General features: G+C 55.0%; 58 protein-coding genes, 2 tRNA genes and 1 riboswitch (2 of these 61 only partly in view). Of the genes, 33 read left to right on the forward strand and 27 right to left on the reverse strand.

Translation table 11 applies throughout. The features are described 5' to 3' along the window. The 3 genes in view from FY550_RS07830 to FY550_RS07840 are tightly spaced (at most 24 nt apart) and all read right to left on the reverse strand, a layout consistent with a single transcriptional unit that may run on beyond the window. Window positions 1-1,060, reverse strand: the 5' portion of a protein-coding gene (locus FY550_RS07830; protein WP_070977410.1) for a cobyrinate a,c-diamide synthase. 317 nt of this gene lie to the left of the window's left edge; the window shows 1,060 of its 1,377 coding nt (coding positions 1-1,060); it begins with the start codon at window positions 1,058-1,060; the stop codon falls past the left edge of the window. A gap of 24 nt (window positions 1,061-1,084) precedes the next feature. Further along, window positions 1,085-1,693 carry a cob(I)yrinic acid a,c-diamide adenosyltransferase gene (gene cobO / locus FY550_RS07835; RefSeq protein ID WP_070977411.1) on the reverse strand — a complete coding sequence of 203 codons (609 nt, stop codon included), beginning with the start codon at window positions 1,691-1,693 and terminating at the stop codon, window positions 1,085-1,087. Further along, the gene (locus FY550_RS07840; RefSeq protein ID WP_070977412.1) at window positions 1,690-3,537 is read right to left on the reverse strand and encodes an AAA family ATPase; all 1,848 of its coding nucleotides are present in this window, start codon (window positions 3,535-3,537) and stop codon (window positions 1,690-1,692) included. Before FY550_RS07840 ends, cobO begins: the two co-directional genes overlap by 4 nt. A gap of 112 nt (window positions 3,538-3,649) precedes the next feature. Next, window positions 3,650-3,868: riboswitch (cobalamin riboswitch) on the reverse strand. Between the two features lie 130 nt (window positions 3,869-3,998). Here FY550_RS07840 and cobT point away from each other — a divergent pair. The 10 genes from cobT to FY550_RS07890 all read left to right on the forward strand — a co-directional run bounded on the left by cobT (window position 3,999) and on the right by FY550_RS07890 (window position 11,469). Continuing rightward, window positions 3,999-5,051: a nicotinate-nucleotide--dimethylbenzimidazole phosphoribosyltransferase gene (gene cobT, locus FY550_RS07845; protein ID WP_070977413.1), complete on the forward strand. Its 1,053-nt coding sequence runs from the start codon at window positions 3,999-4,001 to the stop codon at window positions 5,049-5,051. Then, on the forward strand, window positions 5,051-5,839 hold the full coding sequence (gene cobS / locus FY550_RS07850; protein ID WP_070977414.1) for an adenosylcobinamide-GDP ribazoletransferase: 789 nt from the start codon (window positions 5,051-5,053) through the stop codon (window positions 5,837-5,839). Before cobT ends, cobS begins: the two co-directional genes overlap by 1 nt. A 9-nt stretch (window positions 5,840-5,848) precedes the next feature. Beyond that, entirely contained in the window at window positions 5,849-6,379 is a 531-nt protein-coding gene (gene cobU / locus FY550_RS07855; protein ID WP_070977415.1) for a bifunctional adenosylcobinamide kinase/adenosylcobinamide-phosphate guanylyltransferase, read from the forward strand. Between the two features lie 53 nt (window positions 6,380-6,432). After that, complete coding sequence (locus FY550_RS07860; RefSeq protein ID WP_267902461.1) at window positions 6,433-7,047, forward strand: histidine phosphatase family protein; 615 nt, start codon at window positions 6,433-6,435, stop codon at window positions 7,045-7,047. Between the two features lie 34 nt (window positions 7,048-7,081). Continuing rightward, entirely contained in the window at window positions 7,082-8,017 is a 936-nt protein-coding gene (gene cbiB / locus FY550_RS07865; RefSeq protein WP_149054459.1) for an adenosylcobinamide-phosphate synthase CbiB, read from the forward strand. A 3-nt stretch (window positions 8,018-8,020) separates the two neighbouring features. After that, window positions 8,021-9,112 (forward strand): aminotransferase class I/II-fold pyridoxal phosphate-dependent enzyme, encoded by a 1,092-nt coding sequence (locus FY550_RS07870; RefSeq protein ID WP_149054460.1) that lies wholly within the window; start codon window positions 8,021-8,023, stop codon window positions 9,110-9,112. Continuing rightward, window positions 9,105-9,761 carry a 5,6-dimethylbenzimidazole synthase gene (gene bluB / locus FY550_RS07875; protein ID WP_070977419.1) on the forward strand — a complete coding sequence of 219 codons (657 nt, stop codon included), beginning with the start codon at window positions 9,105-9,107 and terminating at the stop codon, window positions 9,759-9,761. Before FY550_RS07870 ends, bluB begins: the two co-directional genes overlap by 8 nt. A 101-nt stretch (window positions 9,762-9,862) precedes the next feature. Then, entirely contained in the window at window positions 9,863-10,378 is a 516-nt protein-coding gene (locus FY550_RS07880; protein WP_070977420.1) for a hypothetical protein, read from the forward strand. Between the two features lie 264 nt (window positions 10,379-10,642). Then, window positions 10,643-11,305, forward strand: coding sequence for a metallophosphoesterase (locus FY550_RS07885; RefSeq protein ID WP_070977421.1), 663 nt, complete (start codon window positions 10,643-10,645; stop codon window positions 11,303-11,305). Between the two features lie 87 nt (window positions 11,306-11,392). After that, window positions 11,393-11,469 (forward strand) — tRNA-Pro (locus FY550_RS07890). Window positions 11,470-11,642: 173 nt separating this feature from the next. Here the strand turns inward: FY550_RS07890 and FY550_RS07895 are convergent. Continuing rightward, entirely contained in the window at window positions 11,643-11,897 is a 255-nt protein-coding gene (locus FY550_RS07895; RefSeq protein ID WP_070977422.1) for a hypothetical protein, read from the reverse strand. A 1,246-nt stretch (window positions 11,898-13,143) separates the two neighbouring features. On the opposite strand from FY550_RS07895, the gene FY550_RS07900 reads away from it, so the two are divergent. Continuing rightward, window positions 13,144-13,944: an amidohydrolase gene (locus FY550_RS07900; protein ID WP_070977424.1), complete on the forward strand. Its 801-nt coding sequence runs from the start codon at window positions 13,144-13,146 to the stop codon at window positions 13,942-13,944. A 151-nt stretch (window positions 13,945-14,095) separates the two neighbouring features. Here the strand turns inward: FY550_RS07900 and FY550_RS07905 are convergent, their stop codons facing one another. Continuing rightward, window positions 14,096-15,379, reverse strand: a complete 1,284-nt coding sequence (locus tag FY550_RS07905) for a LysM peptidoglycan-binding domain-containing protein (RefSeq protein WP_070977425.1) — start codon at window positions 15,377-15,379, stop codon at window positions 14,096-14,098. Window positions 15,380-15,609: 230 nt separating this feature from the next. Beyond that, a complete protein-coding gene (gloB, locus tag FY550_RS07910; protein ID WP_070977883.1) occupies window positions 15,610-16,377 on the reverse strand; it encodes a hydroxyacylglutathione hydrolase in 768 nt (255 codons plus the stop codon). Between the two features lie 145 nt (window positions 16,378-16,522). Between gloB and FY550_RS07915 the strand changes: the two genes are divergently transcribed. From FY550_RS07915 to nudC, 4 genes are read left to right on the forward strand one after another with little or no spacing between them, the layout of a single operon-like run. Then, a complete protein-coding gene (locus FY550_RS07915) occupies window positions 16,523-17,356 on the forward strand; it encodes a class I SAM-dependent methyltransferase (protein ID WP_070977426.1) in 834 nt (277 codons plus the stop codon). Further along, window positions 17,353-17,817, forward strand: coding sequence for a ribonuclease HI (gene rnhA, locus FY550_RS07920; protein ID WP_070977427.1), 465 nt, complete (start codon window positions 17,353-17,355; stop codon window positions 17,815-17,817). The genes FY550_RS07915 and rnhA overlap by 4 nt, the downstream gene beginning before the upstream one ends. 26 nt (window positions 17,818-17,843) lie before the next feature. Next, window positions 17,844-18,575, forward strand: a complete 732-nt coding sequence (gene dnaQ, locus FY550_RS07925) for a DNA polymerase III subunit epsilon (RefSeq protein WP_070977428.1) — start codon at window positions 17,844-17,846, stop codon at window positions 18,573-18,575. Between the two features lie 4 nt (window positions 18,576-18,579). Continuing rightward, window positions 18,580-19,353 (forward strand): NAD(+) diphosphatase, encoded by a 774-nt coding sequence (nudC, locus tag FY550_RS07930; RefSeq protein ID WP_070977884.1) that lies wholly within the window; start codon window positions 18,580-18,582, stop codon window positions 19,351-19,353. Between the two features lie 98 nt (window positions 19,354-19,451). Here nudC and FY550_RS07935 read toward each other — a convergent pair whose 3' ends face one another. Beyond that, complete coding sequence (locus FY550_RS07935) at window positions 19,452-19,775, reverse strand: SCP2 sterol-binding domain-containing protein (protein ID WP_070977429.1); 324 nt, start codon at window positions 19,773-19,775, stop codon at window positions 19,452-19,454. Between the two features lie 120 nt (window positions 19,776-19,895). On the opposite strand from FY550_RS07935, the gene sohB reads away from it, so the two are divergent. Next, window positions 19,896-20,933 (forward strand): protease SohB, encoded by a 1,038-nt coding sequence (sohB, locus tag FY550_RS07940; RefSeq protein ID WP_149054461.1) that lies wholly within the window; start codon window positions 19,896-19,898, stop codon window positions 20,931-20,933. A gap of 45 nt (window positions 20,934-20,978) precedes the next feature. Here sohB and FY550_RS07945 read toward each other — a convergent pair whose 3' ends face one another. Then, window positions 20,979-21,293: an ArsR/SmtB family transcription factor gene (locus tag FY550_RS07945; RefSeq protein WP_070977431.1), complete on the reverse strand. Its 315-nt coding sequence runs from the start codon at window positions 21,291-21,293 to the stop codon at window positions 20,979-20,981. 293 nt (window positions 21,294-21,586) lie between these two features. On the opposite strand from FY550_RS07945, the gene FY550_RS07950 reads away from it, so the two are divergent. After that, the gene (locus FY550_RS07950; protein WP_149054462.1) at window positions 21,587-22,363 is read left to right on the forward strand and encodes an alpha/beta fold hydrolase; all 777 of its coding nucleotides are present in this window, start codon (window positions 21,587-21,589) and stop codon (window positions 22,361-22,363) included. A 15-nt stretch (window positions 22,364-22,378) separates the two neighbouring features. Here FY550_RS07950 and FY550_RS07955 read toward each other — a convergent pair whose 3' ends face one another. From FY550_RS07955 to FY550_RS07975, 5 genes are all read right to left on the reverse strand, one after another. Beyond that, window positions 22,379-23,773 (reverse strand): 3'-5' exonuclease family protein, encoded by a 1,395-nt coding sequence (locus tag FY550_RS07955; RefSeq protein ID WP_233350300.1) that lies wholly within the window; start codon window positions 23,771-23,773, stop codon window positions 22,379-22,381. 110 nt (window positions 23,774-23,883) lie between these two features. Continuing rightward, window positions 23,884-24,342: a manganese-binding transcriptional regulator MntR gene (mntR, locus tag FY550_RS07960; RefSeq protein WP_070977432.1), complete on the reverse strand. Its 459-nt coding sequence runs from the start codon at window positions 24,340-24,342 to the stop codon at window positions 23,884-23,886. 254 nt (window positions 24,343-24,596) lie between these two features. After that, window positions 24,597-25,670: an ABC transporter substrate-binding protein gene (locus FY550_RS07965; protein ID WP_233350301.1), complete on the reverse strand. Its 1,074-nt coding sequence runs from the start codon at window positions 25,668-25,670 to the stop codon at window positions 24,597-24,599. A gap of 18 nt (window positions 25,671-25,688) precedes the next feature. Further along, on the reverse strand, window positions 25,689-26,471 hold the full coding sequence (locus FY550_RS07970; protein ID WP_233350302.1) for an ABC transporter permease: 783 nt from the start codon (window positions 26,469-26,471) through the stop codon (window positions 25,689-25,691). After that, window positions 26,471-27,250 (reverse strand): ABC transporter ATP-binding protein, encoded by a 780-nt coding sequence (locus tag FY550_RS07975; RefSeq protein ID WP_070977433.1) that lies wholly within the window; start codon window positions 27,248-27,250, stop codon window positions 26,471-26,473. The genes FY550_RS07970 and FY550_RS07975 overlap by 1 nt, the downstream gene beginning before the upstream one ends. A gap of 256 nt (window positions 27,251-27,506) precedes the next feature. Between FY550_RS07975 and FY550_RS07980 the strand changes: the two genes are divergently transcribed. Together FY550_RS07980 and FY550_RS07985 are read left to right on the forward strand one after the other, a co-directional pair. Continuing rightward, window positions 27,507-28,352 carry a hypothetical protein gene (locus FY550_RS07980; protein WP_070977434.1) on the forward strand — a complete coding sequence of 282 codons (846 nt, stop codon included), beginning with the start codon at window positions 27,507-27,509 and terminating at the stop codon, window positions 28,350-28,352. A 48-nt stretch (window positions 28,353-28,400) separates the two neighbouring features. Next, window positions 28,401-30,110: a potassium/proton antiporter gene (locus FY550_RS07985; RefSeq protein WP_070977435.1), complete on the forward strand. Its 1,710-nt coding sequence runs from the start codon at window positions 28,401-28,403 to the stop codon at window positions 30,108-30,110. 43 nt (window positions 30,111-30,153) lie between these two features. Here the strand turns inward: FY550_RS07985 and FY550_RS07990 are convergent, their stop codons facing one another. The 3 genes from FY550_RS07990 to FY550_RS08000 form a co-directional block, all read right to left on the reverse strand. Beyond that, complete coding sequence (locus tag FY550_RS07990) at window positions 30,154-30,651, reverse strand: hypothetical protein (RefSeq protein ID WP_139148646.1); 498 nt, start codon at window positions 30,649-30,651, stop codon at window positions 30,154-30,156. Between the two features lie 51 nt (window positions 30,652-30,702). Then, a complete protein-coding gene (locus FY550_RS07995) occupies window positions 30,703-30,936 on the reverse strand; it encodes a hypothetical protein (protein WP_070977437.1) in 234 nt (77 codons plus the stop codon). 1,242 nt (window positions 30,937-32,178) lie between these two features. Continuing rightward, window positions 32,179-32,268 (reverse strand) — tRNA-Ser (locus tag FY550_RS08000). 125 nt (window positions 32,269-32,393) lie between these two features. On the opposite strand from FY550_RS08000, the gene FY550_RS08005 reads away from it, so the two are divergent. The 6 genes from FY550_RS08005 (at window position 32,394) to FY550_RS08030 (ending at window position 35,245) form a co-directional block, all read left to right on the forward strand. Further along, complete coding sequence (locus FY550_RS08005) at window positions 32,394-33,059, forward strand: Bax inhibitor-1/YccA family protein (protein WP_149054463.1); 666 nt, start codon at window positions 32,394-32,396, stop codon at window positions 33,057-33,059. Between the two features lie 89 nt (window positions 33,060-33,148). Beyond that, window positions 33,149-33,541: a sulfurtransferase complex subunit TusD gene (gene tusD, locus FY550_RS08010; RefSeq protein WP_070977440.1), complete on the forward strand. Its 393-nt coding sequence runs from the start codon at window positions 33,149-33,151 to the stop codon at window positions 33,539-33,541. 8 nt (window positions 33,542-33,549) lie between these two features. After that, a complete protein-coding gene (gene tusC / locus FY550_RS08015) occupies window positions 33,550-33,906 on the forward strand; it encodes a sulfurtransferase complex subunit TusC (protein WP_070977441.1) in 357 nt (118 codons plus the stop codon). A gap of 10 nt (window positions 33,907-33,916) precedes the next feature. Beyond that, window positions 33,917-34,249 carry a sulfurtransferase complex subunit TusB gene (gene tusB, locus FY550_RS08020; protein WP_084387999.1) on the forward strand — a complete coding sequence of 111 codons (333 nt, stop codon included), beginning with the start codon at window positions 33,917-33,919 and terminating at the stop codon, window positions 34,247-34,249. Between the two features lie 2 nt (window positions 34,250-34,251). Continuing rightward, complete coding sequence (locus tag FY550_RS08025) at window positions 34,252-34,599, forward strand: TusE/DsrC/DsvC family sulfur relay protein (RefSeq protein ID WP_070977442.1); 348 nt, start codon at window positions 34,252-34,254, stop codon at window positions 34,597-34,599. A gap of 43 nt (window positions 34,600-34,642) precedes the next feature. Further along, window positions 34,643-35,245 (forward strand): acyl carrier protein phosphodiesterase, encoded by a 603-nt coding sequence (locus FY550_RS08030; protein ID WP_070977443.1) that lies wholly within the window; start codon window positions 34,643-34,645, stop codon window positions 35,243-35,245. On the opposite strand, the gene FY550_RS08035 is transcribed toward FY550_RS08030, so the two are convergent. The 6 genes from FY550_RS08035 to FY550_RS08060 all read right to left on the reverse strand — a co-directional run bounded on the left by FY550_RS08035 (window position 35,214) and on the right by FY550_RS08060 (window position 39,835). After that, complete coding sequence (locus FY550_RS08035; RefSeq protein ID WP_149054464.1) at window positions 35,214-35,978, reverse strand: carbonic anhydrase; 765 nt, start codon at window positions 35,976-35,978, stop codon at window positions 35,214-35,216. The genes FY550_RS08030 and FY550_RS08035 overlap by 32 nt on opposite strands. A 51-nt stretch (window positions 35,979-36,029) precedes the next feature. Then, window positions 36,030-37,250: a molybdopterin molybdotransferase MoeA gene (locus FY550_RS08040; RefSeq protein WP_149054465.1), complete on the reverse strand. Its 1,221-nt coding sequence runs from the start codon at window positions 37,248-37,250 to the stop codon at window positions 36,030-36,032. Beyond that, a complete protein-coding gene (moaB, locus tag FY550_RS08045; protein WP_070977445.1) occupies window positions 37,243-37,773 on the reverse strand; it encodes a molybdenum cofactor biosynthesis protein B in 531 nt (176 codons plus the stop codon). The genes FY550_RS08040 and moaB overlap by 8 nt, the downstream gene beginning before the upstream one ends. Next, the gene (locus FY550_RS08050) at window positions 37,773-38,096 is read right to left on the reverse strand and encodes a DUF1244 domain-containing protein (RefSeq protein ID WP_149054466.1); all 324 of its coding nucleotides are present in this window, start codon (window positions 38,094-38,096) and stop codon (window positions 37,773-37,775) included. The genes moaB and FY550_RS08050 overlap by 1 nt, the downstream gene beginning before the upstream one ends. A 95-nt stretch (window positions 38,097-38,191) precedes the next feature. Beyond that, window positions 38,192-38,818: a helix-turn-helix domain-containing protein gene (locus FY550_RS08055; protein WP_070977446.1), complete on the reverse strand. Its 627-nt coding sequence runs from the start codon at window positions 38,816-38,818 to the stop codon at window positions 38,192-38,194. Between the two features lie 69 nt (window positions 38,819-38,887). Further along, on the reverse strand, window positions 38,888-39,835 hold the full coding sequence (locus tag FY550_RS08060; RefSeq protein WP_070977447.1) for a histone deacetylase family protein: 948 nt from the start codon (window positions 39,833-39,835) through the stop codon (window positions 38,888-38,890). A 139-nt stretch (window positions 39,836-39,974) separates the two neighbouring features. Between FY550_RS08060 and FY550_RS08065 the strand changes: the two genes are divergently transcribed. The 4 genes from FY550_RS08065 to FY550_RS08080 all read left to right on the forward strand — a co-directional run bounded on the left by FY550_RS08065 (window position 39,975) and on the right by FY550_RS08080 (window position 46,069). Then, a complete protein-coding gene (locus FY550_RS08065; RefSeq protein WP_070977448.1) occupies window positions 39,975-42,713 on the forward strand; it encodes a bifunctional acetate--CoA ligase family protein/GNAT family N-acetyltransferase in 2,739 nt (912 codons plus the stop codon). 220 nt (window positions 42,714-42,933) lie between these two features. Beyond that, on the forward strand, window positions 42,934-44,199 hold the full coding sequence (locus FY550_RS08070; protein WP_084388001.1) for a quaternary amine ABC transporter ATP-binding protein: 1,266 nt from the start codon (window positions 42,934-42,936) through the stop codon (window positions 44,197-44,199). Continuing rightward, entirely contained in the window at window positions 44,196-45,032 is an 837-nt protein-coding gene (locus FY550_RS08075) for an ABC transporter permease (RefSeq protein ID WP_070977449.1), read from the forward strand. Before FY550_RS08070 ends, FY550_RS08075 begins: the two co-directional genes overlap by 4 nt. A 131-nt stretch (window positions 45,033-45,163) precedes the next feature. Beyond that, window positions 45,164-46,069: a glycine betaine ABC transporter substrate-binding protein gene (locus FY550_RS08080; RefSeq protein WP_070977450.1), complete on the forward strand. Its 906-nt coding sequence runs from the start codon at window positions 45,164-45,166 to the stop codon at window positions 46,067-46,069. A gap of 59 nt (window positions 46,070-46,128) precedes the next feature. Here FY550_RS08080 and pdxH read toward each other — a convergent pair whose 3' ends face one another. From pdxH to wrbA, 3 genes are all read right to left on the reverse strand, one after another. Beyond that, the gene (gene pdxH / locus FY550_RS08085; protein ID WP_149054467.1) at window positions 46,129-46,776 is read right to left on the reverse strand and encodes a pyridoxamine 5'-phosphate oxidase; all 648 of its coding nucleotides are present in this window, start codon (window positions 46,774-46,776) and stop codon (window positions 46,129-46,131) included. A 77-nt stretch (window positions 46,777-46,853) separates the two neighbouring features. Then, window positions 46,854-47,243, reverse strand: coding sequence for a DUF2069 domain-containing protein (locus FY550_RS08090; RefSeq protein ID WP_168169286.1), 390 nt, complete (start codon window positions 47,241-47,243; stop codon window positions 46,854-46,856). A gap of 15 nt (window positions 47,244-47,258) precedes the next feature. Beyond that, on the reverse strand, window positions 47,259-47,870 hold the full coding sequence (wrbA, locus tag FY550_RS08095) for an NAD(P)H:quinone oxidoreductase (protein ID WP_070977452.1): 612 nt from the start codon (window positions 47,868-47,870) through the stop codon (window positions 47,259-47,261). A gap of 128 nt (window positions 47,871-47,998) precedes the next feature. Here wrbA and FY550_RS08100 point away from each other — a divergent pair, with 128 nt between their 5' ends. Both FY550_RS08100 and smrA read left to right on the forward strand, forming a co-directional pair. Next, entirely contained in the window at window positions 47,999-49,270 is a 1,272-nt protein-coding gene (locus FY550_RS08100; RefSeq protein WP_070977453.1) for a YihY family inner membrane protein, read from the forward strand. A 101-nt stretch (window positions 49,271-49,371) separates the two neighbouring features. Next, the gene (gene smrA / locus FY550_RS08105) at window positions 49,372-49,968 is read left to right on the forward strand and encodes a DNA endonuclease SmrA (RefSeq protein WP_070977454.1); all 597 of its coding nucleotides are present in this window, start codon (window positions 49,372-49,374) and stop codon (window positions 49,966-49,968) included. Window positions 49,969-50,054: 86 nt separating this feature from the next. Here smrA and metH read toward each other — a convergent pair whose 3' ends face one another. Beyond that, window positions 50,055-53,756, reverse strand: coding sequence for a methionine synthase (metH, locus tag FY550_RS08110; RefSeq protein ID WP_149054468.1), 3,702 nt, complete (start codon window positions 53,754-53,756; stop codon window positions 50,055-50,057). Window positions 53,757-53,966: 210 nt separating this feature from the next. On the opposite strand from metH, the gene nfuA reads away from it, so the two are divergent. Next, window positions 53,967-54,554, forward strand: coding sequence for a Fe-S biogenesis protein NfuA (gene nfuA / locus FY550_RS08115; protein WP_070977455.1), 588 nt, complete (start codon window positions 53,967-53,969; stop codon window positions 54,552-54,554). Window positions 54,555-54,654: 100 nt separating this feature from the next. Here the strand turns inward: nfuA and FY550_RS08120 are convergent, their stop codons facing one another. After that, window positions 54,655-55,620 (reverse strand): DNA-binding protein, encoded by a 966-nt coding sequence (locus FY550_RS08120; RefSeq protein ID WP_070977456.1) that lies wholly within the window; start codon window positions 55,618-55,620, stop codon window positions 54,655-54,657. A 234-nt stretch (window positions 55,621-55,854) separates the two neighbouring features. On the opposite strand from FY550_RS08120, the gene FY550_RS08125 reads away from it, so the two are divergent. Continuing rightward, window positions 55,855-56,086, forward strand: partial view of a tyrosine-type recombinase/integrase gene (locus tag FY550_RS08125; protein ID WP_084388002.1) — the 5' end (the start) only. 977 nt of this gene lie beyond the right edge of the window; the window shows 232 of its 1,209 coding nt (coding positions 1-232); its start codon is at window positions 55,855-55,857; its stop codon lies off the right edge, out of view.

The raw sequence follows: 56,086 nt of genomic DNA on the forward strand, positions 1-56,086 counted from the left end.
GTCCGGCCATGGTATGCGTGACGCCATCGAGATCGGTCAGCTGCTCCTGGAGATAGAGCATACCGCCACATTCCGCGAGCATGGGCGTTCCTCGCTGCCAGGCGGCATGCAGTGAGGTGATCATGGCGTGATTGGCGGCCAGTTCAGCAGCATGTAGTTCCGGATATCCGCCGGGCAGCCAGATGGCATCGGTTCCGTTCGGTAGTGTCGAATCGGTCAGCGGCGAGAAGAAGCACAGCTTGGCCCCCATCGCTTCCAGCAAACGCAGGTTGGCCGCGTAGTGGAAGGTGAAAGCGGCATCCCGGGCAATGGCGATGCGACACCCGGCAAGAGTTCGTTCGGGAATATCCGTTTTGCCGGGCGTAAAGGCTACTGCTGGTGGCAGTTCGGCCAATGGGCTCTCCGCCAGAGTGGCCGCGGCAGTATCAAGCTGACGGTCCAGTTCGGCATCGCGTTCAGTGCTTTCGCCGGTCTGGATCAGGCCGAGGTGGCGCGACGGCAGGGCCAGCTCGTCACGGCGTGGCAGGGTGGCGAGCAGCGCAATATCTGCAGGCAGGCTGTCGGCAATCAGCTGGCGATGGCGCTCGCTGCCCACGGCGTTGGTGACCAGGCCATGGAAGCGGATATCGTCACGATAGCGTGCCAGACCCAGCGCAATGGCAGCCGCGGTTTGCGCCATGCCGCGGGCGTTAAGGACACAGGCGACCGGGATATCGAAGCGAGCGGCAAGATCGCCACTGGACGGCGTGCCGTCGAACAGCCCCATGGCGCCTTCGATCAGAATCAGATCGGCCCAGCCGGCCGCCTGATGCAGTTGCTGGCGACACCAGGCTTCGCCGGCCATCCAGAGATCGAGCGGCTCTACCGGGGAGCCGGCGGCCATTGCCAGAATTTGCGGATCCAGATAGTCCGGGCCGGTCTTGAAAACTGCGACCTTGCGACCCTGACGACGATGATGGCGTGCCAGCGCCGCGGTAACCGTAGTCTTGCCCTGGCCGGAGGCCATGGCGCCCACCAGCAGGGCCGGGCAGTGGCGTGTTGCAGTATTCTCAGTCGTCATGCCGTTCTCCGTTTCCGCCCGGGGTCAGTATTCGATGCCGGCCTGCGCCTTGACACCGAGGCGAAAGGCGTGGCGCTCATCATTGATGACGCTGATGGTATCGGCGATCACCTGCAGTTCGCGGGCCATGGTGCGTCCGGTCACGATGACGTTCTGATGATGCGGTCGTTCGGCGATGGCATGGGCGACGCGCTCTGCCTCGAGATGGCCGTACTTGATCATGTACGAGAGCTCGTCGAAGAGCAGGAAGTTGTAACTTTCATCTTTCAGCAGCTGTTCGGCCAGCTGCCAGGCCTGTTTGGCAGCGGCGCGATCCTGCTCGAGATCACGCGTCTCCCAACTGAAACCATGTCCCATGACGTGAAAGTCGACACGTTCATGCTCTCGGAAAAAGCGGTATTCGCCGGTTTCGCGACGGCCCTTGATGAACTGGATGACAGCACAGCGCATGCCATGTCCCAGGGCCCGGGTCATGGTGCCGAACCCGGAGCTGCTCTTGCCCTTGCCGTTGCCCTTCATCAGGATCAGTACGCCGCGCTCCTCGCTGGCGGCAGCGATGCGTTCATCGACGACCTGTTTTTTGCGCGTCATGCGTCGCTCGTGGCGTTCGGCATCACTTTGCTGCTGACTCATGGACGAGACTCCGGAGCTTGGGTAATGGAGGCGCCAGCTGGCAGCGTCGTCGCGTTGATGTATTCCGCCCCAAGGGTTGTGGCGATCCGAAGACAGCGTCCCAGAGGTGTTCGTTCGCGTTCGGTATCCACTACGCTGAGCTGTCCCGGCCAGACAAGTGGTTCGAGAGTATCGCTCGAACGGCCGTCCGTGATCAGCCAGCTCTGGAGTCGGCGACCGGGCGAGTGTCGGACCACTTGTGCGAGCCGTTGTTGCGCCGTCATCAGGGCTTCACACAAGGGCGTGCCACCACCGAAGTGCAGTCGTGATAGTAAGCGTTGCAGATGATGCGGTGCCCGCTGCGGCCCGCACAGCCAGTGGCAACCATGGCCGCCGAATGTCAGTATCATGATTTCATGACGGGCCTGATAAGCGCGTTCAAGTAATGTTTTCAGTACCGTGAGTATCGGCGTGCCGCCATGAGCGTCGAGCCCGGAAGCAGACGTGTCGACCATCAGACACTCAAGCGTGCTCGAGGAGGTGCGTGGTGGATGGTAATGGAGACTCTGTGACGGCGAACGGTGGTGACGAGCAGCACTCATTAATGTGCGTGGCCAATGAATACGCGCTTTGGTGGAAGCCGCACCCGGCGAATCGATGCCATGTCGCGCCATCACGGAACCGGCGTGCGTTCTACTACGATCCGCTGGGCGTTGTCTGGATACGCGATATCTTTCCTGCCGTCGAAGTTCGCAAGGCAGACGTATTTCAATCCTGGCAGCGTAAGGGGCTGTGACGGGGGCGTCGAGTTTCCCGTGATCTCCGGCAGTGGTCGTATCCTTGCTCTGTGCCTGCTCGCGGGCCTGATGTTCTCCTGGCCTTCCTTCATCGAGAGTTTCGCTGTCCCTGCCTTGAGGTTTGCCCAGATCGGGACGCTCGACTGGTGGCCGCTGACGCTGCGTCTCACTCGTTGAGTTCGATGACGAGCCCTCCTCGGGCGGACCGGAAGTCGATGGCGCGGGCGCATGTGTTTGACGATGATCGAGCACCAGTGCCTGAACGGCGTCGATATCCGATTGTTCGACTATGCTGCGCTGTTGCCAGGCGGCATGAGCCAGCGCTGCGCGCTGCCAGCAGAGATCGGCACGTACGCCCTCGACACCCGCCTGCATGCAGCGTTCTGCAATCACTCGGGCCAGTGACCGAGGCAGTTGCACTTCCGGTAATTGGTGACGCGCCTTGGCAAGTCGGGCGCGCAGGGCCCGCTGTTGTGTCTGCCATTCGGCATAAAAGGCGCTGGGGTTGCGATCATGGGCAAGACGTCGCTCGACGATGGTCATGCGTTGTTCGGTGTCGGGGGTATCATCCTGGGCAACAAAAAGCCCGAAGCGATCAGTCAGCTGAGGGCGTAGTTCACCTTCTTCGGGATTCATGGTGCCAATCAGCAGAAAGTCCGCTGGGTGCTCATGACTGATACCGTCGCGTTCGATTCGATTGATACCGCTGGCAGCGACATCCAGCAGCTGATCGACCAGCGTATCAGGGAGCAGGTTGACTTCATCAATATAGAGCACGCCGCGGTGAGCACGATGTAGCAGTCCGGGGCGAAAGGCGAGTTTGCCATCGCCCAGCGCCTGCTCAAGATCCAGCGTGCCGATCAGTTGCTCTTCACTGGCACCCAGCGGCAGGGTGACCAGTCGAGCGTCATCTTCCGGAAGTAATGCAGCCAGTCCGCGAGCCAGTGTCGACTTGGCGGTACCTCGTGGCCCACTGATCAGCACGCCACCCAGGCGTACATCCAGTGTTGCGAGGATGAGAGCCAGCTTGAGCCGGTCGTGACCCACGACGGCGGTAAATGGAAACATGAATAATGCCCTGCGTATCGACCCGTACGTTGCCGAATCGGTCAGGAAGTCGCCTGATGCGTTCTTCGGGACCATTCGGAGAAGGCGGCTCGCTGTGTGAATCGGCGAAATCGCCTGGCATGCAGTCAGGGCCGGTCTCCGGGCTGACGAGCGATGGCCAGAGACCATGTTGAAACAAGTCTTCCCGAACTCGTAAGTTCAGTGACTGCATCGAAACCGATGCCCTGTTTCCGACTCGATCACCGTTGCGGGGACAGCAGTGAAATTGCATCACTTTCCCGATTATCCCCATACAAGCGCGTTACGGGGCACCCTGACGGATCAGGCCATCGTAGAATCGAACCCTGGGGGAGTCAAACGGCGTCAACAAGCCCGAATAATACGTTTCATGGCATGATATTGTCCGGCTGCCTGCCCCCCGGGCATGATGATTTTCCGCTCAAGAGGATGCCCTGCGATTCATGACCGATACCTTCGTACTGCCACATTTTTCGATCGCCCGACTTGCCGGTGACCGGGACGATGACATCCGGGCCCGGATCGACTCGCGTACCAAACCGCCCGGTGCTCTGGGGCAACTGGAATCACTGGCTCTGCAACTGGCGCGTTTATACGGTAGCGAAAGCCCGCAGCTACAACAGCCAACGATGCTGGTTTTCGCCGGTGACCATGGTGTGACAAATGAAGGTGTGTCGATAGCCAGTAGCGCCGTAACAGGCCAGATGGTACGCAATTTTCTTGATGGCGGGGCTTCCATCAATGCTTTCTGTGGGCAGTCGGATATGGCATTGCGCATCGTGGACTGCGGCATACTCGAACCGCTGCCGGCGCATCCAATGCTGCTCGATCATCGTCTCGGTGCTGGCACTGAACCGATCCATCTCACGGCAGCGATGTCTGAAGCGACGGTGGCCAGGGGGTTTGCCAACGCCCGGCAACTGATCGGCGAGCTTTGCAAGGCAGGTGTTAATCTGATTGGTCTGGGTGAGATGGGGATTGGCAATACCACCTCTGCCTCTGCGCTGATGGCAGCGTTGACCGGGTTATCATCTGATGAGTGCATTGGCCGCGGCAGCGGGATCGATGATAAGGCCTTCCTGCGCAAGCAGGAGATTGTGACTCAGGCTCTGAAGCGACATGTTGAGACTTTTGGTAACCCTGTGCGCATGCTGGCTGCACTGGGTGGTTTTGAAATCGTTGGCATGACCGGGGCCGTACTGGCCGCCGCCGAACGAAGAATGGGCGTACTGGTGGATGGCTTTATTACCACGGTGGCGGCGCTGGCGGCCTGCCATATCGAACCGGCAGCCCGGGATTATCTGATCTTTGCACATTGTTCGGGAGAAAAAGGGCATGCCGCGCTACTGAATCATTTGAGTGCCGAGCCGCTGCTATCGCTGAACCTGCGCATGGGGGAGGGTTCCGGCGCGGCGCTGGCGTTACCTTTGCTACGTTCGGCTTTGGCGTTTTATAACGAAATGGCCAGCTTCGAACAGGCTGGTGTGGTGGTGTGATGTCAACATGCCAATATCATGGCTGGCGTCGACAGGGCTGGTTGCTGATGACAGCACTGGCCTTCATGACTCGTCTGCCAGTGCCGGCGGCGACACCGCTCGACCGGGAGAGTCTGAGTGCCTGTCAGCGATGGTTCCCTTTGATTGGTGTGCTGATCGGCCTGATAGCCGCAGTGGGTTACACTCTGGCGCTACAGCTCTGGAGTCAGCCTGTTGCGGTAGTGATCGCCATGGTTCTGATGGTGCTGGTGACCGGCGCTCTTCATGAGGATGGCCTGGCGGATACACTGGATGGTCTTGGCGGTGGCTGGAGCGTTGAGCAACGCTTGACGATCATGAAAGACAGTCGGGTTGGCAGCTATGGTGTAGTGGGCCTGGGGTTGATATTGCTGATGCGGTTTGGGTTACTCAGTAGTACGAATTATACCGTTATCTTGTTAATTATCAGTCAATGTTTAAGTCGAGCATTAGCTACCAGCCTGATGGGAAGCATGTCGTATCGTCGACAGGATCCACAGGATAACAGCCGCATCGAGTCCCTGACCGGGGGGCAATCCAATACCGACCGCTGGATCATTCTATTAACGGTATTACTCATGACCGGATTTTGCCTGCCGCCCGGGCTGGCAATAGCAACATTGCTCGCTCTGGGAGTACTTGGCTGGCTAATGCGATTCTGGCTGATGAAACGGCTGGGGGGCTATACCGGTGACACTCTGGGCGCTGCCCAACAGTTTGGTGAATTGCTGGTATTGGCAATATCGACGGCCTGGTTGGGCCATGGCTGAGATTATTTCATGCTGGAACTGATTCTGGGGGGCGCTCGCAGTGGCAAGAGCGCCTTTGCCGAAAAACTCGCGATGGATCACGCGGGGCCGGTGACCTATATAGCTACCGCTCAGCCACTTGATGCAGAAATGCAGGCACGCATTGAAAGCCATCGTGCACAGCGCCCGACTCACTGGCAACTGCAGGAGACCCCGCTGGGATTGGCTAGAACCCTGGCGTGCATTGATCAACCGGATCAGCTGATGCTGGTGGACTGTCTGACACTCTGGGTGACCAATGCATTATTGGCCGAGGAAACAGGCAGCACCTGGGCGAGCGAGTATAATGAGTTACTGGCACTGCTGGACTCACCCATCGCAGGGCGTGTTTTGTTGGTCAGTAACGAAGTCGGACAGGGAATTACTCCGATCGAGGCTCTATCCCGACGCTTCATTGATGAAACCGGTCGCCTGCATCAGGCCCTGGCTACTCGGGCTGACAGGGTCTGGTGGGTGGTAGCCGGTTTACCTCAGTGTCTCAAGGGAGAAACTGACGCATGACGGCTCATGGCTCTGAGACCTCTGATGAGTATCGCTCCCTGATCATTGATTGTATGCGCCACGGTGAATGCGAGGGACCGCAAGGGTTGCGCGGACAGATGGATGTCGAGCTGACTTGTGCAGGCAGGAGCGCCATGCGAGCCAGTGCGGTGCATTTGCCTCGACCGGAAAGGTTGGTGTGCTCTCCTTTGAAGCGCTGCCATACCGTCGCAACCGAACTGGCAGAACAGTGGGCAATTGAGTGCTGTATCGATTCCGATCTGATGGAGATTCATTTTGGTGATTGGGAGGGCAGGGCGCTCGGGGAATTGGCCAGAATGGAGCCTGAGGCGTTGACGGCCTTCTGGCAGGACCCGGCCAGGGCTACACCTCCGGGTGGCGAGCCCCTGGCGACTTTCAACAGCAGGGTTGAACGCGCCTGGCAACGCTGTCTGACTGCACCGGAAAGTTATCAGTTGATCATTACCCATGGCGGTGTCATCAAGACCTGGCTTGCGCAGGCGCTGAAAATGGACATGCAACACGCCATGTACCTGCATCGACTCGAGATCGCCCATGCCAGTGTGGTGCGCTTGCGTGTTGATCTTGTACCTGATGAGGCACCATTGGTGCAGCTGCTTTTTCTGGGGGTGCCGCAGGCCCCCATGAAGCTACCTGACATCGTCTAAATAGAAATTTATACCGTTATCTAGTTCATTATAAATGATAATTCAAATCACAATCGCTTTAATCTTGGATAGATTATTAGGAGAGCCTGAAAAATGGCATCCCCTGATCGGACTGGGCAAATTTATTGGTTACATTGAAAATTGCCTTTATCCAACAGATACAAACTCGCATACAGCTCTTTTCAGAGGAGCAGTGGCCTGGCTGGCTGTCCTTGTTCCCGGCATGATACTGGCTGGTGTTCTGGTAATGCTGTTGCCTTCTGAGAGTGAATGGCTAACAGTTCTGATTCAGGCAATAGTGCTTTATTTGACATTGGGCTGGCAAAGCCTCCTGCTCCATGCTCGTCGAGTGATCACCCCACTGCATGCCCGGGATCGATCCAGCGCCAGAAAACAGCTGGCGATGATGGTGAGTCGGGACACAACCGCTCTGGATGATAGTGGTGTTGCATTGGCAGCGACGGAATCCGTTCTGGAAAACGGTTGTGATGCCATCTTCGCTGCGATTTTCTGGTTTGCCGTTGCAGGAATCCCGGGTGTCGTAGGATATCGTATCGTCAACACTCTGGATGCCATGTGGGGCTATCGCAGCGAACGTTATAATGAATTTGGCCGCACCGCAGCTCGTGCTGATGACATCATGAACTATATACCTGCCCGTTTATGCGCCCTGAGTTATGCGCTTTGCGCTCTGAAACCGACGCGCATCAAGCAGGCACTGCATTGCTGGCGTAAGCAGGGTAGTCAATGGAAAAGCCCCAATGCCGGGCCGGTAATGGCAGCAGGTGCCGGAGCACTTGATGTGCAGTTGGGTGGGCCGGGTCGCTACCATGGGAAATGGCAGCAACGTCCGGTCCTGGGCACTGGTGATTCACCAAATGTGCAGACACTGGAACTGGCCTGTCAACTTGTCAATCGCGCAGTCATCGTGTGGTGCACGGTGCTGTTATGTCTGGAGCTTATAAGCTGACTTATGCCGGAGGCTTCCCGCATTACGTTGCTAACGTTCGATGAAGAACCACCAGCTCATGGTGGTGTTGCACCTGACAAAGCCGAACAGCACCATGACTGGCTTGATCTCTCAACCGGTATCAACCCCTGGCACTATCCCTGGGTAGTTGATGATCTCGAGACCCTGAGCACTCTCCCGAATGAAGCAAAGGCCCTGGAGACAGCTGCCCATCATTATTATCTGGGCAAACATCAGGGTAACGAGAGCCTCACCTTCAATTTAATGATGGTTCCTGGTTCGCAGTGGGCCATTGAACAACTTCCGGACTGTTTTCCAACAGGGCGGGTGGCAGTGCCCGTCATCGGTTATCGCGAGCATGCCTGGTGCTGGCATCGTCGCGGACATACATGCCTTGGATACCCGGCTGATAAGCTGGAGTCGGTTCTTGAAACATTATTACAGGACAGCGCGCTTCGAGCGGTCGTTGTTATCAATCCCAATAACCCGACCGGACATCGCTATTCTCCCGAGTGCCTGCAGAATTTTGCTGTAAGGCTGGCATCCACAGGGGTAGTACTGATCGTCGATGAGGCATTCATCGACACTGAGCCAGAGTTTTCACTGATTCATCAGCTCCCGGACAATGCCATTGTACTGCGCTCATTCGGCAAATTTTTCGGTTTGCCCGGATTGCGTCTTGGTGCAGTACTGGGACGTAATGAAGTACTGGCGCCATTAAAGGTCAGACAAGGGCCATGGGCAATCGGATCACTGGCACAACGACTCGGCAACCACGCTCTGAGCGATACTGTCTGGCAGGGGAATATGCGCCAACGGCTCATAAGCTGGAGCAAGGCCTATCAATCTCTACTGCTTCAGGCCGTCAAGCCGGGGGAAGTATTGGCGACTGCACGAACGGCGTTATTCGTTACACTGACAATGACACGTAGATCGGCACTTCAGTATCAGGAAACCTTGCAGCAAGCAGGCATACTGGTTCGATTATGGCCGTTGGATAAACATCATGCCTGCCTGCGTTTTGGCCTCTTGCGCGAGGAAGATAGAGTAGCTTGCCGCCGTCTATTGTGTGCCCTGGAGCGTGCCCATGAGTGATTCTCATCGATATAGCGAAGCGGATCGTGCTGCCATCTATCGGGTCATGAAAGAGCGTCGTGATATGCGTCACTTTCGACCGGATGCTATCCCTTCCGATGCAATGCAGCGCTTGCTGGAAGCAGCTCACGATGCCCCCAGTGTGGGCTACATGCAGCCCTGGCGCTTCATCCGGATTACCGATGCCGGATTACGTGCGGATCTGGCCATGCTGGTCGAAAAGGAACGGCAGCGCACAGCCCTGGCGCTTGGAGAGCGCTCGGGAGAATTCCTGCGACTCAAGGTCGAAGGGATACGCGAATGTTCGGAACTCTGGGTAGTTGCACTGACTGATGACCGTCAGCAGTATGTATTCGGTCGACGCACCATGCCACGCATGGATCTGGCATCTGCCAGTTGCGCCATTCAGAACCTGTGGCTGGCTGCGCGGGCCGAAGGCATCGGTATGGGATGGGTTTCCCTTTTTGATCCCGACGCCCTGGCCGAACGGCTTGCCATGCCGGCTACAGCAGAGCCCATTGCCATTCTCTGTATGGGATATGTCAATGCCTTCTATGAAAAGCCAATGCTGGAACAGTCGGGTTGGGACCAACGCCGCAACCTGGCGACTTTGATTGGGGTAAATGAATGGCCTGAAATTTCGGAATAATCATTCTGGAATAAGGTAAGTCGAGGTAGTGCAGGCAGAGCTGCTCATGATTGACTAGGGTTAGACTGAAAATATCATTTCAGTCTCCGGGAGGAGGAATCATGTCAGGTATGTCTTTGAAATGCGGACTGATACTTGCTGCTGGCTCCATGATCGCTCTGAGCGGTTGTGCCGGAAGCAGCACTCAGACCGAACAGAATAATGAGCCTACCGCTGCCATCACCGCGCCACAGCACCAGCAATACCGCAATACGTCCGAAGGGTATACACTGACCTATCCGCAACAATGGCAGAATGATGTCATCGAGCGGGATAGTGCCGAGTGGATGGGGCAAACATTATCAGCCGAGAATGTGGCAATGTTCTATTACAAGGATTACGCATCCGATGGAACACCTCAGCCTCTGGTCGCACTGGCTGTCTATACCCAGGCACAATGGGATCAATTGAAAAGTCAGTCTCAACCGCTTCCTCCAATCATGGCACGCAAGGATGATCGCATTCTGGCTGCTTATATTGCTTCCGCCAATCCTTACGATCCGACTTCCAGTAATGGGCAGGCCTTTGCAAGAAAAGTACCGACACCTGATCAATTGAGTAGTGCCATCAGCTGGTAGCAAGCAATACAGCGCGGCACTCTACGAGCGCTGTGTTTACACTCTGAAAGACAGGGGGAGGTGACGCCGTCATATACTCCCTGTCTTTTGCTGTTACCTGGCCTGGCTATTCCAATACCTTTTCCAGCGGTCTACCCTGTTGCCGGTTTTCGTCGGTACTCTGGGCCGACGTCATACTTGTGCGGTTTTTTGCCAGGTCGTGGACGTGTATTCAATTCAGGCGCCGCGTCAGAGAAGAGAGCTGCAGGGGAGGGGGTTAAACCGATGATTGAGCGATTCGCGCCGAACGATGTCGGCCATGATTACGTCGTGGGAGATATTCATGGTTACTACGATGTACTGATGACTTCGCTGGAGCGCCTCGAATTTGATCGCTCTTGTGATCGCCTGTTTTGTGTAGGCGATCTGATTGATCGCGGACCGCAATCAGTCCAGTGTCTGGAACTGGTTCGCGAACCATGGTTCTTTGCCGTGCGTGGCAATCATGAGCTTATGGCCAAACGTGCTCTTTTCGAAAATGAATGGGGGATGTGGCTGCATAACGGCGGCGCATGGTCAAAAGAGTACGATCGGGTAGCACTGCGTACGACTCTGGCCGAATGCATGATGCAAATGCCCTGGGCCATGGAAGTGCCGCTTCCCGATGGCCGAAGAATCGGTATTGTGCATGCCGAGCCGCCCGAAGACTGGAACCATATAGAGAGTTGCGATCGACAAGCGCTGGTCTGGTCACGTAATCGCATTCAGAGTGGAGATACGACGCCGGTACAACATATCGATGCGGTGATCGTAGGGCATACCCCGGTTGAACAACCACGCGTATTGGGTAACGTTCGTTATATTGATATTGGAGTATTTCTCTCCAATCGTCTGGTCGTCGAGCGTGTGACTGATGCGTTGGCACAGACTGCATCAGCTTCCGGGTAGGGAAAATTTTTCATAACCCTTTCATTCCATACGACCTTGTTGTACGATACGCCTCGTTCTCGGGCAGTGGTCCGTGCACAGGGTTAACGGGGCGTAGCGCAGCTTGGTAGCGCGCAACAATGGGGTTGTTGAGGTCGCTGGTTCGAATCCAGTCGCCCCGACCAAGCCAGACAAATAAAAAGCCACCTGCCGTAATAACGGCAGGTGGCTTTTTATTTGCCTTGTACTGTCGAATTCAAGTAATGAATCGATCTATATAGCGCAATAAGAAAAACAGATGCCTGAAGAGCCTGATACCAGCAGGTGCCTGAATAAAAACAGGCACCCCCGGCTTCAATCAATGCCCTGAGGTATCAGGTAGTCTGGTAGCGACAGCAGAGGCGCGCCTTTCAATTTCTTCAAGGATCCCGGCACATTCATCCGACATGCCGGTATCGTTTTGCTTTGTTAATTCAACCAACGTGGAAATTTTTGAAAGCGCTGTTTTTGCTTCAGAAAGATCCTGTTCGCCGTCACTGGCAGTAATATAATCTTCCAGCCTCTGAAGATAACCTTTTGCCAGATCGACAATATTTCGTTCCAGTCTTATCATTTGTCCCTCCTTGCCGGGCAGGTTTTCGGCTTTTGCCATACAACAATGAAAAACGCCCCAGCCTGAGAGGTTGGGGCGTTGAGCTCAAGTTGTCGTAAACGGTACTTAAAAAGTACCCAACACGCAACCCTGTCTTAATCAATCGCATGGATTGATTACCATACATTCGGTTATCTTAATTTGATAACCCGAAATGGAATCAGATGAGCCTGAGTAAAAAATAAAAGATTAAATATGGTTTAATGGAGATTAAGTTAATACAGGGATCATCCGATGAATGAAAAGTTGATCTTGTATAAAAATCTTCAAAAGGGATTGTGTGAATTTTTCACTTTGAATTTTATAGAATATTAGCTGCTCAAGACCAAAGGTTTAAAATCAAAAAATATGTGCCTGCAAGGAAAGTGAATGGGTTTTGATAGTTCGTTGAGAATGTTATCCTATATCATACAACAGTATTGTCAGAAATGCCGGAATTTGGCTCTTGTAGGGTGACGTCAGTTGTTTATGGTACGGACAGAGTGGACATGAGATGTCAGATTTTCAAAATATAGTGCTTTGGTTTGCTACATTCTCGCCGCTGACCATATCGCTTGCCATGGTGCTTATAGTGATTGGAGCCGTAAAGCGAAAAAAACAACGCCCATGGGCAATAACCTTTTGCCTTCTGGGCGCTGCGTTGCTGGTTATCGCGGCACTGGGCGCCTGGTACATTGGACAGGTCTATGCCCCGCCCGGCTAAGCAGGATACAGTCATCCTCCAATCTGGATTCTTTACCATTTTCATGCTGGCAGCGTTTGCACATCATTATGGTAATAGGTTCAACTTTTCCCTTCCGTATCAATAGTTGAATCCATCGAGCGCCCGCGAAGGATTCGCCTGAGCCCCGTATAGGCAAGGGCACCCAGCGCGATGATGACCAATACGGCCAGTTGACTCATGTCCATGTTGTATCCTCCCTGATGCGTCTACCAGATAGCGTATAACACAAGACTACATTCTGCCTGGCCGCTTTGTGCATACGGACCTGATCCACCGTTTTTTTATCTGAACAGTGACGAGAGATGATCATGCCAGGACTGTAAAAGATAATGTGCGCGGACACTTGTAGGCAGGCCGTGATGCCGAGGACAGGATGACATCATGTCATCGGTAGGGTAGATGCTCTATCATGATGACGAATAGTGACGACGCCATGGCAGAAGGGCCGTTTGTCAGTCAAGAGTGTGTGATAAGGAGCTGGCCATGAGCGAAATGAGAATAACACTGGTGCAGTCGGATCCACGCGGGGATAGCATTAAAGCCAATTGCACCATGCTGGATGAGTGGCTTCGCGATGTGCACACCACCGATCTGATTGTTCTACCGGAAATGTTTGCCACCGGTTTCGCTGCACATATGCCGGATCTGGCTACCAGCATGGAAGAGAATGACGCCATCCAGTGGATGCGTAATCTCGCCGAGCGTAGTGGGGCTGTTGTCACGGGCAGCGTTGCTATTCTCGATCATGGGGAGTGCTTCAATCGACTGATCTGGGCATGCCCGGATGGAACGCTGGACTGGTATGACAAATGGCACCTGTTCCGGATGGCAGGCGAGCATCAGCGTTACGGTATGGGGCAGGAGCGGCGTGTCATCGAAATTGCAGGGTTCAGGATTTTCCTCAGTATCTGCTATGACCTGCGTTTTCCTGTCTGGCAGCGAAACATCGATAATGAATACGATGCGCTATTATGTGTAGCCAATTGGCCTTCGGCCCGCAGGAATGCCTGGCGCACACTGTTACAGGCGCGGGCAATCGAAAACCAGGCATATGTCATTGGCGTAAATCGCACCGGTGAAGATGCCAGCGGCCAGCATTATAGCGGCGATTCCATGTTACTGGATTACACCGGTGAGGCTCTGATTGATGAACCGCAGAGCGTGCCTTTTGTACGCACCGGTACCATCGGCCTTGAAGGTCTCCAAAGCTATCGGGAACGATTCCCGGCCTGGCGCGATGCCGATCATTTCTCTTTGCAACCGCGTGCCATTCAATCAGAATGATCCTTGCCTCATGGGTGCTGGCAGAGCTGACCGTCAGCACCCGTTCGTTTCTTTTGGAAGACGAAGACAAGGCCTCATCATGAAAGCTCGTGGGCGATGACTGGCTTTTCAGGTCCTGTCTGAAAATCACTTGACGCCTATCAGACAGGACTTAGTAAAGAGTCAGCTTCTGGCCCGGTCTCAGAGTTGCATCTGATCCGAGATCATTCCAGCTTGCCAGCTTATCGACCCTTACATCATGACGGCGGGCAATGGACCATAGACTTTCCCCCTCACGCACTCGGATTATTCGTGCTGGTTTTTGTTTATCCTTATCGGAGGCTGTTCCCGGCACCAGTAGCGTTTGACCAATTTGCAGCCTTGTACCGTTTATCTGGTTATGTCGTTTGAGCTGGTGCACGCTGCTCCCATATCGAGCGGCAATCGCTGAAAGCGTGTCCCCTGAACTGACACGATATTCATGCCAGCCGAGCCGCTGAGAAGGTGTCAGCTGTGCCAGCCGCTTGCTGAAGGTGTTAGCCCGGTCTGCCGGTACAAGTAGCGGCGTATTGTTACTGGGCCGCGTCAGTTGTTGGCTATAGGCCGGGTTGAGTGTTCTAAGATATTGTTCGGAAATACCTGCCAGGCGCGCTGCCTGTGAAAGATTAATCTGACCATGAGTAGTCACCTGAGCAAAGGCAGGTTGATCTGGTACATCGGGCAGGGTTATTCCATATCGATCAGGGTCAGCAACAATGGCAGATAGTGCCATCAGTTGCGGCACGTAGTTCATGGTTTCGGTGGGCAGATCGAGATGCCAGTAATCCGTGGGCCTATCATGACGTCTGGCCTTGCGGATTGCCTTATTGACAGTCCCAGGGCCTGCATTATAAGCAGCAAGTGCCAGCTTCCAGTCACCGTCATACCATCGCTGAGCCTGCTGCTCCAGATAACTCAACGCTGCGTCCGTAGCAGTAATGACATTCATGCGGCCATCATAGCCATGAGTGCGCGCCAGCCCCATGGCAACTCCGGTTTTTGGCATGAATTGCCACATGCCGGCTGAGCCAGCCGGATTACGAGCGAGAGGATTATAGGCACTCTCAATAAAAGGGAGTAAAGCGAGCTCAGCTGGCATATTTCGAGCTTCTACCCGATGTGTCACCCAGGCAATCCAGTGTTTTGCATTGGTATTGGCCTCGGACAGAAAAGTGGGATGTGCCTGATACCACTTCAACCACTTTCGAACACGGGGATCAGAGGTATCATGCGAGAGAGCAAAGCCGCGTCGCATCTGCCCCCAAAGTGAATCGCCCGCCTGGAAATCCAGGTCAAGGGCGTTATAAAAGCCCATGCGATCCTGTGGTTTCTCAGGTGTGGCGATACCCTTCATTGAACCTAGAGCCTGACCGGTAAATACAAGGCCAGAGCTGGTCAATAGCACAAGACCGGCCATCCATTTTCGAGACCGGGAGCTGTTAACAGACGGCATGGAATCGTCGTCCTTCAAGGGGCATAGAATCTGTGACGGCGGCTACATGCGCTATCGCAGCCACCCTGACTCTTGTCAAAGAAACAGGCCTGGGCAAATATTCAAAGCGCCCCTTTCGGGCGGCATACAAACCTATGGAGCACTTCTCTGGTGTGCGGTTAACACCCACGACAATACAGATTGTCATGATCGAATCAGAAGTTATCCTTCCAGGCGCGCAGAGTAGCGAAGGTCGCAAGATTATCGTGAGCGTCTCCCTGTGCCTGTGCAGCCTGTCGGACACCGGGTTCAGCCACTCTCAAAAAGGGATTGATGGCCTTCTCACGACCGATATTGCTCGGCAGAGTAGGGCGGTCCATTGAGCGCGCCTTTTGACACTCTTCAAACAGGGCGTCGCGGGTGTCGTTATCAGGCTCTGCTGCCATGGCGAACTTCAGATTCGCCAGAGTGTACTCATGTGCCCCGAAAACCAGTGTGTCATCACCAAGCTCTGAAAAACGCGAAAGCGCCTTGAACATATCTTCAGGCGTTCCTTCAAACAGACGCCCGCAACCTCCACAGAAGAGGGTGTCGCCACAAAACAGCAATGGAGGCGTACCCGGTGTCAGAAAGGTAATATGATCCAGCGTATGACCCGGCGTTTCCATGACTTCGAATTGGCGGCCGAGCAGGCGGAAGGTATCGCCTTCACCCACGGGTTCGGTAATCCCTTCGATACGTGAGTTGTTCGGGCCAATGACGCGAGGTGAATAGCGCTCCACCAGCTTGGCGAGACCGCCGGTGTGATCGTGATGATGATGAGTGATGAGAATCGTATCAACAGTCAGGCCCTGCTGCTCTACTCGCTCAATCACCGGCTCCGCATCACCGGGATCGACCACCACGATACCGGGGGTATTATCCTGCTGAAGCACCCAGATATAATTATCCTTGAATGCAGGTAACGGCTTGACGGTCAACATGGCATCCTCGGGCGTCGCTTGCAGGTTTCGATAAATTTGATGCGACGTTGCGACCATATCCCCGAGCAAACCGGAAAAACCGGTTCAGCGGCTCTGGGACGGGCCTCGACGCAAGGTGCGACAACCTTGCTGGGATGAATTCAATATGTCAAATCAGCAGTGTGGCGATGTGCGACTGGAAGAGCGGCTGAAAGCTGCCAGACAACATCTGGACTCCTCACCGGGGCGAGCCCTGTTACGCGCCGAGCGTGCCTGTCTGGGCCCGGTACTGGATACTCTTTCCGGGCGACATGGACTGGAGCTGACTACCGGGAGCTCTCTGCTTGATCTTTCAGCAGTGGGGCATGTCATGTCATGGGCACCACGTTACGAAGATGTTCGTCATGCCTCTACGATTGTCTGCGATCCAGCTTCAATACCGCTTCCTGATGAGAGTATGGAGCTGGTATTGATTCATCATCTGCTGGAACTGGTTGCCGAACCGCATTACCTGCTTCGCGAGGCAGCACGTGTCACGGATCATCATGGACGACTGTTGATCGTCGGCTGGCATCCCTATGGCGCTGCGGGCTTTCATCACTGGCTGGCACGGTATCGCGGGCTTTGGCCGATGGGAGGCATATGGCGCAGCGCTTCACGGTTGCGTGATTGGCTGACATTTGTCGACTTCGAAATCGAGCGAATGGATTATTGCGGTTTTATACTGCCCTCTTCCTCTCGATGCCATGACAGAATGGAAGCCCTGGGAAGACGCTGGAACCTCCCGATGGGGCAAAGCTTCGTGATTCGGGCAAAACGTCGGCTGCATCGAGTCACTCCGATCAGACCACGTTTTGCATCGCGTCTTCTGGTCACTGGGGCCTCATTAACCCGGGGTGTGCCGGCAGCCCGTCAGCCCTGTAATGATGAAAGGCCTCCCAATTCCCGCATCGCTCGTACCAAACGACCTATCATCTCTGGCGAACAGGAGCATTCGTGAGCAAGGACAAGACCACCGAAGTCGTCATTCATACCGATGGAGGCTGTCGCGGTAATCCCGGCATAGGTGGCTGGGGAGCTGTACTGCGCTTCGGTGATCATGAACGTCTTCTGAGTGGCCATGAAGCTCATACCACCAATAACCGCATGGAACTGACTGCTGCCATTCGATCGCTCGAAGCCCTCAAACGTCCATGCCATGTTGCCATATGGACCGATTCGGAATACCTGCGCAATGGAATCACGCGCTGGATTCATGGCTGGAGAAAAAACGGCTGGAAGACAGCTGCCCGCAAACCGGTCAAGAATGCTGAATTATGGCAAGCACTATGGGACCAGACCGAAAGACATGACATCGAATGGCACTGGGTAAAGGGGCATAGTGGGCATCAGGAGAATGAAAGAGCGGATCGCCTTGCCAATGAGGCGATGGATGCGCTGGCTGCTGAAACCGCGCCCTGACAAACCTTTCGAGGAGAAATCTTTATATGAGACAGATTGTGCTTGATACCGAAACGACCGGTATCGAGGTTCAGGAGGGGCATCGTCTAATCGAAATCGGCGGAGTTGAACTGGTCAATCGGCGTCTGACAGGCCGCCATTATCATCAGTATATCAACCCCGAGCGTGCCATCGATGCGGAAGCCATTGACGTACATGGTATTACCAACGAACGAGTGGCCAACGAGCCGGTATTTGCCGATATTGCCGATGAATTCTGGGAGTTCATTGCCGGCGCCGAACTGATTATTCACAACGCACCTTTTGATGTCGGTTTCATCGACCATGAACTTGCACAACTCAATACCACTCGTGGCCAGCCTGTACTGGGCCCGGTCGCCGAATACTGCAGTGTACTGGATACCCTGAAACTGGCTCGTGAGCGCCACCCCGGACAGCGCAACTCGCTGGATGCATTGTGCAAACGATACGATGTAGACAATGGTCGACGCGAGCTTCATGGCGCATTGCTGGATGCCGAGATTCTGGCCGACGTCTATCTGGCGATGACTGGTGGCCAGACATCACTGGTACTGGGTAGCCGGAATTCCCGGGAGCAGACCAGTGCAACGGATGTCAGCGGTATTCATCGATTGGCACCGGACCGCCCCGCATTACGAGTAGTACAACCTGGTGCCGATGAGTGGCAGGCTCATCAGCAGGCACTGGAGCATTTGCGCGAAGGTGGTCAATGCCTTTGGGACCAGTTGGGCAACTGATGTCATGTTGATCCGGGATATCACCAGACTAACCGATTGCCGTCATGGCCATCTGATTCTTATCAATGAACAGGGCATAGCCGACAACGGCGATGGCGGTGTCCTCCAGCCTGTCACTCGCTGGCCTGAGGGCGCCATGGCGTTGGGTTATTGGTACCAGACGCCTGTCGCCGTCCTGTTTGTTGAGGACGAAACTCCCTGGCCCGCGGCGCGGGATTGGCTGAGTCGGCTCGATGCGGATTCTTTTGCCCTGGTGTCGACAGCTTTACAGGTAGTGCGCTGGGCGCATGATCACCGCTTTTGCGGCCGCTGTGGTACACGCATGAAACGCCGCCAGGGTGAATTTGCCATGGAGTGTCCGGAATGCCGCCATCGCAGCTATCCACGCATTTCACCCTGCATCATTACCCTGGTAACACATGGACGCGAGCTGCTATTGGCACGCAGTCCGCGTTTCCCGGCAGGACGATTCAGTACGCTGGCAGGATTTATCGAACCAGGCGAGTCGGCCGAGGAAGCCGTTAAACGCGAGGTCTTTGAAGAAGTGGGGGTTATGGTCGGACGAATCAGCTATTTTCGCAGTCAGTCATGGCCAATGCCGCACTCATTCATGATGGGGTATTATGCTGAAGCCTCCAGCCGTGAATTGCTCATTGATGGTGTAGAAATCGAGGCTGCCGATTGGTTTTTGCCCGAGCAGTTGCCCGGCTTACCACCGTCATATTCAATTTCACGTCATTTGATCGATAATTTTCTACACAGTATCGCGTGGTATTGATCAGAGATAAAAAACACGAAGGAACTACGCTGCCACACTTTAATCAAGCATCACAGTGATACTCATGGCGAGAGAGCAGTTCCAATCCGGGAAGAAGATCAGGGAGTTGTGTTGTCGAATAACCGGCTCAGCCTTGCAACCAGCATGATATCTCCCCTGACACGAACCTGCCTGGACATTACTGCCTGTATACCACCCAGTTCATGGCGTATCAGCCTGGCCAGTGTCTCGGCACTGGTAAACAGGGTGGCGGCAGGAGCTTCGTGAATCCCCTGAACAAAATGAAGTTCTCCGTTATCGATGATCATGTGCCAGGTATCGCCTTCATCGAGCTCGAGCTGGAGTACTTCCTGCAGACCGCGTGCAGCGCTACTGTCGAAGCGATTTTTGAGTTCGGCAATCAGAGTGGTGCTGTTATACATGATAGGCAGAGAGTGACTGGTCCGGGGTGAATGATCAATGCGGGTAAACTGTCCGCTGCTCCGGTCTGGAACAGCTTTATGCTATCTCCGCCTTACACATCTCATCTATGAGGATATATCGTGGGAGACTGGTTTTACGAATATGGATTATTTCTGGCCGAGGCCATGACTTTCGTAGTGGCGGTCGCCGCCATTGCGCTGATTATCGTAAAGGCTCGTAACCAGGCGGGTGGCCATCGGGGAGCTACCCTGCAGGTGCGCAATCGTCACACCTACATGCGCCATCACCTGGAAACGCTCGAGGATGCAAAACTGTCTCGGGCTCAACGAATTCGCCAACACAAGCAGCGACGCAAACAATCCAAACGCGAGCAGCGTGATCGTACGGGTGATCATCGCAAAACACTTTGGGTGCTGGATTTTCATGGCGATCTCAAGGCATCACGCATACCCGCTCTGACTGAAGAGATCTCGAGTATTCTACTGGCTGCCAAAAGCGATGACGAAGTCATGCTGCGTCTTGAATCGGGGGGAGGGCTGGTACACGCCTATGGACTGGCCAGTGCTCAACTCGACAGGCTAAAGCAAGCCGGGCTCAAATTGACAGTTTGTGTCGACAAGGTAGCGGCCAGCGGCGGGTATATGATGGCCTGCTGTGCTGATCGGTTGATTGCGGCGCCGTTTGCCGTTATTGGCTCGATCGGAGTAGTAGCTCAGGTACCCAATGTACATCGCCTGTTGAAGCGTAATGATATCGATGTCGAAGTACTGACAGCCGGACGTTACAAGCGCACCCTGACTGTACTGGGAGAAAACACCGAAGAGGGAAGGGCCAGATTCCTGGAGGATCTGCATGAAACTCACGAACTCTTCAAGTCATGGGTCAGTGAGCATAGGCCGGTACTCGATATCGAGCAGGTTGCCGATGGTGACATCTGGTTTGGTCGCCAGGCGCTCAAGGACAAGCTGATTGATGAGGTGAACACCAGTGAAGCCTGGCTCCAAAGCCGTGGCGAGGATGTTCGCATTCTGGAAGTAGCATTGAAATCGAAGCGCTCGGTAATGGAGCGGCTTGGTCGTACAGCCAGCAAAGCAGTAGAGCGAGGGGTTGATCGAGCCATCGAGCGAGTTACTGCATCTCGCTGGGACCACCAATAGAGTTCAGCGCTGACACTGTCAATTGTCAGCGTCAGCGCTGTCCTGTCAGGACCGGTTCAGTCCTGTCAAGGTATCGATAACAGCAATAGCTTGCTTCCCCCGCAGCGAATAGTAAATGGTCTGCGAGGCTCGGCGAGTATTGACCAGCTCTTCCCTACGCAATACTGCAAGATGCTGGGAGAGTGCCGATTGACTGAGATCGAGCTTGGTATTGAGTTCGGAAACCGACATTTCACCCTCCCTAAGCAGGCAGAGAATACGCAATCTATTCTCATTGGCCATTGCCTTGAGTAATGAAGCGGACTCGATGACCATTTCGCACCCTGCCGCAGCGAGAGGTGCTGAGGGACATGCGCTCATGAGGACTCCTTTCGGGAAATTCAGAGTACGAAGGGCTCGCACCCGTTGTTCACCGAATGATCAATAAACCGATGATGGTTGTCCATGATCTGATTTAACGCTTTTTTAACGGTTAGGAAAGTCCTTTTTCAGCACACGGCCCGAAGAACCCTCAGGAGTTGGAAACCCCGCTTGAACTGATTGGTTTTTCCCGAAATACAGATAGTCCTTACCGAACGGGTAGCATCACGGGTCGTGTTCCGGAAGCGATGCTACACTCGGGCAGCAGAGTTTCCGGTGAAAGGATAAAAGGTATGACGCTGGATTTGCATCATATGGATACGGGTGGCCAGAAACCGGTTCTGGTAATCCTTCATGGTCTGTTTGGCAGTCTGGATAACTGGCGCTCACACATCCGTAGCTGGCAGGAGAAATACCGGGTGGTTGCCATGGATCTGCGTAACCATGGGCAGTCTCCTCATGCGCGGGGCATGAATTACGAGGATATGGCTCTCGATGTACTTCGTGTTCTGGATCAGCTGGATATAGAGCAATGCTCACTGCTGGGCCATTCCATGGGCGGCAAGGTAGCGATAACACTGGCACGTCGATATCCGCAGCGCATCTCACGCCTGATCGTGGCTGATATTGCCCCCATGGCTTATGAACATGGCCATGAAGACATCTTCAAAGCCATGCATGCTGTCGAGGACGCTCAACCCGAATCGCGTCGCGAAGCGGATGATGCAATGAAGGAAGTTATCGATACTGCCACCATTCGACAATTTCTTGCGACCAACCTGGTCCGTGATGAATGGGGCATACTGGTATGGCGCGTGGGTCTGGAAGAAATTGAAACGGATTACAGTGCAATTGTAGCCCCCCCTGGAGGAGAAGAGGCTTATCCTGGTCCGGTACTCGTTTTGCGTGGTGAGCGATCCGATTACGTGCCCGACAGCGCCCGCAATGTCATCATGCAGATACTGCCACAAGCGCACATTGAAACTCTGAAAGGAGCTGGCCACTGGTTACATGCAGAACAACCGGAGGGCTTTCGGCAGAGCGTTGACAGGTTCATGACAACTGGCTGATAACCCGAGCCACCATCAGTCCAGGACGATAATATCGTTACTGTTATTGCATTCGGTCATGAAGCGGTGAAGGATGCGATAAGTGTCGGCATCAAAAGCGGTCGGCTTCTTACGTTCGGGCGCATCCATAAGGTGAGTGACACTTCCCAGATACCGCCACTGGTCCACCAGATGATAAGTCGCTATCCCCTGATCATCACATTCCCGGAATGCCACACGTCCGGGCCACGGCCAGTGGTGGATGCGCAGTTTCTCAAGTGCGGCAAGCAGTCGCTCGGTATGTGACGTGATGGACTCTTCGCCGCAGCAGGCTCCACGACAGCGACCGAGTTGATGCGAAAAGCATCGGCCCCGGCCGCTTTCGAGACCGAGGATGCGTGGGCAGAGCCTGTGCTCCTCTGCAATCTGACGTAATGCTCGTGTAGCTTCTCCCCGAGAGCGAAACATGCCGAATGTCATGTCTTCCTCTGTACTTCCCAAAGCCTCGGGTCCAGCCAGTTCGAGGCGACCGGCAGATTGCCGCCAACACCACGTTTTCAGTGTGGATTGTCGTCTGAGCTTTCGATTGTAGATCGGTGATAATTGTTTGATCAGTCGCGCTTCAAGCAGTTGTGCACCCAGATCACCGGCGGTTTCATGCCATTCCAGATGATGCAGCTGACGCATGATTTTCATTTCACGATCATTGCGATAATCGCTATTGAAATGGCTTAGTACTCGGGAGCGCAGGTTGACGCTTTTACCAATGTACAAAGGCATCCGATCCTGGCCCAGGAAAAGATAGACACCCGGTCGGGTCGGTAGTTCGTCGAGCAGATGGGGGTCGAGATGTGCAGGCAGGCTCCGATTACGAAATTGCCCAACAGCCAGTGATTCGATCTTTTCGGCGGCATGATATCTGCTCCAGTGCTGCCAAAGTGATAACAGGGCTTTGGTATCACTCAGTGCGCGGTGGCGTGAAGCACTCAGGAGATCATGCCGACGAAGCAACTCTCCCAAACTGTGATGATAGTGATCAGGCTCAAGTTGACGGGAGAGTCGGAGCGTGCAGATTACCCGAGCACCAAATCGAACACCCAGGCGGCGATATTCGTTACGCAGAAAACTGATGTCGAATCGCGCATTATGCGCCACCAGGATACTGCCATCGATCCAGCGGTAGAATTCATCGGCAATGGTTTCAAAGGCAGGCTGCCCTTGTACCATCTCGTTGCTGATGCCAGTCAGTGCAGTAATGGAGGGCGGAATCAAGACCCCGGGATCTACCAGAGTAACGAAACGATCCACCACGTTACCGTCCAGAACACGCAGAGCCGCGATTTCGGTAATGCGATCTCGAGTAGCGCGGGTGCCGGTAGTCTCCAGATCAAGAAAGGTCAGCGGAGTATCGGCCAGTGGCAAATGGGACAAAACGGAATCAGGCGGCATTGAAAGAAGACAGCTCTGACACGCTACGTTCGTGTCGGCACAGGATCTCCGAAAAAAGGGGATTATGCGCCAGCGAAGAACATGAGCTTGAATCAGCGATCTGAAGTTTCCCGGTTACCGCGTGCCCGAGCAGCCAATTCGGGATTTTCCTGCAGGAAACGATGCATGGCTGCAACGGTTTCATCGCTGCAATGGTGCTCGATGCCTTCAGAGTCGGCACGCGCTACTGCGTCGGGTACACCCAGTGCCACCAGGGTATCAAGCACCACCCGATGGCGCGAAGCTACCTTTTGAGCCAGCTCTTCTCCTGACTCGGTCAGGAAGATGCCCCGGTAGGGGCGAGCATTCACCAGGCCATCACGCTTGAGCCTTGAGACAACTTTCGAAACCGCAGCAGGGCTGACACCAAAACGCTCGGCAAGATCGCTGGCACGTGCCTCCCCAAGATGACGGTGCAGGTGCGCAATTTCCTCCACATAATCTTCGACCAGTTCGCGCTGATGATCCTGGCGAACACGCTCGAAGTGTTCGTGGTGGGGCGTTAGATTCATGTGGCTCTCGCGACTCTCGGGTTATTCACCGAACAGGGTAAAAATAACACATAAAAGTTGAGTATAATAATAAGGATTGTGCCTGTTCAGGTTGGCTCTACCGCCCCCGGCGTCAAAGCCTGTATAGCGGGCTGCCCATCATGCGCAATGATCGACTGTCATGGAAGCGTTGACTGCCTGCCGCCCTGAACATATTAGAGAGATCGGGTTTCCATCTCCTGCAACAGCTTTTGCCCACGCGTGTAATTGCCGCGCTATTTGCTGGGTATTCGATTGACATCCACCGCCAGCTCTTCAAGAGATGCCGTTTTCTCTATGGCACCACGTTCTTTCAGAAACTGACCGAATTCCTGATAGCGTCTCGCATCGACGGCAGCAGGTCGCAGCGCAAAACGTGGCAAACTGGCATCCCATGCCTTGCGATTGACTTCATTATCGAGAGAAGCATCCCACGACTTGAAGACTTCCCAGCTCTCTTCAGGATGATTGATGATCCACATGGTGGCGAACTCAACTGCCTTGAGAAAGCGTGAGATCCGATCTCGTTGTTTTGGCAGTGCTTCCGCATTGGCGACCAGAATCAACTCATCGTAGAGAGGAACGCCTTCCTCCTCAATATAGAAAGGATGTCCCTTGACGCCTTCCTGGGCCATCTGAGCAGGCTCAAAATTTCGAAATGCTCCTGTCACGGCATCAACACGACCACTGATCAGTGCGGGCGTCAGGGAGAAGTTGACATTGACCAGCTCGACATCCTCCATGGTCAGGCCAGCATGGTGCAGCATGGCCTCCAACAGCACTTCCTCTACTCCTCCTACTGAATAGCCGATCTTCTTCCCTTTGAGATCAGAGAGCTGCTGAACACTTCCATCGGCCCGTGTCATCAGGATATTCAATGGTGTACCGATCAGAGTCCCTACCCGTAAAATCGGTAGCCCCTGGTCAACCTGCAGATGCAATTGTGGCTGATAACTGACAGCCAGATCACTGCGTCCGGCGGCAACCAGCTTGGGTGGGGCACTGGGGTCAGCCGGTGTCGAGAGCTGGACATCCAGTCCGTACTCTTCGAACAATCCTTTCTGGGCAGCCACCACCAGCGGGCCATGACTGGGGTTGACGTACCAGTCAAGCATGACATTCATGGTATCCAGCGGCGGTGGTGAAAGTGCATTATCAGAATGCGTTTTACCCTGCCCATTGGCCGAAGCGGCCCCGAGACCCTCCCCGGAAGATTTTTCACTTGCCCAGACCCGTGGCGCAAGCAATGACAGACCCAACAGCTGGGTAACACGACGTCGACTCATGAAAGGGGAAAACCGCTGGTTCATGGCTGGTCTCCGGGTTGATCAGTCATCGTTATGGCGACGGTCCGGTTGCCATGGCAGCAACCTGCGACATAGCCCGTCGACAAGGAAATAGAAGGCAACGGCAAATATCACCAGCACTACAAGTGCCGCAAACATCAAATCCGTCTGCATACGTCCGTTGGCCTGAAGCATCAGATACCCTAGGCCAGCACTCGAGCCGACCCACTCACCGATCACGGCGCCGATCGGGGCAGCTGTAGCGGCCATGCGCAGCCCTGAAGCAAATGAAGGTAGTGCAGCGGGGATACGAATGTACCAAAGTCGCCGTAGTGAAGTGGCGCCCATTGTCGTTGATAGATCGAGCCATTCCTGCGGAGTTTGACGGAGCCCGTCATAACTGTTGGAGGTTACAGGAAAATAGATGATCAGCATGGCCATGATGATTTTGGACAACATGCCGTAGCCGAACCACAACATAAGGATCGGAGCCAATGCGAAAACCGGAATTGCCTGGGTGATCAGCAACAATGGCAACAAGGTACGCCGGAGTGTCGGCATGATGATCAGGGCAAGGGCGGTCATGACACCCAGCAACACACCCAGGCAAAACCCGACCATGATTTCCACCAGCGTAATCATGCCATGGTGAAGCAGCAGTACACGATTCGCCCAGAGCGTCATCGCCACGCGTTCCGGGCCCGGCAGAATATAGCGGGGCAGGTCGAACAACATTACGAGCAATTGCCAACCCACCACCAATAGGGTGATACCGAGCAACGCGGGGGCGAACAAAGACCAGCGGTGCATGAGACGTAACATCATCAGGAATACTCCGTTTCCTGAACTGCCTCATTCGACTGGAGCAGCGCAAGCAAATGGCGCTGGTGATCGATCAGCTCGCTATCATTGATGTCTCGTGGCGGCCTTCCGGAAGGTGCCTGATGACTCGACAGCGTAGCCGGCATGCCATGCATGAGTAGTAGGCGATCTGCCAGGCGCAATGCTTCCGAAGGATCATGGGTGACCATGAGTACTGTTCGCCCTGCCAGCAAACGGAGTGCAAGCTCATGCAACTCCAGACGGGTGATGGCGTCGAGAGCAGCAAAAGGCTCATCCATCAACACCACACTGGCGCCTTCATAGAGTGTACGCGCCAGCGCAATGCGAGAGCGTTGCCCCCCGGAGAGCGCAGCCGGACGCCGCCGGGCGGTATGTGCCAGCCCCACAGCAGCCAATAATTCCTGGGCACGTTGATAATCCGGTGAATGGCCGCGCAGCCGACTCCCCAGGGTGACGTTATCGATTACCCGGCTCCAGGGAAGCAACAGATCCTGCTGTGCCATCCAGGCTATACGGTTCTGAAGAGGGAGGTGATCGCTGGTGCCGAGAGTGAAGCTCGGTTGACCACCCGTTGGCAGCCCGGCAATCAGGCGTAAAAGGGTACTCTTGCCACAACCGCTGCGCCCCAGCAGACAGGTCCAGCTCCCTGCCGGAAGCTCCAGTTCGATATGTTCGAACAAGGGCATGTCATCGTAGACAAGGTGTACATCATTCAGCTGTACGGCAGGTGGCGCCACCGCATCAGCGGAAGTAGATGGCATCGACAATCTCCATGTCGAGGCGAAGGGCGTGCCTCGGCACGGTCCGGAATTCCCTCCGCCGGTATTAACCGGATCAGGTTGCGAGTCTTTCACGACTCAGGGGTTGTGTTACCACTCTCAGCCCATTGACATCAGGGCACCCCCATCCAGACAACTGACAGTGTATATGTCATGCTGGACTTCGCCCAGTGCTTCCGGTCATGGCGTGTTCATGGCCAGCCAGTAAAAAAATTGTCAGTGAGTTTCGAAGCTGCGCATGCATCCCGATGAAAGTCTGACCAACCGCCTCGCCATGCTGATTGATCGTGAGCTTGATGCATTGCCATTGGCCTGGCCAGATGCCTCCAACTGGTGCTGGAAAAGTCGTGGGCTCTCGCCAGAGTTGATCAAGCTGGCACGTACCGGCATCGAATCTCCCTTCTGGAGGGGTATATGGCAGCTGTTCGGGTTCGATCGCTGGCAACATGCACGAATGCTGCCCCGGGTGGCCGGTATGCTGCCCCCCGACCTGCCTCTACTGCCGGTGCCGCTCACTTTTCTGGCTTATCTTCAGCAAGCCCCGGTCTGGAGTTTGCCCTGGCGACAGGCAGAGCAAGCGCGCTGGACGGAACAATTTGCAGAGCAACTGGGTCATCAGATAGGCCTGCTACACCGTGAGACTGCCGACTGGTTCGGACACCCTTTGTCCGGACGGCATTCGCTTGACCTATGGCCAACAAGAGTTCGCAAGTTTTTGCAACAAGCGGATGCCCAGGCGCTTCAGGCGTTGGCTGACATCCCCCTTGCCTCGCCGAAGAGGGCGACATGGTGCCTGCCGGATCTGCGTGCTGACCAATTTCTCGAAAGCGCAACCGATGGGTTCTGGAGCGACTGGGAAGCATTGGTCATGGCGCCCATTGAGTTCGATTGGACACTATTGGAGTTGTTGCTGGTCAACAGCTCATTGCGACAATCCTTTTGTCGCGCTTATCAAAGATATGGGGCGATCCCCGATATTGAGTCATATCGTCTGCATCATCGCGGGATATTATGCTGTCTTGAGGTGTTTGGCCCGATGTCGTGGCCCCTGATGCGTGATCAGCCTGTCTGGCTGAATACTTGAACCGGCCAGGCTTCTGCGAACAACCAAAGTGAACAAAGATTGTGAGACGTGAGTGATTTCAACGGTCTTTTCCTGATCGGCGGCTTGCTGCTGACCCTGAGTATTCTGGCCAGCCGACTCTCGGCCAGAATGGGCATGCCCTTGTTACCCCTGTTTCTGGGTATCGGCATGCTGGCCGGGGTCGATGGTATAGGCGGGATCGATTTTCAGGACTACTCCCAGGCCTACCTGATCGGGCAGATGGCATTGGCCATGATTCTGCTGGACGGGGGGCTGCGCACCCGCATGAAGACCTTTCGTGTCGGGCTTCGACCTGCACTTTCTCTGGCCACACTGGGTGTCTTTATCACCAGCGGGCTAACAGGCCTGATTGCCATGTGGGTCTTCGATCTCAATCTGTTACAAGGATTACTGGTCGGAGCTATCGTGGGTTCAACCGATGCTGCAGCCGTTTTCTCGATGCTGGGCCGCCAGGGCATTCATCTCAATGAGCGCGTAGGTGCCACGCTTGAAATCGAGTCGGGTACCAATGATCCAATGGCGATTTTTCTGACGCTGTTGCTCTCTGAACTGCTGACGGGCACCGGCAGAGGTCTATCGGACAGCCTCTGGCTGTTCATCAGCCAGTTTGGAGTGGGCCTGGCAGTCGGTCTTGGGGGCGGCCTGCTACTGGCACGCTTGCTTAAATGGCTGGATCTCGCTCCCGGTCTTTATTCACTACTGACAGCTGCCATGGGATTTATCCTGTTTTCAGTGACCAACCTGCTGGGTGGTAGCGGATTTCTGGCCATTTACCTGGCAGGTCTGATGATCGGCAATACAAGGGGCCGTCATCTGGAGTTTATTCTTCCTGTTCATGATGGCCTGGCCTGGCTCAGTCAGATCGGTCTGTTTCTGACGCTGGGCTTACTGGTGACACCAAGCGAGATGATCGACTATGCGGCGCCGGGTATTCTGGTTGCTCTGACACTGATTTTCGTGGCCCGGCCACTGGCAGTACTGATCTGTCTGAAACCCTTTTTCGGCTTTCGCTGGCGAGAACTCTTTTTTATTGCCTGGGTAGGATTGCGCGGAGCGGTACCCATTGTGCTGGCCATTTTTCCTGTTATTGCCGGTGTCACAAATGCATCCCTTTATTTCAATATCGCCTTTTTTGTGGTCTTGATTTCACTGATGTTGCAAGGGACTACTCTGGGGCCTGTCGCACGCCGCCTGAAAGTAAGTCTGCCTCCCGCGACAGCTCCGGCCAGGCGGCAACTGCTGGGGATTCTGCCGGAAGATGACTATGAAATGTTCGTCTATCGAATCGAGAGCCAGCGGGTCGAGAACACCCCCTTGCGCATGTTGCGTTTTCCATCGGGGGCTACAATGGCTGCGCTGTTTCGCAACCATGAAATGATTCATCCCAAGGGCAGCACACGCCCTCAGGCGAAGGATGTCGCCTGTGTGATCGGGCGCACAGCAGATCTACCAGCGCTTAATCGGCTATTCAGCGGTGAGGCCGAACTCAAGCGAGAGCGTGACTTCTATGGCGCCTTTTCGCTTGAAGGGAGCGCCGCCATGTCAGATATCGCCGATGCCTACGGCCTTACGCTCTCACCCAATGAACGTGATAATACGCTAGGCGAGTTCATTTCTCGTCGGGTCGGTGGCAATCCGGTTGTGGGTGACGATATTGACTGGCACGGCATTCACTGGGTGGTACAGGAAGTGGAAGGGAATCAGGTATTGCGCGTAGGCCTCAGACTGCACGGCTGAAGTTCGCCATGCAGTCATGCGAACCTTCTGTAGCCCAAATTCTTTATGATGATGCCGGCTGAACTTTCTCGGGTTTCAGTACTGAAGCTCCGGTAATCGATTGACCTTCATAACGCAAGACACGAAAGCCTTGCTCCTGCAAGGGAAGCAGCAACATGACCTGTTGATTGATGGGTTCTACCAGCATCAGCAACTGTTGACCGGGGTACTGCTGCCCACCACTGATTCGAAAGACACTGCCAGTAGAGGGCTGAAATGTCTGCTCGTCATGAGCTTTCATATCTTCATTGGCCAGTTTTAACTGAAAGCTTTCAGGACTGAAGCGTGTAGGAGCATAAAGCGTCAGCTCCAATGGTTGGACCGGACATTTCGCACAATTCACCGTACCACTGACCTGGGCTGCCACCGGGGGCTGATCGGCATCCGGGGCGTGAGCAGTATCATGTTCAATCCCAGCACAACCACTTAATACCACCAGACTCAGCGCTGCAGTCATCAGGATAGGACGCATCGATTTTCTTCCAGGGTTCGGGCCTGACATGTGATCTCCGGCATTATGCCGGAGATCAGACTATAAAATGACTTGTTAAGCTTAGTTCATCATCTTCCAGAAATTGTCCTTGTTCCATGTAGAGGGTAATGGTTCGTCATCACTATCAAGCTGAATACGGTGTTCCTGATCGAGCAGGTTGCCCTGAGCATCGCACTCCTGAAACTCTCCTGCGTGCCCCGGACGATCACCAGGGCTGAACATCCTGCCTTCCTTGTGAAAGCCTTCACGGTTCATGTTGCCCTGGGTAAAGCCACGTCCTTTATCACCCGTCATATGCTCATCTCCCTGACTCGAATGGCTTTTCAAAGATTAGGCAAGAGAGGTTCTGGCTGCAATGCCTGGCTGCCCATTGGCATGGCGCTACCCGACAGCGCGCAAGGTCTCATGAGGCGTGCAAAGAGTAAAAGTATGGTTCATTTGATGCCAGGGGGATGACCGGGGCTATTCAAAATGCTAAAAGCGGTGTCAGACTATGTTAATCATAAGTTGTTAGACGTATCAGAGCGTGAACGTAATGCATCAGAGCCGAGATATGAAATATCCTGATCACTCCAGTTCCGATCCCCGTCAGCAACATGCGCATGGCGTTTTCGCGGCAACTTGCGACCGACATGCCATCATCGTGACTGCGCCATTCCATGACATCCGATACAGAAAGGAGAGAGGAGCGCTTTGTCAGCTCGAAGCAGGAGGTCACCAAGCGGGCAATTCCTGCAGGACACTTGCCCTCATGAATGGCACCAGGCGACCAGGTAGCGAAGATATCTTTGATGCCAGCCTGCAGTGTCCGGCATGTCAATGGGATGATTGTGTCTCACGCAGCGCGGACAATCGGGAATGGCACTGCTGGAACTGTGGACATACCGAAATACTGGTCTACTGAAGCTTGGCGGACCATCACACAGGTCCTTTTGTACAATAGCGTCGCAGGATACGACAAGGGCCCGCCATCACGACGAGCCCCTGCACAGTAATAAGCGAATCCGGGAGGTCGTCAGACCTCACTCTTCCATATAGTGTCCGCTGCCTGACCCGACCTTTAGCGCCCCAAGGACGAATACACCCATGACACTCATTGTTAAAACATAACCCGCCAGATAAATCATGCCCTGCAGCTCCCTGATCTACTTAATGGAACTGCTTACTCAGCGTCAGTATGCATTTATCAGTGACTGTTGGCTTTTAAGCAGACAGCACGAGTGTCATGCATATGTCAGACATTGAAAATGCTCCTTTTGGGGGAGAGCATTGTGTACTGCTTTCAAGTATTCAGACCGGGCAAGACTTTCTCTTCTGCAAGTCGCGCAAAAGACATTGCTTATTCCCTGCGAGCATGAACAGGAAGCTTACGCACAGCTTGACGGCATATTGACCGGAAACAGGATATCCATCAATTTGATAGGCAGAAACAACAGGCGGGAACGGCAAAAGCAAATTATCTGTCACAGTCTTGCTGGTAACGGCTTGTCTGGGCAGGAAACCGGATTTTCACCAGTACTGGCAGGAATGAAAAGGTGGCGGAGGGACAGGGATTCGAACCCTGGAGGGGCGTTAACCCCTGCCGGTTTTCAAGACCGGTGCAATTGACCACTCTGCCATCCCTCCGGCTCACGGCGAGCAATCATACCAGCCACAAGCATTCCGTCAAGGTGATGTCTTGCGGAGTCCATGGGGAGTCTGCATGCTGTGCACCCGCCGGGTCCGATTCAGGGTATTGAAGGAGAGCTGTAATGGCCAATAGAACCTACGATGTTTCGCAGACAAGCACTGCTTCGCTGTCGAATCACAAGGTATTGCGTAATACCTACATGCTGCTGTCGATGACGTTGCTCGTCTCGGCTGCTTCAGCATGGGGCGCCATGGCAATGGGTGTAGGTCAGATGAATATCTTCATCTTTATGATCGGCGCCTATGGATTGATGTTTCTGGTCCACAAGTGCAAGGACTCTGCTGCCGGCCTGGCTGCCATTTTTGCCTTTACGGCCTTCATGGGATTCACGCTCGGGCCAATGCTCAATCTTTACCTTTCCCTCCCCAACGGTGGTCAGATCGTGGGGCTGGCTCTGGGAATGACCGGGTTGACCTTTGTGGGGCTGTCTGCCGTGGCACTGGTCACTCGCAAGGATTTCAGCTTTCTCGGTAACTTCATCATGGCAGGCGCCATTGTGCTTGTCCTGGCCATGGTGGCGGCCATGATCTTCCAGATTGAAGCCCTGGCACTGGCCGTCTCGGCAGGATTTGTGCTGTTCGCTTCAGCCATGATCCTGTTTGAAACCAGCCGTATCGTTCATGGCGGCGAAACCAATTACATTATTGCCACCATCTCTCTATATGTCGCCATCTACAATCTTTTCGTGAGTCTGCTGTCGATTCTCGGTGTCATGTCTGACGACTGAGCGGCTGCAACCAGGTAGCGAACGGAGTAATCTGATGGCCCCGTGCCCGCCAGGGTGCGGGGTCATTGTGTCAGGGAGATGCCTCAACGATGAATTATGCCTTGCTGGTACTGGGAGGCCCTTATAGCCAACAGGCAGCTCATTCGGCGTTGCGCTTTGCCATGGCGCTACCGCAACGCGGTCATCGTGTGGGCACCGTCTTTTTTTATCATGAGGGTGTCTACAACGCTGCCAGGTTGATGACACCTCCACGAGATGAGCCGCACCTGTTGAACCATTGGCGTGAGCTCCATGATCAACAGCAAACGCAGTTATTCGTTTGTGTCGCTTCGGCACTCAGGCGCGGTCTTCTGGATACACGCGAAGCGCAACGCCATGACATGAATATCCATACCCTGGAACCTCCTTTTGAATTGACCGGGCTTGGGCAGCTGATCGAAATCGGCCTGAGCCACGACCGCTTCCTGACCTTTGCTCCCTGAGAATATTCATGATGAGTGAACAGCGGATTCTGATCATCGTTCGTCATCCTCCGATCGGCTCAAGCTGGGTGCGAGAAGCGCTTGAAGCGGCACTTGTCGGCGCCGCACTTGGCCAGTCCATCTCGTTGCTGTTCATGGGGGAGGGAGTATTGGCGCTATTGCCGGATCAGCAAACCGGACCATTGGGCCAGAAAGGTACAGGCGCCATGATCGACGTGCTGCCCTTGTATGACATTGAGCAGATCCATGTTGATCAGGAGTCTCTTGAACGATTGGGACTCCGGCAGGAGCAGTTGAATTGTGAAACACGTCTGGCGAGTCCAGTCAATCTGATCACACAACATGACCTGGTACTGAATTTCTAATGAGTCGATCATGATGGCAGACACTATCCAACTGCCGGCCATTTCTTCCGGAGCGACACTGCATTTGCTCAATCGTGCTACTCATGCGCATGGCACATGGGAAGAGATGATGCGGGCACTGGGAGAGCAGGATCCGGTACTGCTGATTGAAGATGGCGTCACCAGTCTCATCCGTCCTCCGAAAGCTCTGATGGCACTGGGAGAGCGCCTTTATGTCCTTGAGGAGGATCTGCAGGCCCGCGGCGTGACATCATTACTTTTCGAGATCGGCGCCCAGCGCATTGACATGCAGGGGTTCGTGCTTCTGACCGAACGTTGTGAACGTATCATCAGCTGGTTCTGAATATGGTGGATAATAAACAACAGATCGACATCAATGGTTGCCAAATTCTGCTCGATCAGGAAGGTTATCTGATTGACCCGAAAGACTGGACGACGGCTATCGCCGAAGCGCTGGCCGAACAGGAAGGGCGCATACTGGATGAACGTCACTGGGCCATTATCACATTGGTGCGGGAGTTCTATGAACGCTATGAGATGGCCCCCGCCATGCGCCCGCTGGTCAAACTGGTACGTCAGACACTTGGCGAAGAGCAGGGACAGTCGATCTATCTGATGAAGCTGTTTCCGGAGAGTCCGGCACGTGTAGTCGCGCGTCTTGCCGGTCTGCCAAAGCCAACCAATTGTCTTTAATGGTGCTGGATATGATGTCTCAGGGCTGGCTCGGGAGCAGCGCATGAATTTTCTTGCTCATGCGGCACTGGCTGAATCCGGTAGTGACGATTTTCTCTTTGGCAATCTGATCGCGGACGGTATCCGTGGCAGTCATCTGAACGATTGGCCAGAAGCTGTTGTGCAGGGGATCCGCTATCACCGTTATGTGGATGCCACTATTGATCGGCATCCGGCCACTCTGGCACTCAGAAGACGCATTACTGGCCCGGAACGTCGGGTAGCAGGCATTGCCTTCGATCTTCTGTGGGATCATTTCCTGGCCCGGGATTGCATCCATGAACCAGACGGGCGCGCTCTGATCGCCCGCAGTTATCAGGTGCTCGAAAAAAGGCAGGAAAAAGTACCTGCACGGCTGACCAATACCGTTGCACTACTATGCCAGCATGACTGGTTGTCACGTTATTCCGATTTCGAGTTCACCTGTCAGGCAATTAGTGGAGTAGGTGAACGCCTGACAGGCATTAATCGACTCGCAAGGCTGATCCCCTGGGTTCGTAGTCACTATCCTGTATTGGCGACTACCTTTCGGGAGGTGTGGCCGGATATGTTGGCATTGCGCCAGGAAGCAGAGATCATTCCTGCTCCAATACGTAGCGCGCGTTGAGGGGCTGAACCGGACGTGCCATATCAGCATCAAACCATTGTCGATAGCGTTTGATCTGATCCCTGGAAGCCTGTATGGGCATTTTCATGACCCACCAGCGTACCCCTTCGGTGCAGGGGGGCGTTGTCAGTGACCCATTGTATGTCCAGCCATCTCGCTGCCCGGGCAACAGTTGCGAAGGTAGCATCTCACCCGTCAGGGTCATCGAGCGATCCACACCGGGTACTCGGCTCCAGATGCGATCAATGACGCTGGAGGCACTACCAGGCTCGACCAGTACCGCCATCACCAGTGAGTGATCTGTTTCATCGGTATGGATAAAGTCGATTTCCATGGCCGAACGTTGACCGTCGACACTATGCTGGGCAGGTGCATGAAATTCGATGCGTGTCAGGGCGTAAGTGTGCCCATCCAGGGTGACCGTGTTATCTGCCGGACCTTCGACCACCAGACCAGTACTTTCCCTGCGAACGATCAGTAGCGGCTGAGCATAATCTATTTTGGGAGTGGGCAGTTCGGAAACCGATAGCGCTTGCCCGAGCTCGACTGGTGACTGATTGCTGCCGGTACCGCAGGTCTCATAATTGGGGTTGATGGTAGACCAGTTTTCAGGGCCGGTGTCACCGGCCCAGGACCATTCACGAACCTGTGGCGCATTTTCTGCGGCCATGCCGGGTAGTGCCATCATCCCCAGAACACCAAAAGTCATCAGTTGCCGCGCTCTGGCCATCATGAAGTTGCTCCGTCGGCTGCTCGTTCGAATATGGTTGAACGTCCTGGCATTTCAGGGTTGCAAACGCAGGACATCGATCATGTCACCCTGAGCAATGTCACGCCACGCCGGGATGACTGCCAGAGCATCAGCCTGAACACAGGAACGCAATACGGATGAATCCTGATCAGCGAAAGCATAGGCCACCAGTTGGTCATTCTCTGTTGTCAGGGAGACCCGCATGTAATTGGCACGCCGCTCGGTACGAGTTTCGAAACCGGCGCGTACACGCAATGCCGGCAGAGAAGCCTGGGCGGGGCACTGTTGCAGAGCTCCCATCAGCGGGCGCAGAAAAAGCCATGCACCGACATAACTTGATACGGGATTACCGGCCAATCCTACGAATCGTGTCAGACCGCCCGCCCTGTTATGAATACGCCCCAGTGCCAGCGGCTTGCCAGGTTTGATTGATAATCGCCATAAATCGAGTGTTCCCAGCTGTTGCAGGGCAGCACGCACATGATCCTCTTCGCCTATCGAGACACCCCCGATGGTAATGACAACATCGGATATGCTGGCTGCATCAGCCAACGCAGCTACGGTCGCCTCACGATCATCCCTGACGTGATGTGCAGCAATCACCTCGGCACCAAACTCGCTCAGCAACGCGTGCAACATCGGCGAATTGGAATTATGGATCTGGCCGGGCGATAACGGCGTACCGGGTGGCACCAGCTCATCACCGGTAGATAGTAGAGAAACTCTGGGGCGGCGACGCACGGGTACCGTGGCATACCCCTGGCTGGCCAGAAATCCGATAGCGGCGGCATTCAGTCGTATGCCGGCTTCCAGCAGGGTTTCACCCCGCTGCATTTCCCTGCCACGTCGCCTGACACTATTCCCCCTTGTCAGTGGGCCGGGGATGATGGCGCCCTCGGATGTTTCCTCGACCACTTCCTGACGCACCACACTGTCAGCCCCTTCAGGCAGCACCGCACCCGTAAAAATACGTGCACAACATCCGGGCGCCAGCGGTTGCGGCGCATGACCTGCTGGAACGCGCTGTGTAATGGGGAGAGTGCGGCCGGCATCGGCCGCACGTAGTGCATAGCCATCCATGGCACTGTTATCCGCTGGAGGCGTATCCATTAGAGCCGGTAGCGTGCTGGCAAGAATGCGGCCATGTGCCATCGCCAGCTCGATAGACTCGCTCTCCACAGCAGTGACGCCCTCCAGCATGGCTGCCAGCGCTGTCTCCAGGTCATGCAGACCTTCACTCACTCCTTCAACCATGCTGGGTCCGTCCAGGGATAATCAGATTGGCAAAATTGCAGGGCTGGTGACGCGAGTCGAGCTGTTCATGCAGGATACGCGTCCAACCAGTGCGACAGGCACCGGTAGAGCCGGGGAGACAGAAGATCATGGTGTTATTGGCCATGCCGGCCAGTGCTCGGCTCTGAACAGTTGAACTGCCCACATCATCAAAGGAGAGTTGGCGGAAAAGCTCTCCAAACCCTTCAACGGGATGGTCAAAAAGCACACGCACGGCTTCCGGCGTCGAGTCTCTTCCGGTATAGCCGGTCCCCCCCGTCGTCAAAATGACCTGAACGGCGGGGTCAGCAATCCAGTCTGCGACCCGCGCCCTGATTCTGTAAGGATCATCCGGGATGATTTCACGTCGCTCCAATCGATGACCATCCTGTTCAAGCTGATCAATCAACAGCCTTCCGGACCGGTCGGTATCGATGGTTCGGGTGTCGGAGATGGTCAGTACGGCTATCGATAAAGGAATGAATGCGGCATCCGATGTACTCATTAGTGCGCTCCATTCTCTTCATGTTGAGCCTGTCGTGCCTTCAAAGCCGCCAGTTGCTCATCGGTAGGCGGTTGCTGATACAGGTTTTTCCATTGCTGATAAGGCATGCCGTAGACGTATTCACGTGCCGTTTCATAATCAAGTTCAACACCACGATCTTCAGCGGCGGCTACCAGCCATTTGGAAAGGCAGTTACGGCAGAAATCAGCCAGAATCATCAGGTCGATGTTCTGTACATCCTTGTTGGTGTCCAGATGCGACAGCAATTGCCGAAAAGCCGCGGCTTCCAATTCGGTGCGGGTAGCGTTATCCAGATGTTGCATGATTGGCTCCATGGAGATGGCACTGGATTTCCAGAGTCTATTCAGGAGTGTGACAAAAGCTTTGGCAAGTTCAATGAAATCAGCCAGAAGGCGAATCAATCAGCATCAGTACATACTGATAGTACAACGGCGTCTTCAGGACTGATCGACACCTTGGCGTGTCCCATGCTGCTGTCGAAATACAGGCTATCACCACACTCCAGCTGCAAGGGTTCTTCTCCTTCGCAATACAACAGTATGGCGCCTTCCAGCACCAGTAGAAATTCCTCGCCACCATGACGTACCCAGTCGGGGAATTCCTTGATATCCCGAGCCCGAACCACGGTCTTGAAAGGAACCATGTGCTTGTGCTGGATGCGACTGGCCAGAAGTTCATGTTCGTAAGTCGGTGTTGGATGCCGATGACCATCCCCTGCACGGTTCAGTTCACGACGACCGGCATTGCGAGGAGGGCTCAGAGGCTGTCGCAACAGTTGGGGAAGATTGATGCCAAGACCAGTGACCAGCTTTTGAACTACGGTAAAGGTGGGTGAAAGCTGATCGTTTTCGATTTTCGAGAGGGTAGAGCGCGCCACTCCGGTACGCTGGCGTACATCCTCCAGCGTCCAGCGCCTGGCCAGCCGAAAGGCGCGAAGGCGTTCGCCGAGCTGCAGAGGCTCAACCAGATCTTTCGGATGGGCCATCAGGTCCGAAGATGAGGTCGATTCGTTGGTATCACTCATGAAATTATCGGCTGCAGGGATATGATAGCCATCGTGACATACTCGGGATAAGTCGCCCAGTTGATCGGATCAGCTCGCAGGTGACCAGGGCAGGTCAATCAGTGCCGCCAGATGAGCTTCCACGCCCTCCGCCAGAGCATTCATGTCATAACCGCCCTCCAGCACCGAAAGCAATCGGCCTTCACTGTATTCACGCGCCAGGGCAACAAGCAGACGTGAGATTCGATGATAATCCATACCGGTCAAATTCAGGCCGCCCAGAGGATCATCGCGATGGGCATCGAAACCGGCACTGATGCAGATCAACTGAGGTCGGTGTCGCTCGATTGCGGGAAGCCATTGCCGTTCGATACAACGCAGCAGGTCATCACCATTGCTACCGAGCGGAAGCGGTGTATTGATGACATTTGAAGAGGGCGCCTGATGGTAACGTTGTGGAAAGAGACCCTCCTGAAAACTGGAGCAGATCAGCACCTGTGAATCATGCTGAAAAATATCGATGGTTCCGTTGCATTGGTGGACATCGAAATCAAGGATGGCGATGCGTTCGACGCCATAAACAGTACGTGCATAGGCGGCAGCAATGGCCACATTATTGAGCAGACAGAACCCCATGGCACCGGTACGTTCCGCATGGTGCCCGGGGGGGCGTACTGCACAGAACACATTGTCTGCCTGCCCCCGATAAAGCTGATCGATACCGCGGGTAGCAGCGCCGGCTGCCATGCGGGCAGCCTCAATACTCCAGGGGGTCAACAGCGTATCGGATGTCAGCTCTGTCAACTCTCCTTCATGAGAAGGCGTATAATGCTGCAGCTGATGCCAGTGGTCCAACGAGTGCACCTCGAGGATCTGCTCTTCGGTCGCTGGTCGTGCCGAGAACTGCACGGTGTGGTGGAGCAGGCCGCTGGCATTAAGACGCTGCTCAATGGTAGCAAGACGTTCCGGACTCTCCGGGTGCCCGGCTCCCATGTGATGCCTGACATGCTGACGGTCACTGATCCATGATGTGATCATGCTGGCTCTCCCTCGATATTTATCGTCAGTCCTCGTTTACCGGAACAGGCAACATTTTACCGATTTCTGCGGGGTGGTGATCCTCAGCTCATGGCGACATACTGACAGAGTATGCGCTTAACGCCGAGCGAGGGGAGCAATGGGCACCCGATTTCTGCGCTATTTCTTTGAACCCCGATCCCTGGTGGTCGTCGGTCCAGTGGCCGAAGATGATGCCACGGCCAATACCATCATCCTCAATCTGGTCGAAGCCGGTTTCCGGGGCCAACTATATGCTGTTTCTCTTGATCAGCAGCGCCTGCCTGAAGGCATTACCGGGTATGAAGCCCTGGATCAGTTACCTTCCACGCCTGATCTCGCCGTTGTCTGTGCCCCCATAGAAAAGGTTGAAGACACTCTAAGCCGACTCGGAGAGCATGACATTCGGGCGGCGATCGTGCTTTCGGGGCCGCCCCGAGAGGATGATCCGCAATGCTATCCGCGGATCCTGAAAGCTGCACTGAATGCCGGCGTGCGAGTACTGGGGCCGGAATGCCGAGGATTGGCAGTCCCGGCACGTCGACTCAATGCCACTTATGCCACCACCGCGCTCGAACATGGGCGAGTCGCCTATCTCGGTCAGTCCGGCATGCTCGGTAGTGCCATGATCGACTGGGCCGCTGGTCGTGGTCTGGGACTGTCGCACCTGGTTACCCTGGGTGAAAGCATTGATGTTCGCTTGCCGGATCTGATCGACTATCTCAATAACCATCAGGGAAGTGCCCGGGCATTGATTGTCCATGTCGAATATATCTTCGACGCCATGCATTTCATGACCGCACTACGTGAAGCTTCCAGAAGACGGCTGGTACTGGCCATCAAAAGCGGTCGAACCTCACGGACCGAGACTGCATCGATCGCAGCGACACCGGGTATTGAACACCGGGACCGAATTTTTGATGCTGCATTGGCCAGATCCGGCGTCGTACGTGTCTCCGATAGCGATGAGTTGTTTGAAGCACTTGAAGCTCTCAGTCGTCCGCGTGCCCGGCCACGAGGCCCTCGACTGGCGATTATCGCCAATGGTCTGGGACCCGCCATGCTCGCCCTTGATCGCCTGTTCGAGCAGGGCGGCAAAGTCGCCGAATTCAGCGAAACCACTCAAGCGTTGCTTGGGGTAGAGGGGCTGGATCACAGTCTCCCGGGACGCAATCCGGTTGATCTGGGCAGCGATGCCTCGCCGCAGCGCTTTGTACGGGCACTGGAAATTCTGGCGGCTGATGACGGCGTGGACGCCATTCTTCTGATCCATGCACCAACACGCATGGCGCCCTCGCTTGTACTGGCCGAAGCCGTGATCGAATTCTGGCGACATGCCAACGTAACGTTGTTTACCAGCTGGATGGGGCTGGCCACTGCGCGTCCGGCCAGGGATGCCTGTCATCGGGCTGGGCTGGCCACGCATGTCTCGCCTGAAAAGGCAGTCCGCGCCTTCATGCTCAACATTGAGTATCAACAGGTGCAATCCCTGCTATACCAGACACCGCCGGCACTGGCATTTGATACCTCGGAGATGGTACGACAGCGCTGTCACGAACTGATTGATGATGCCCATCATCGAGGCCGGGATCGCCTGACCCATGAAGAAACTGCCATGGCATTAAGTGCTTATGGGATAGAAACGGCACCTGCCATTTATGTGCAGACAGGCGAGGAGGGGCGTCAGCGATTCCATGAACTCGATCATCCTGTAGCGCTCAAAGCCATTCATCGCAGCAATTGCCAGCCTTTCCGACCTGATCGCCGTCCTGGCCGCCCTGCACCCGACCTGCTACAGGATATTGAAACGCCCGAAGCAGTGGCAGAGGGGATGCAGTTATTGGCGGAGCGAATCGAGAATTCGGCGCCCGGCGAGAATATCTATAGTTTTTGCATGCAACCCATGCAGCGCGGCAAGCAGTCCCTGCAACTGGCTGTCGGTATTAGCCGGGATGCCGTATTCGGTCCCATTATTCTGTTTGGCCTGGGAGGGTATCGGGCTGACGTCATGAGTGACCGTTGTATTGCCCTGCCTCCCCTGAACATGAATCTCGCACATCATCTGATCGAATCATCCCATGCGGCCCGACTGATACGGGAACAGTCGCCGGAGCCGGAGCGTGATTTCGAACGTCTGGCCATATTACTGACCCGTCTCTCCCAGATGTGTACCGACCTACCCGAATTGCGTTGTCTGGAAATCAATCCACTGCTGCTCAACCGTGATCAGCTGCTGGCTGTGGATTTTGCCCTTGACCTTGGCCCTCCAGCTCACCATGCCATCATGCCCTATCCGGAAGAACTGACAGAGTGCGTCCGGCTGCGCAATGGCTGGCAGGTCATGTTGCGTCCGGTAAGGGGGGAGGATGCAGAACTCATTCGCGAATTCCATACCCACCTCTCGGAAGAGAGCATTCGCTATCGCTATTTTCATCACAAGGCCACGCTCAGTGAACGTGAACTCGCTGAACTGACCCAGCTCAATTATGACCGGCAAATGGCCTTCCTGGCAGAATATCATTCGCCAGAGAGTGAGAAGCGCATGTTGGGTATCAGCCGAGTCTGGAATGATCCTGACAATATCCGTACCGAATTCGCCATCATCATCCGTGACGATCTGCAGGGGCTTGGGCTTGGCCAGCTATTGATGGAGAAACTGATCGCCTATTGCCGCAGTGTTGGAACGCTGGAGATGGTTGGCCAGGTACGAGCCGATAACCGTGGGATGCGACATCTGGTTGAAAAGCTGGGTTTCCGGGTGCGTCTGATCCCTGAAGAACAGATGCTGGAGCTTTCGCTTCGGCTCAATGAACCTCGAAGTGATTGGCAGCGCCATCGACTTGAAAACCTGAACGATTGACTTCTGAAGCATGTTATATCCTGCAGCAGGATGTTAACGTGCGATAACATAATCTTGTGTTATCGTTGATCATCATGAGATGACAACGTATGATCCATTACGAATTATAATCAAAGAATACAGTCGACTAGAGCCATACGTTATGGATCACGTAACGTGACTTATAGCTTGCTACTGTCGTAACAACCCATCCCATCGGGATGATTGGATCGGATAACACATGAGTGACAACAACGCCGTAAAGATTCAGGTGCGAGGGCTGAGCAAGGTCTTTGGGCAGCATCCGAAAAAGGCACTCGAGCTTCGCGATCAGGGGCTTGATCGCGCCCAGATCCGGGAAAAGACCGGTCAGACGCTGGGCTTGTCCAACATCGAATTTGATGTTCGCGAGGGCGAATTGCTCGTCATCATGGGGCTTTCCGGATCAGGCAAATCGACCCTGATCCGCTGTCTGAATCGGTTGATTGAACCGACGGAAGGCCAGATCATCATTGACGGCGAAAATATTCCGGAGCTGGATGACAAGGCACTTTTACAGTGTCGCCGTCGCCATTTTTCGATGGTATTTCAGAACTTCGCGCTTTTCCCTCATCGTACGGTACAGGCCAATGCCGAATTCGGTCTGGAAATACGCGGTGTCGATCGGGAAGAACGTCAGCGCCGTGCCGTTGAGGCGCTCAGACAGGTAGGACTGGAAGGCTGGGAGCAGGCCATGCCACGTCAGCTTTCCGGAGGGATGCTGCAGCGTGTTGGACTGGCAAGAGCGCTGGCCAATGATGCCAGCGTACTGCTCATGGATGAGGCCTTTTCGGCGCTTGACCCACTGATTCGCAATGACATGCAGCAGGAGTTGCTTCAACTCCAGCATCGCATGCGCAAGACCACCATCTTCATTACCCATGATCTGGATGAGGCGTTGAGCATTGGTGATCGCATCATTTTGCTCAAGGATGGTGAAATCGTTCAGATCGGCACGCCCGAGCATATCCTTACACAGCCTGCCAATGATTATGTGCGCCGTTTCATCGAAGGAGTAGACATGTCGCGGGTGCTGACGGCTGCTTCCGCCATGCACCCGGTACGCGCTACCGTCAGACTCGGTGAAGGCCCTCGAACCGCGTTGCATCGCATGCGCGAAAACGGGCTTGATTCCATTTATGTCATTGATCGCGATCGCCGTTTGATGGGCATTGTCGAAGCCGAAGATGTGGATCAGGCCGCTCGGCAGGGAAGGGATACCATCGACGATCTGATCGTGACCGATTCTCCGAAGGTGGCTCCCGATGAGCCGCTGAACAATCTGTTCGCGATGTTCCAGCAGCGCAGCTATCCAATTGCCGTGGTCGATGAGGAAGGGCGTCTCAAGGGCGTCGTCGTCAAGGGTTCGGTACTGGCCGAGCTCGCAGAAACCTCAACACCGCAGCAGACAGGCGAGTCATCCGGACATCCACAGTCCGATGCGACGCAGGAGGGAGAAAAGGCATGAACTTCACGATTCCAGCCATCCCGCTGGGCGATTGGATCGAGGGCGGCCTCGACTTCCTCACCGGACATTATTCCAACGTGACTCGCGGCATTTCAGCCGTTACTCAGACGGGTATCAGTGGTCTCAATGATGGACTCATGTGGCTGCCCCCCTGGGCACTGATCATTGTGATTGCACTGCTGAGCTGGCGACTCTCGGGCACCAGGCTGGCCATTTTCTCCATCCTGGGACTGGGCCTGATCTGGAATCTGGGATTATGGGACCCGATGATCGAGTCCTTCACCCTGGTGGTTATCGCGACATTCGTGGCTGTGATCATTGCCCTGCCACTAGGCATCCTGGCTGCACTTTCGGAACGTTTTTATCGGGTCATCATGCCGATACTTGACTTCATGCAGACCATGCCTGCCTTTGTTTATCTGATTCCGGCCATTCCGTTTTTCGGTATCGGCTCGGTCTCCGCGATCTTCGCAACCGTCATTTTTTCGATGCCACCCGCTATTCGCTTTACCACATTGGGCATCCGCCAGGTACCCGTGGAACTGATTGAAGCTGCAGACGCCTATGGCGCCACCAAATCCCAGAAGCTGATCAAGCTCCAGTTACCGCTTTCGCTGCCAACCATCATGGCAGGCATCAACCAGACCATTATGCTGGCGCTCTCGATGGTGGTCATTGCTGCCATGATCGGGGCCAACGGTCTGGGTAGTGAAGTCTGGCGAGCCATTCAGAGGCTGCAACCCGGTGCAGGTTTCGAAGCCGGTATCGCAGTCGTCATCCTGGCCATGCTGCTTGATCGTCTGACTCAGACACTTCGTGGCAAGCCGGAATAAGCAGGTGATTTTCAGGTAGTGATACCTGTCCGTTTCGGTGGCAGGACTTCGCCTGCCACCGGGAGCGCCCTGATTCAGTACGGGGCGTGTCATGCCAATGACACATCTGTAACGCAGGAGAGGGCAAGATAATGACGCAACGAACTGGTAATACAAAGCTGCGCACAGCCGTGACCGCCGCCATGGGTGGCATGATGCTGGGTGCCGGTCTGATCAGCGCTCCCGCCATGGCAGCAGACGGCGGGGACAAGGGAGACGTAACGCTCGCTTACGTGGAGTGGTCTTCCGAAGTAGCCTCTACCAATGTAGTGCGCGCAGTGCTTGAGCAGCAGGGTTATAACGTTAATATCTCCTCATTGTCGGCTGCCGCGATGTGGCAGGCGGTTGCATATGGCGATGCCGATGCCATGGTTTCGGCCTGGTTGCCTACCACGCACGCCGATTATTACTCGAAACTCAAGGATCGGGTGGAAAATCTTGGCGCTAATCTGGAAGGCACCAAACTGGGGCTGGTCGTTCCCGAATATGTAAGCGATGTCTCCACGATCAGTGATCTCGAAGATCATGCTGACGAGTTCAATGACAAGATCACCGGCATTGACCCCGGCGCAGGCATCATGTCCAAGACTGAAGATGCCATCGATGCTTATGGGCTTTCGAACATGTCTCTGACGTCCGGTAGTGGTGCGACCATGACTGCGGCTCTGGACAGTGCCATCAAGAACAAGGAACCCATTGTCGTTACCGGATGGACGCCTCACTGGATGTTCTCGCGTTACGATCTCAAATATCTGGATGATCCCAAAAAAGTGTATGGCGGTGCCGAGGAAATCGACACGATCGCACGCAAGGGGCTGAAACAGGATATGCCAGGCGCCTACTGCATTCTCGACAACTTCAAGTGGACCCCCGAACAAATGGGTGAAGTCATGCTCATGAATCGAAAAGATGGTAGCGACCCTTACCAGGACGCCAAAAAATGGGTCCAGAATCACGAAGATGTCGTCAACCAGTGGACCAGGGGCTGTGATAGCTGATAACAGTTCGCCATGATCGGAAAACCCGGCGTTAGCCGGGTTTTTTCATGAATGGATGCTCAGGGCGCCAGACGCACCTTTTGCCATCTCTGCTCTCGTTCAAACCAGCGATAGCGTACCCGGTCATGTAGGCGACTTGGCTGGCCCTGCCAGAACTCGATCATGACCGGCCGTATCCGATAGCCGCCCCAGTGTGCAGGACGCTCGACCTCTTCATGGCCATACGCCTTCTCAAAGCGCAGCCGGCGGTCCTCAAGCCATTGGCGATCGGGAATCTCAACACTCTGCTGGGAAATCCAGGCGCCAAGCTGACTGGCTCTCGGGCGAGAATGAAAATAGTGATCGGACTGTTCGGCACTGATTTGCTCGACGCCGCCCTCGATACGCACCTGGCGCTGCTGGGTTGGCCACCAGAACACCAGTGCGGCATGCGGCATATTGGCGAGTTCGCTACCTTTCTGACTCTGGTAGCTGGTATAGAAAACAAAGCCCGCTTCATCGAATCCCTTCAGCAGCACAATACGCGCATGGGGCATGCCGCTGCTGTCGGCAGTCGCCAATGTCATGACATTGCCATCATTACCATCGCTTTCCAGTGCTGCATTCAGCCATTCGGAAAACAGTGGAAAAGGCGCTTCCGGAGTTGTGGTCGGATCCAGTGCTTCGCCGTGGTAATCGCGACGAACGTCGCCGATCTCGCTGGTCATGTTGCCCTGTCCTCGCTTACCTGGATGCCTGTGCATCACGGATGTTATAGGTATGTCGACTCGCTGATGGACACATACTACCGCTCGCGTGACACGCTATCGAGCCCCTGCCGACGCAGCTGTCGAGCGATACACAGGGCCGTTACGGCCAATATCAACCCTGCCAGTATTTCCATACCGGCCAGCCACCATAAAACGGGAAGTCTCAGCAATGCAGCACCTTGCCCTGCGCCCAGCAGCCCAATAAAGGCCAGCCAGAAATATCCTTTCGGTCTGCTGGCAAGCAGGGCAGGAACAATCAGCAACAGGGGCAGTAACCGCACCATCATGGGCAACAGGGGTGCCTGATAGTACTCATGTAGAAGCAGGCCTCCCAACAGCACCAGTAGCGTCAACGCCCCCCAGCTTAGCCAGGCAACGCGTAGCAGGCCCGTTCGAATGACCGCTTTTGCAGCTCGGGCGCTCATGAGCTGAATATCCATTCAGTCATGATGCAGGGCATCCAGTGCCAGAGCCAGCCGGCCCAGACGACGTCCCTGAAAACGAATCAGAGCCTGTTCGTGAGTATCGAGCGCACGATCATTGTTGGGTCCGGCATAATGGCTGCCGCCATAGGGCGTGCCACCAGTCGTCGTCTGGAACATTTCATCAGCACTGTATGGGATGCCGGCGTAAACCATCCCATGGTGCAGCAACGGGTTGACCATCGAGAGCAGGGTGCTTTCCTGACCACCATGGATACTGGAAGTGGAGGTAAAGGCTGTTGCGGGCTTATCGATCAAGGCACCGTTCATCCACAAAGTACTGGTCGAATCGAGAAAATACTTGAGGGCGGCTGCCATGTTACCGAAACGGGTCGGACTGCCCAGCGCCAGACCGCTACAATAACGAAGGTCATCGAGTGAAGCATATACAGGCCCTTCGGCCGGAATATCCTCGGCCACTGCTGCACATTCGGGCGACACCGCTGGCACGGTGCGCAAACGTGCGCCAATACCATCGACTTCCTCGATACCGGCTACCATTTGCTCGGCAAGCTGACGCGTAGCGCCGGAACGCGAATAGTAGAGGACCAGAATATAGGGGAGAGTCATGACATTTCCTTGCAGCGTCGCTTAACGTTACCCATACAGTTGGCGCCAGCGAAAAAAGTGGATTGCACGGTGTGATCCATGTGCGGCAGATGCCGGAACGCCCGTAACAGTTCATTCTAGAGTGGCTTATGCAGATACCACAACTTGCCAATCTGCCGCGGCCGGCACGCATGATCGCCGTCCTTCGCGAACTGATCAAACGCTTCAATCGCCATGATGGGCAGAAGACAGCTGCTTCACTGACTTATACAACGCTGTTTGCGGTCGTACCGCTGACCACCGTGCTGTATGCCATGCTGGCTGCAGTGCCTGAATTTCAGGGTGTCGGAGAAAAGATGCAGGGCTATCTTTTCCAGCAGTTCGTGCCTGCCACTGGTGAAGTGGTACTCAATACCCTGCGCAACTTTACAACGCAGGCACGCAATCTGACCGCTGTAGGTGCGCTGTTCCTGTTCGTCACTTCACTGCTGATGATGATCACGGTCGAGAAAGCCTTCAATAACATCTGGCAGGTACCGGACAATCGCAAGGGCATCGCCAGTTTCCTGCTCTACTGGGCTGTGCTGACACTGGGCCCGATTCTTGTGGGAACCGGCTTTGTGCTCTCCTCCTACCTGATGTCACTGACCTTTGTCAGTAATGCAGCGTCATGGTTTGGTGGCGGCAAATTTCTGCTTCGACTGTTGCCACCGTTATTGAGCTTTCTGGCCTTTCTTTTTCTCTATATGGCCGTTCCCAACTACCGGGTCCGCATGCGTCACGCTGCCGGAGGCGCTTTGCTGGTGTCACTGCTACTGGAGCTCGCGAAGCTCGGTTTCTCTCTTTATGTCGCCAACTTTCCCTCCTACCAGGTCATTTACGGTGCTTTTGCAGCTGTCCCCCTGTTTTTACTCTGGATTTATCTTTCCTGGGCCATTGTACTGCTGGGGGCTGAAGTCTCCGCCTGGCTCGGCGAAACCCAACGGGCTGATTGGCGCCACTGGGCAATGTATTGGCAGGGCCTGGGCGTACTGATGCTTCTGGACAGAGCGCATCAGGAAGGGCGCGGAGCAATCAGCGCTGCCAAACTGCGACGCTTGCTGGGGGGCAGGGCGAGAACCCTGCTGGTCCTTCTCGAAGAAGCCGGCTGGGCAGTACCCACGGAAGAAGGCAACTGGGTGCTGGCTCATTCGCTGTCGACCCTGACCCTCTGGGAATATAATCGCAGAATGCCGGGTTCTGTACCCGATACCGGGCAGCCTCCCGAAGCACTGCAGGAAGTTTATCGTGTTTTACAACAGGCCTGCGAATGTCAGAAGGCAGCGCTTGATCGGCCCTTGCGGACCCTGTTTCACGATGTCGATCCTGAACAGTGGATGTCGGCGCGTCCCGAGCGCTCGTTTTACAAGAACGCTCGTTGACGGGGTGGTCGTATAATTGTCACGGAATTGGGCATAATGATTGGCAAGCAATAATGGTCCCGGTATTCAGGAAAGCCGGGGTTCGTTGAGGAGGCGCTGCAATGACTGCCGAACGCGACGACGAGCAGTTGTTTTCCAAAGCCATGGCGGATGTCATTCCGCTGAGCAAGGGACACGACAAGGCTGATGCCAAATCTCTACCTGGAGAGCCGACCGAAGCACAATTGGCTCGCCGGCATCGTGCCCAGGATGGAGAAGAGGAAAGTAATTTTCTATCCGATGATTTTATAGAACTGCTACCGCCCCAGGACCCGATCGAGTTTCGTCGCGATGGAATTCAGACCGGAGTGATCGAACGGCTTCGTCATGGTGAATACGCCATCGAATCTCGGCTGCATCTACAGCGTCGTCCGGTGCGAGAGTGCCGTAGCGAACTTTTCAGATTCATCCGGGAGGCGCATCGCCAGGGGCTGCGCAGTGTGATGGTGGTGCATGGTCGAGGCCGCAGTGATGACAGCCACTCCAATATCGTGCGTTCTCATGTAGCGCGGTGGCTTACCCAGTTCGAGGAAGTGCAGGCTTATACCAGTGCTCAGCCTCATCATGGCAGCATTGGTGCCACTTACGTCATGTTGCGCAAATCGGAACGGGCCAGACAACGCAACCGTGAACGACATCAGAAACGAGGCAATGGATAAAGACCTTGTTGCCTCATGAGCCAGCACGCCCCCGGTGGCCATCAGGCCAACGGGGGCATGTTCGTTATATGGGAGGGCGCTGAGTTTCAGGCAGTTTGAGGCTCAGGGTCGTAGGAAAGATTGGACGACAACCAGCGCTCCAGCGTGGCAAGGGGCATACCCTTGCGAGCAGCCAGCGCCTCGACCTGATCGCGCGAAATCCGGCCAGTGGCAAAATACTTCGCGCCCGGATGAGAGAAATACCAGCCCGATACTGCCGCCGCCGGCCACATGGCGAAGTTCTCGGTCAGCGTCAGCCCGGCATTGTGTTCGGCATCCAGCATTTCGAACAGGGTGGTCTTCTCGGTATGATCGGGGCAGGCTGGATAACCGGGAGCCGGCCGGATTCCCCGGTACTTTTCGCCGATCAGTTCATCATTGTCGAGTGTTTCTTCCGGATCGTAGCCCCAGAATTCCTTGCGCACCCGCTCATGAAGGCGCTCGGCAAAGGCTTCCGCCAAGCGGTCCGCCAGTGCTTTCACCATGATGGCATTATAATCGTCGCCAGCCTCTTCGTATGCACGGGCCAGTTCATCAGCACCATGACCGGTTGTCACGGCAAAGGCACCGATCCAGTCCTCGCGATGGCTCTCCAGTGGGGCCACAAAATCCGCCAGGCTATAGCAGATACCTTCACGTCCCTTGCTGCTTTGTTGGCGCACGTGATGCAGCCGATGGATTACGTCGCAACGCTTGTCATCAGCATAAACTTCGATTGTATCCTGATCGACGGTATTGGCTGGCCAGAAACCGATAACCCCACGAGCAGTGATGCGCTTTTCATCTACCAGCCGCTTGAGCATGCGTTGTGCATCCTGGTAAAGATTGCGTGCCGCTTCTCCGACTATGTCATCTTCCAGAATCTTCGGAAATTTACCGGAGAGCTGCCATGTCATGAAGAATGGCGTCCAGTCTATGCGTTCAACCAGCTCTTCAAGACTGTAGTTTTCAAATACCTTCAAACCGGTAAAGGTGGGGCGCGGGGGCACATAGTTGTGCCAGTCGCCATCGAAGGCCTTTTCACAGGCCTCGAGATAACTCATGTCGGCCGCCTTGGGGCGACGCTTGCTGTGCCGTTCGCGCACCTTCTCGTAGTCGGCACGAATCTCTGCCACATAGGCTTCCCGCAGGCCCGTCGACAGCAAACGACTGGCTACTCCAACGGCGCGCGAAGCATCCGTTACGTAAACCACCGGATGCGTATAATTCGGTTCGATTTTCACCGCAGTGTGCGCCTTGGAGGTCGTTGCTCCTCCAATCAATAGCGGCACATCAAATCCCTGGCGCTCCATTTCCTGAGCGACACCGACCATTTCATCCAGCGAGGGGGTAATCAGCCCCGAGAGACCGATAATATCGGCATGCTGCTCACGGGCAGTGGCGAGAATCTTCTCGGTGGGCACCATCACACCAAGATCGATCACTTCGTAGTTGTTGCACTGCAGCACCACACCCACGATGTTCTTGCCGATGTCATGCACATCGCCCTTGACCGTGGCCAACACGATTCGACCCTTGCTCTGGGTATCATCGCTCTTTTCTGCTTCGATGTAAGGAATCAGATGAGCCACGGCCTGCTTCATGACACGGGCAGACTTGACCACCTGAGGAAGAAACATTTTGCCGTCGCCGAACAGATCGCCGACAACATTCATACCATCCATCAAGGGCCCCTCGATCACCTCGATGGGCCGCTCGGCTCGCTGCCTGGCTTCTTCGGCATCCTCGGTAATGTATTGGGTAATGCCCTTGACCAGCGCATGTTCGATACGCTTTTCGACTACCCAGCTACGCCACTCGAGATCTTCCTTTTTCGATCCACTGCTGCCATCGCCACGATACTGTTCAGCGATCTCGAGCAAGCGCTCGGTGGCATCCTCGCGGCGATTGAGCACCACGTCCTCGACCGCCTCGCGCAGTTCTTTCGGGAGATCGTCGTAAACTGCCAGCTGACCGGCATTGACGATGCCCATGGTCAGGCCTGCATGAATGGCATGATAGAGAAAGACGGCGTGAATCGCCTCGCGGACCGGATTGTTTCCTCGAAATGAGAAGGAAACGTTGGAGACGCCGCCGGAAACCATGGCGTGGGGCAGGTGAGTGGTAATCCAGCGGGTTGCCTCGATGAAATCAACCGCGTAATTATTATGCTCCTCGATCCCGGTGGCTATGGCAAAGATATTGGGATCAAAGATGATATCTTCGGCCGGGTAGCCGATGTCATCCACCAGCAGACGGTAGGCACGCTCGCTGATCTCGGTTTTTCGCTGAAAGGTGTCCGCCTGTCCTGCTTCATCAAAAGCCATCACCACAATGGCCGCACCATGACGCCGACATTCGTTGGCCTGGTGACGAAACTGCTCTTCACCTTCCTTGAGTGAGATCGAATTGACGATGGCCTTGCCCTGAATGCATTTAAGCCCGGCCTCGACGATCTCCCATTTGGAAGAGTCGACCATGATGGGGACTCGCGAGATATCGGGTTCGCCCGCTACCAGATTGAGAAAATGCACCATCGCATTACGCGAATCGAGCATCCCTTCATCCATATTGATATCGATGACCTGGGCGCCGTTCTCTACCTGTTCCAGTGCGACTTCCAGCGCAGTCGTGTAGTCCTCTTCCTTGATCAGCCGCTTGAAGCGCGCCGAACCGGTAACGTTGGTCCGTTCACCGACATTAACGAATAGAGAATCGCTCTTGATGTTGAAGGGCTCGAGACCGGAGAGCCGACAGGCCGGTTCGATTTCGGGAATCTCGCGCGGTTTGAGCCCTGACATGGCACCACTGATGGCAGCGATATGTTCAGGTGTCGTACCGCAACAGCCACCGATGATGTTGACCAGCCCCTTTTCACCGAACTCTCGTACGATCGTCGCCATTTCATTCGGTGACTGGTCATACTCGCCGAACTCATTGGGCAATCCCGCATTGGGGTGCGCACTGACGAAGGTCGCGGCGCAACGCCCCAGCTCAGCCAGATAAGGGCGCAGATCCTCGGCGCCCAGTGCACAGTTGAGTCCCACCGAAAGGGGACGGGCGTGGCGCACCGAATTCCAGAAGGCTTCGGTCGTCTGCCCTGAAAGCGTACGCCCCGAAGCATCGGTAATGGTCCCCGAAATCATCAGAGGCACCTGACGGCCCATCCGCTCGAAAAGCACATCCAGGGCGTAGATGGCAGCCTTGGCGTTCAGCGTGTCGAAGATCGTTTCAATCAGGAGCAGGTCACTGCCACCTTCGATCAGAGCCTCGGCCGCCTCCAGATAATTATCGACCAGCTCATCGAAGGTGATGTTGCGTTTGGCGGGATCATTGACATCCGGGGATAGAGAAGCCGTTCGACTGGTCGGGCCCAGAACACCTGCCACATAGCGGGGGATACCGGTACTGGTAGCTATTTCGTCACAGATTTCACGAGCCAGTCGAGCAGCTTCCCGATTGAGCTCCGGTACCAGTGATTCCATACCATAATCGGATTGTGAGAGCCGGGTGCTATTGAACGTGTTGGTTTCGACAATATCAGCACCTGCTTCAAGGTACTCCCGATGCAGCTGCTTGATTGCCTCAGGCTGAGTCAACACCAGCAGATCATTGTTACCCTGAAGATCGATTTGCCAATCGATGAAACGCTCACCCCGGAAGTCTGCTTCCGAAAAGCGCTGGTTCTGAATCATGGTACCCATGCCGCCATCCAGAATCAGGATGCGCTGGGACAGGGACTGCGAAAGCGATTCCGGGACAACACTCATTGGCAGCAGTAACTCCTACGGTTCCAAAACGATCATGGCGGTTACCGCAGGGGGTATCCGCAACCGAGCGTAGACTTTAGCAGATGTCCTTGAATGGATGGACCGGACGTCATTGCGCTTTTTTCATATCCCGAGTGAATTACCTGGGATTTGTACCGGTAACGCGATTGACTTACCATTGAGGAAAGTTCCGTTCTCACGAGGCCGGCGATGAGTCAGATCATTGAAATTACCGATAGCGCTCAGGAGTATCTCGCCGAGCTGCTAGCAAAACAGGATGTCGAAGGCATCGGTGTCAGGGTGTTCATCACCCAACCCGGTACCCCCTATGCTGAAACCTGCCTGGCCTATTGCCGCCCGGGTGAGGAAGAAGCTACGGATGAAGTTGTTGAACTGTCGCGTTTCAACGTGTACATCGAACAGAATAGTGCCCCCTTTCTCGAAGACGCCGTAGTCGATTTCAACGCGGATCGTATGGGCGGGCAGCTGACCATCAAGGCGCCCAACGCCAAGATGCCGCAGGTCAGCGAAGACAGCCCACTGGAAGATCGGGTCAATTATATTCTGTTCAGCGAGATCAACCCCGGTCTGGCCGCACATGGCGGTGAAATCCGCCTGATTCAGCTGACCGATGATAATGTGGCTGTTCTCCAGTTTGGAGGCGGGTGCCAGGGTTGCGCCGCTGTAGACGTCACCCTTAAGCAGGGCGTTGAACGCACTCTGATCGAGCGTATTCCCGAACTGACCGCCATTCGCGATGTGACCGATCACTCTGATACGACCAACGCTTACTACTAAGCAATCGTTTCGTACACTCGCTGACAAGCGATGGATGTGTTTGACAGGAGGGCCGGCTCGCCATGAGCCGGCCCTCCTGTTTTTCAATTACACGATATCGTCAGTAAACGAAGGGCGGCATGGGCGCTCGCGACAGGCGCTCCTGTAACACCCTGATTTCCGTGCGCAGTCGCGTCATCTCCTGCTCGTTTTCGGTGATTTCACCACTGAGTCGCTCTTCGCGCGCATGGCTTTCCTGTAACGCCTTTTCGGACTGTTTGATCTGGCTGGAAAGCTCGCGAGTCTTGCGCTCTTCTTCCTGCAGTGCACGGCGCTGCTCTTCGACCTGGGCTGTCATCTTCTCGATGCGCTCTTCGAGCTGCTCCTGACGTCGGCGGGATTGCTTTTCAGCCTCCTGCTTTTCGTGTCGAGCGCTATCCAGCAGCTGCATCAGTCGATTCTCTGCTGTCTCATGCCGACTTTCTTCCTGAGCAAGGCGCTTGCGGTGATTCTGCTCTGCCTGCTCGATGGTCTGCTGATGCTCGCGCTCCTGACGCTCCCGCTCCTCACTGAGCGCTTCAATCTGGGCATCACGCATGGCCAGGCGCTGCTCGCGGTCTTCACACTGCGAACGCAGCTGTGCCAGTTCGCTTTCCTGCCGGGCAAGCGCTGTGGTCTTTTCTTCCAGCCGTGCTTCGTTAGCGTCAAAGCGTTCTCCCAGTGCCTGCAACCGCTGCTCGGCGTCTTCGGCAAGACGCTGGGCGATACGGGTTTCCTCACGGCACTGCTGGATATCCTCATCTGCCTGGCGACGGTAGAAAGAGAGTGCTTCGTGCGCCTCCTCCTGTGCCTGTTGCCAAAGGCCATAAAGCGCTTCCTGGAGCCTTTCCGGGATAGCCTGGGGGAGAGGCGTATCACGATTTTCTTCACGTCGGGTACGCCACTCACGCAGGTGATCACTGATAGTAGTGAAGCTGCCGGTTCCCAATACCTCACGTATACGTTGAACACTGGGCGTATCACCACGCTGAATCAGCGTTTCGATTGCCCGCTGGACATCCTGGTATTGCACGCCATTACGCGCCATGACGCCTCCGCCGTTCCCTGTTGGCCACTTTCCGCGGTCTGAGTGAGCCCCTCGGTCTTCATCAGGGGCTCAAGCAGGATAGTGGGGTTTTCGTGTTCTGCCAATATTACATTTTACGTAAACGTAATTATACATATGATTGGATCGATAAATTCATGATTACGAGTCTTATCTTGAATATATACGTAACGCATGCTGAAATTACCACACGCCAATCGGTTAGAAAGAGGTGAGATGGAGGGACACAGCAGGGATAACGATACCGACACTGCATTAGCAGCACCTGGGCAGGCAGTAGAACGCCAGATTACAGGCCCGCCCTCTGCGCTTGAGCAGGCGCATATTATTGCCGGCAGTGATGCTGAAGCCGTGGCACAGTGGCTTGCGGAATACCGGCAAAGCCCACGGACCTTTCGCCATTACCGCAAGGAGAGCGAGCGGTTGCTACTGTGGCTCGAGAAAAGAG

Origin of the sequence: Kushneria phosphatilytica (assembly GCF_008247605.1) — a bacterium.
Classification (GTDB): Bacteria; Pseudomonadota; Gammaproteobacteria; order Pseudomonadales; family Halomonadaceae; genus Kushneria; species Kushneria phosphatilytica.

Excerpts from the sequence above, each read along its gene's own strand:
- cobU (WP_070977415.1), top strand. The coding sequence starts at position 5,849 with ATGCTGGAACTGATTCTGGGGGGCGCTCGCAGTGGCAAGAGCGCCTTT.
- tusB (WP_084387999.1), top strand. The coding sequence starts at position 33,917 with ATGATGGCAGACACTATCCAACTGCCGGCCATTTCTTCCGGAGCGACA.
- FY550_RS07990 (WP_139148646.1), bottom strand. The coding sequence starts at position 30,651 with ATGTCAGGCCCGAACCCTGGAAGAAAATCGATGCGTCCTATCCTGATG.
- FY550_RS08035 (WP_149054464.1), bottom strand. The coding sequence starts at position 35,978 with ATGATGGCCAGAGCGCGGCAACTGATGACTTTTGGTGTTCTGGGGATG.
- gloB (WP_070977883.1), bottom strand. The coding sequence starts at position 16,377 with ATGTTGACCGTCAAGCCGTTACCTGCATTCAAGGATAATTATATCTGG.
- FY550_RS07975 (WP_070977433.1), bottom strand. The coding sequence starts at position 27,250 with ATGCCATCTACTTCCGCTGATGCGGTGGCGCCACCTGCCGTACAGCTG.
- FY550_RS07950 (WP_149054462.1), top strand. The coding sequence starts at position 21,587 with ATGACGCTGGATTTGCATCATATGGATACGGGTGGCCAGAAACCGGTT.
- FY550_RS08025 (WP_070977442.1), top strand. The coding sequence starts at position 34,252 with ATGGTGGATAATAAACAACAGATCGACATCAATGGTTGCCAAATTCTG.
- pdxH (WP_149054467.1), bottom strand. The coding sequence starts at position 46,776 with ATGACCAGCGAGATCGGCGACGTTCGTCGCGATTACCACGGCGAAGCA.
- cobS (WP_070977414.1), top strand. The coding sequence starts at position 5,051 with ATGTCAACATGCCAATATCATGGCTGGCGTCGACAGGGCTGGTTGCTG.
- moaB (WP_070977445.1), bottom strand. The coding sequence starts at position 37,773 with ATGAGTACATCGGATGCCGCATTCATTCCTTTATCGATAGCCGTACTG.
- FY550_RS07900 (WP_070977424.1), top strand. The coding sequence starts at position 13,144 with ATGAGCGAAATGAGAATAACACTGGTGCAGTCGGATCCACGCGGGGAT.
- FY550_RS08080 (WP_070977450.1), top strand. The coding sequence starts at position 45,164 with ATGACGCAACGAACTGGTAATACAAAGCTGCGCACAGCCGTGACCGCC.
- FY550_RS07980 (WP_070977434.1), top strand. The coding sequence starts at position 27,507 with ATGCATCCCGATGAAAGTCTGACCAACCGCCTCGCCATGCTGATTGAT.
- tusC (WP_070977441.1), top strand. The coding sequence starts at position 33,550 with ATGATGAGTGAACAGCGGATTCTGATCATCGTTCGTCATCCTCCGATC.
- nfuA (WP_070977455.1), top strand. The coding sequence starts at position 53,967 with ATGAGTCAGATCATTGAAATTACCGATAGCGCTCAGGAGTATCTCGCC.
- FY550_RS08120 (WP_070977456.1), bottom strand. The coding sequence starts at position 55,620 with ATGGCGCGTAATGGCGTGCAATACCAGGATGTCCAGCGGGCAATCGAA.
- FY550_RS08005 (WP_149054463.1), top strand. The coding sequence starts at position 32,394 with ATGGCCAATAGAACCTACGATGTTTCGCAGACAAGCACTGCTTCGCTG.
- FY550_RS08050 (WP_149054466.1), bottom strand. The coding sequence starts at position 38,096 with ATGCAACATCTGGATAACGCTACCCGCACCGAATTGGAAGCCGCGGCT.
- metH (WP_149054468.1), bottom strand. The coding sequence starts at position 53,756 with ATGAGTGTTGTCCCGGAATCGCTTTCGCAGTCCCTGTCCCAGCGCATC.
- FY550_RS07840 (WP_070977412.1), bottom strand. The coding sequence starts at position 3,537 with ATGTTTCCATTTACCGCCGTCGTGGGTCACGACCGGCTCAAGCTGGCT.
- FY550_RS07880 (WP_070977420.1), top strand. The coding sequence starts at position 9,863 with ATGTCAGGTATGTCTTTGAAATGCGGACTGATACTTGCTGCTGGCTCC.
- FY550_RS07965 (WP_233350301.1), bottom strand. The coding sequence starts at position 25,670 with ATGAACCAGCGGTTTTCCCCTTTCATGAGTCGACGTCGTGTTACCCAG.
- bluB (WP_070977419.1), top strand. The coding sequence starts at position 9,105 with ATGAGTGATTCTCATCGATATAGCGAAGCGGATCGTGCTGCCATCTAT.
- cobO (WP_070977411.1), bottom strand. The coding sequence starts at position 1,693 with ATGAGTCAGCAGCAAAGTGATGCCGAACGCCACGAGCGACGCATGACG.
- FY550_RS07935 (WP_070977429.1), bottom strand. The coding sequence starts at position 19,775 with ATGTATAACAGCACCACTCTGATTGCCGAACTCAAAAATCGCTTCGAC.
- FY550_RS07995 (WP_070977437.1), bottom strand. The coding sequence starts at position 30,936 with ATGACGGGTGATAAAGGACGTGGCTTTACCCAGGGCAACATGAACCGT.
- FY550_RS07905 (WP_070977425.1), bottom strand. The coding sequence starts at position 15,379 with ATGGCCGGTCTTGTGCTATTGACCAGCTCTGGCCTTGTATTTACCGGT.
- FY550_RS07895 (WP_070977422.1), bottom strand. The coding sequence starts at position 11,897 with ATGATAAGACTGGAACGAAATATTGTCGATCTGGCAAAAGGTTATCTT.
- smrA (WP_070977454.1), top strand. The coding sequence starts at position 49,372 with ATGACTGCCGAACGCGACGACGAGCAGTTGTTTTCCAAAGCCATGGCG.
- mntR (WP_070977432.1), bottom strand. The coding sequence starts at position 24,342 with ATGAATCTAACGCCCCACCACGAACACTTCGAGCGTGTTCGCCAGGAT.
- FY550_RS07945 (WP_070977431.1), bottom strand. The coding sequence starts at position 21,293 with ATGAGCGCATGTCCCTCAGCACCTCTCGCTGCGGCAGGGTGCGAAATG.
- cobT (WP_070977413.1), top strand. The coding sequence starts at position 3,999 with ATGACCGATACCTTCGTACTGCCACATTTTTCGATCGCCCGACTTGCC.
- FY550_RS08055 (WP_070977446.1), bottom strand. The coding sequence starts at position 38,818 with ATGAGTGATACCAACGAATCGACCTCATCTTCGGACCTGATGGCCCAT.
- FY550_RS07870 (WP_149054460.1), top strand. The coding sequence starts at position 8,021 with ATGCCGGAGGCTTCCCGCATTACGTTGCTAACGTTCGATGAAGAACCA.
- FY550_RS08030 (WP_070977443.1), top strand. The coding sequence starts at position 34,643 with ATGAATTTTCTTGCTCATGCGGCACTGGCTGAATCCGGTAGTGACGAT.
- FY550_RS08060 (WP_070977447.1), bottom strand. The coding sequence starts at position 39,835 with ATGATCACATCATGGATCAGTGACCGTCAGCATGTCAGGCATCACATG.
- FY550_RS07885 (WP_070977421.1), top strand. The coding sequence starts at position 10,643 with ATGATTGAGCGATTCGCGCCGAACGATGTCGGCCATGATTACGTCGTG.
- tusD (WP_070977440.1), top strand. The coding sequence starts at position 33,149 with ATGAATTATGCCTTGCTGGTACTGGGAGGCCCTTATAGCCAACAGGCA.
- dnaQ (WP_070977428.1), top strand. The coding sequence starts at position 17,844 with ATGAGACAGATTGTGCTTGATACCGAAACGACCGGTATCGAGGTTCAG.
- FY550_RS08075 (WP_070977449.1), top strand. The coding sequence starts at position 44,196 with ATGAACTTCACGATTCCAGCCATCCCGCTGGGCGATTGGATCGAGGGC.
- FY550_RS07860 (WP_267902461.1), top strand. The coding sequence starts at position 6,433 with ATGCGCCACGGTGAATGCGAGGGACCGCAAGGGTTGCGCGGACAGATG.
- nudC (WP_070977884.1), top strand. The coding sequence starts at position 18,580 with ATGTTGATCCGGGATATCACCAGACTAACCGATTGCCGTCATGGCCAT.
- FY550_RS08040 (WP_149054465.1), bottom strand. The coding sequence starts at position 37,250 with ATGGTTGAAGGAGTGAGTGAAGGTCTGCATGACCTGGAGACAGCGCTG.
- FY550_RS07970 (WP_233350302.1), bottom strand. The coding sequence starts at position 26,471 with ATGATGTTACGTCTCATGCACCGCTGGTCTTTGTTCGCCCCCGCGTTG.
- FY550_RS08065 (WP_070977448.1), top strand. The coding sequence starts at position 39,975 with ATGGGCACCCGATTTCTGCGCTATTTCTTTGAACCCCGATCCCTGGTG.
- FY550_RS08100 (WP_070977453.1), top strand. The coding sequence starts at position 47,999 with ATGCAGATACCACAACTTGCCAATCTGCCGCGGCCGGCACGCATGATC.
- FY550_RS08070 (WP_084388001.1), top strand. The coding sequence starts at position 42,934 with ATGAGTGACAACAACGCCGTAAAGATTCAGGTGCGAGGGCTGAGCAAG.
- wrbA (WP_070977452.1), bottom strand. The coding sequence starts at position 47,870 with ATGACTCTCCCCTATATTCTGGTCCTCTACTATTCGCGTTCCGGCGCT.
- cbiB (WP_149054459.1), top strand. The coding sequence starts at position 7,082 with ATGATAATTCAAATCACAATCGCTTTAATCTTGGATAGATTATTAGGA.
- FY550_RS07915 (WP_070977426.1), top strand. The coding sequence starts at position 16,523 with ATGTCAAATCAGCAGTGTGGCGATGTGCGACTGGAAGAGCGGCTGAAA.
- FY550_RS08090 (WP_168169286.1), bottom strand. The coding sequence starts at position 47,243 with ATGAGCGCCCGAGCTGCAAAAGCGGTCATTCGAACGGGCCTGCTACGC.